This is a genomic window from Pseudoalteromonas sp. MelDa3, assembly GCF_002863625.1.
GTDB lineage: Bacteria > Pseudomonadota > Gammaproteobacteria > Enterobacterales > Alteromonadaceae > Pseudoalteromonas > Pseudoalteromonas arctica.
This window is the reverse complement of the sequence record NZ_PJBR01000024.1, coordinates 1-42068: the sequence shown is the minus strand read 5'-3', so window position 1 is coordinate 42068 and position 42068 is coordinate 1. Positions and strand designations below refer to the sequence as shown.

The 42068-nt window shown below is 38.4% G+C and carries 40 protein-coding genes, 1 pseudogene and 1 riboswitch; of the genes and pseudogenes, 23 read left to right on the top strand and 18 right to left on the bottom strand.

Annotated elements, in window-relative coordinates:
* Both CXF89_RS21280 and CXF89_RS07205 read left to right on the top strand, forming a co-directional pair.
* A pseudogene (locus tag CXF89_RS21280) lies at positions 1-296 on the top strand (hypothetical protein); the annotation flags it as partial.
* A 104-nt stretch (positions 297-400) separates the two neighbouring features.
* On the top strand, positions 401-907 hold the full coding sequence (locus tag CXF89_RS07205; protein ID WP_121954216.1) for a hypothetical protein: 507 nt from the start codon (positions 401-403) through the stop codon (positions 905-907).
* A gap of 35 nt (positions 908-942) precedes the next feature.
* On the opposite strand, the gene coaD is transcribed toward CXF89_RS07205, so the two are convergent.
* Positions 943-1434: a pantetheine-phosphate adenylyltransferase gene (coaD, locus tag CXF89_RS07200; protein WP_024609006.1), complete on the bottom strand. Its 492-nt coding sequence runs from the start codon at positions 1432-1434 to the stop codon at positions 943-945.
* A gap of 198 nt (positions 1435-1632) precedes the next feature.
* Between coaD and CXF89_RS07195 the strand changes: the two genes are divergently transcribed.
* The gene (locus CXF89_RS07195; protein ID WP_024592300.1) at positions 1633-2325 is read left to right on the top strand and encodes a TetR/AcrR family transcriptional regulator; all 693 of its coding nucleotides are present in this window, start codon (positions 1633-1635) and stop codon (positions 2323-2325) included.
* Positions 2326-2649: 324 nt separating this feature from the next.
* Entirely contained in the window at positions 2650-4107 is a 1458-nt protein-coding gene (gene thiI, locus CXF89_RS07190) for a tRNA uracil 4-sulfurtransferase ThiI (protein WP_121954215.1), read from the top strand.
* A 40-nt stretch (positions 4108-4147) separates the two neighbouring features.
* Here thiI and CXF89_RS07185 read toward each other — a convergent pair whose 3' ends face one another.
* Together CXF89_RS07185 and CXF89_RS07180 are read right to left on the bottom strand one after the other, a co-directional pair.
* Positions 4148-5050 (bottom strand): ketopantoate reductase family protein, encoded by a 903-nt coding sequence (locus CXF89_RS07185; RefSeq protein WP_121954214.1) that lies wholly within the window; start codon positions 5048-5050, stop codon positions 4148-4150.
* A complete protein-coding gene (locus tag CXF89_RS07180) occupies positions 5043-5396 on the bottom strand; it encodes a VanZ family protein (RefSeq protein ID WP_007581666.1) in 354 nt (117 codons plus the stop codon). Before CXF89_RS07180 ends, CXF89_RS07185 begins: the two co-directional genes overlap by 8 nt.
* A 152-nt stretch (positions 5397-5548) precedes the next feature.
* Between CXF89_RS07180 and CXF89_RS07175 the strand changes: the two genes are divergently transcribed.
* The 3 genes from CXF89_RS07175 (at position 5549) to CXF89_RS07165 (ending at position 9129) form a co-directional block, all read left to right on the top strand.
* Positions 5549-6031: a YajQ family cyclic di-GMP-binding protein gene (locus CXF89_RS07175; protein WP_007377833.1), complete on the top strand. Its 483-nt coding sequence runs from the start codon at positions 5549-5551 to the stop codon at positions 6029-6031.
* Between the two features lie 201 nt (positions 6032-6232).
* Positions 6233-7039, top strand: coding sequence for a type 2 periplasmic-binding domain-containing protein (locus tag CXF89_RS07170; protein ID WP_121954213.1), 807 nt, complete (start codon positions 6233-6235; stop codon positions 7037-7039).
* Between the two features lie 42 nt (positions 7040-7081).
* A riboswitch (cobalamin riboswitch) is annotated at positions 7082-7266 on the top strand.
* 36 nt (positions 7267-7302) lie between these two features.
* A complete protein-coding gene (locus CXF89_RS07165) occupies positions 7303-9129 on the top strand; it encodes a TonB-dependent receptor domain-containing protein (RefSeq protein ID WP_121954212.1) in 1827 nt (608 codons plus the stop codon).
* Between the two features lie 90 nt (positions 9130-9219).
* Here CXF89_RS07165 and msrA read toward each other — a convergent pair whose 3' ends face one another.
* The 3 genes from msrA to CXF89_RS07150 all read right to left on the bottom strand — a co-directional run bounded on the left by msrA (position 9220) and on the right by CXF89_RS07150 (position 13996).
* Positions 9220-9756 (bottom strand): peptide-methionine (S)-S-oxide reductase MsrA, encoded by a 537-nt coding sequence (gene msrA, locus CXF89_RS07160; RefSeq protein ID WP_121954211.1) that lies wholly within the window; start codon positions 9754-9756, stop codon positions 9220-9222.
* A gap of 85 nt (positions 9757-9841) precedes the next feature.
* The gene (locus CXF89_RS07155) at positions 9842-12940 is read right to left on the bottom strand and encodes an efflux RND transporter permease subunit (protein ID WP_010553194.1); all 3099 of its coding nucleotides are present in this window, start codon (positions 12938-12940) and stop codon (positions 9842-9844) included.
* 3 nt (positions 12941-12943) lie between these two features.
* Positions 12944-13996: an efflux RND transporter periplasmic adaptor subunit gene (locus CXF89_RS07150; RefSeq protein ID WP_024590017.1), complete on the bottom strand. Its 1053-nt coding sequence runs from the start codon at positions 13994-13996 to the stop codon at positions 12944-12946.
* Positions 13997-14242: 246 nt separating this feature from the next.
* On the opposite strand from CXF89_RS07150, the gene CXF89_RS07145 reads away from it, so the two are divergent.
* From CXF89_RS07145 to CXF89_RS07120, 6 genes are all read left to right on the top strand, one after another.
* On the top strand, positions 14243-14947 hold the full coding sequence (locus CXF89_RS07145; protein ID WP_024609010.1) for a DUF2982 domain-containing protein: 705 nt from the start codon (positions 14243-14245) through the stop codon (positions 14945-14947).
* A 22-nt stretch (positions 14948-14969) separates the two neighbouring features.
* A complete protein-coding gene (locus CXF89_RS07140; protein WP_007581673.1) occupies positions 14970-15302 on the top strand; it encodes a hypothetical protein in 333 nt (110 codons plus the stop codon).
* Positions 15303-15371: 69 nt separating this feature from the next.
* Positions 15372-17021, top strand: a complete 1650-nt coding sequence (locus tag CXF89_RS07135; protein ID WP_121954210.1) for an Lcl C-terminal domain-containing protein — start codon at positions 15372-15374, stop codon at positions 17019-17021.
* A gap of 9 nt (positions 17022-17030) precedes the next feature.
* On the top strand, positions 17031-17549 hold the full coding sequence (locus CXF89_RS07130) for an Lcl C-terminal domain-containing protein (protein WP_121954209.1): 519 nt from the start codon (positions 17031-17033) through the stop codon (positions 17547-17549).
* 165 nt (positions 17550-17714) lie between these two features.
* Complete coding sequence (locus CXF89_RS07125; protein ID WP_024590013.1) at positions 17715-18632, top strand: ExeA family protein; 918 nt, start codon at positions 17715-17717, stop codon at positions 18630-18632.
* An 11-nt stretch (positions 18633-18643) separates the two neighbouring features.
* The gene (locus CXF89_RS07120) at positions 18644-19681 is read left to right on the top strand and encodes a general secretion pathway protein GspB (protein ID WP_121954208.1); all 1038 of its coding nucleotides are present in this window, start codon (positions 18644-18646) and stop codon (positions 19679-19681) included.
* A gap of 53 nt (positions 19682-19734) precedes the next feature.
* Here the strand turns inward: CXF89_RS07120 and CXF89_RS07115 are convergent, their stop codons facing one another.
* Positions 19735-20928 carry a cyclic di-GMP phosphodiesterase gene (locus CXF89_RS07115; protein ID WP_121954207.1) on the bottom strand — a complete coding sequence of 398 codons (1194 nt, stop codon included), beginning with the start codon at positions 20926-20928 and terminating at the stop codon, positions 19735-19737.
* A 117-nt stretch (positions 20929-21045) separates the two neighbouring features.
* Positions 21046-24849 carry a bifunctional proline dehydrogenase/L-glutamate gamma-semialdehyde dehydrogenase PutA gene (gene putA, locus CXF89_RS07110; protein WP_010553201.1) on the bottom strand — a complete coding sequence of 1268 codons (3804 nt, stop codon included), beginning with the start codon at positions 24847-24849 and terminating at the stop codon, positions 21046-21048.
* A 169-nt stretch (positions 24850-25018) separates the two neighbouring features.
* On the opposite strand from putA, the gene CXF89_RS07105 reads away from it, so the two are divergent.
* Entirely contained in the window at positions 25019-25501 is a 483-nt protein-coding gene (locus CXF89_RS07105) for a winged helix-turn-helix transcriptional regulator (protein ID WP_024598591.1), read from the top strand.
* 78 nt (positions 25502-25579) lie between these two features.
* On the opposite strand, the gene CXF89_RS07100 is transcribed toward CXF89_RS07105, so the two are convergent.
* The 7 genes from CXF89_RS07100 to CXF89_RS07070 all read right to left on the bottom strand — a co-directional run bounded on the left by CXF89_RS07100 (position 25580) and on the right by CXF89_RS07070 (position 33398).
* Complete coding sequence (locus CXF89_RS07100) at positions 25580-26569, bottom strand: sensor domain-containing diguanylate cyclase (protein WP_121954206.1); 990 nt, start codon at positions 26567-26569, stop codon at positions 25580-25582.
* A 183-nt stretch (positions 26570-26752) separates the two neighbouring features.
* On the bottom strand, positions 26753-27133 hold the full coding sequence (locus CXF89_RS07095) for a DP-EP family protein (protein ID WP_121954205.1): 381 nt from the start codon (positions 27131-27133) through the stop codon (positions 26753-26755).
* A 20-nt stretch (positions 27134-27153) separates the two neighbouring features.
* Complete coding sequence (locus tag CXF89_RS07090) at positions 27154-30408, bottom strand: nSTAND1 domain-containing NTPase (protein ID WP_121954204.1); 3255 nt, start codon at positions 30406-30408, stop codon at positions 27154-27156.
* Between the two features lie 168 nt (positions 30409-30576).
* Positions 30577-31407: a mechanosensitive ion channel family protein gene (locus CXF89_RS07085; RefSeq protein WP_008167991.1), complete on the bottom strand. Its 831-nt coding sequence runs from the start codon at positions 31405-31407 to the stop codon at positions 30577-30579.
* A 38-nt stretch (positions 31408-31445) separates the two neighbouring features.
* The gene (locus CXF89_RS07080) at positions 31446-32189 is read right to left on the bottom strand and encodes an LrgB family protein (protein WP_024592978.1); all 744 of its coding nucleotides are present in this window, start codon (positions 32187-32189) and stop codon (positions 31446-31448) included.
* Complete coding sequence (locus CXF89_RS07075) at positions 32182-32535, bottom strand: CidA/LrgA family protein (protein ID WP_002958731.1); 354 nt, start codon at positions 32533-32535, stop codon at positions 32182-32184. The genes CXF89_RS07080 and CXF89_RS07075 overlap by 8 nt, the downstream gene beginning before the upstream one ends.
* Before the next feature lie 71 nt (positions 32536-32606).
* A complete protein-coding gene (locus CXF89_RS07070) occupies positions 32607-33398 on the bottom strand; it encodes a crotonase/enoyl-CoA hydratase family protein (RefSeq protein WP_121954203.1) in 792 nt (263 codons plus the stop codon).
* A 367-nt stretch (positions 33399-33765) separates the two neighbouring features.
* Between CXF89_RS07070 and CXF89_RS07065 the strand changes: the two genes are divergently transcribed.
* The 3 genes from CXF89_RS07065 to CXF89_RS07055 are packed head-to-tail and all read left to right on the top strand — an operon-like array spanning position 33766 to position 35449.
* Complete coding sequence (locus CXF89_RS07065) at positions 33766-34086, top strand: HI1450 family dsDNA-mimic protein (protein WP_007581697.1); 321 nt, start codon at positions 33766-33768, stop codon at positions 34084-34086.
* Between the two features lie 42 nt (positions 34087-34128).
* Entirely contained in the window at positions 34129-34941 is an 813-nt protein-coding gene (locus CXF89_RS07060) for a DUF481 domain-containing protein (RefSeq protein WP_007581700.1), read from the top strand.
* A 25-nt stretch (positions 34942-34966) separates the two neighbouring features.
* Entirely contained in the window at positions 34967-35449 is a 483-nt protein-coding gene (locus CXF89_RS07055) for a hypothetical protein (protein ID WP_008168001.1), read from the top strand.
* Between the two features lie 41 nt (positions 35450-35490).
* On the opposite strand, the gene CXF89_RS07050 is transcribed toward CXF89_RS07055, so the two are convergent.
* Both CXF89_RS07050 and CXF89_RS07045 read right to left on the bottom strand, forming a co-directional pair.
* Positions 35491-35976 carry an FKBP-type peptidyl-prolyl cis-trans isomerase gene (locus CXF89_RS07050; protein ID WP_007581704.1) on the bottom strand — a complete coding sequence of 162 codons (486 nt, stop codon included), beginning with the start codon at positions 35974-35976 and terminating at the stop codon, positions 35491-35493.
* Between the two features lie 12 nt (positions 35977-35988).
* The gene (locus CXF89_RS07045; RefSeq protein ID WP_121954202.1) at positions 35989-36900 is read right to left on the bottom strand and encodes a CAF17-like 4Fe-4S cluster assembly/insertion protein YgfZ; all 912 of its coding nucleotides are present in this window, start codon (positions 36898-36900) and stop codon (positions 35989-35991) included.
* A gap of 164 nt (positions 36901-37064) precedes the next feature.
* Between CXF89_RS07045 and CXF89_RS07040 the strand changes: the two genes are divergently transcribed.
* Both CXF89_RS07040 and CXF89_RS21360 read left to right on the top strand, forming a co-directional pair.
* The gene (locus CXF89_RS07040; protein ID WP_007581709.1) at positions 37065-37316 is read left to right on the top strand and encodes an FAD assembly factor SdhE; all 252 of its coding nucleotides are present in this window, start codon (positions 37065-37067) and stop codon (positions 37314-37316) included.
* 55 nt (positions 37317-37371) lie between these two features.
* A complete protein-coding gene (locus CXF89_RS21360; protein ID WP_007581712.1) occupies positions 37372-37728 on the top strand; it encodes a hypothetical protein in 357 nt (118 codons plus the stop codon).
* On the opposite strand, the gene nadB is transcribed toward CXF89_RS21360, so the two are convergent.
* Positions 37703-39313 (bottom strand): L-aspartate oxidase, encoded by a 1611-nt coding sequence (gene nadB / locus CXF89_RS07030; RefSeq protein ID WP_007581714.1) that lies wholly within the window; start codon positions 39311-39313, stop codon positions 37703-37705. The two genes, CXF89_RS21360 and nadB, sit on opposite strands and share 26 nt — an antisense overlap.
* 246 nt (positions 39314-39559) lie before the next feature.
* Here nadB and rpoE point away from each other — a divergent pair, with 246 nt between their 5' ends.
* From rpoE to CXF89_RS07010, 4 genes are all read left to right on the top strand, one after another.
* Positions 39560-40141 carry an RNA polymerase sigma factor RpoE gene (gene rpoE / locus CXF89_RS07025; protein WP_002958721.1) on the top strand — a complete coding sequence of 194 codons (582 nt, stop codon included), beginning with the start codon at positions 39560-39562 and terminating at the stop codon, positions 40139-40141.
* A gap of 1 nt (position 40142) precedes the next feature.
* Entirely contained in the window at positions 40143-40760 is a 618-nt protein-coding gene (locus tag CXF89_RS07020) for a sigma-E factor negative regulatory protein (RefSeq protein WP_007581717.1), read from the top strand.
* A gap of 4 nt (positions 40761-40764) precedes the next feature.
* Positions 40765-41715 carry a MucB/RseB C-terminal domain-containing protein gene (locus CXF89_RS07015; protein WP_121954201.1) on the top strand — a complete coding sequence of 317 codons (951 nt, stop codon included), beginning with the start codon at positions 40765-40767 and terminating at the stop codon, positions 41713-41715.
* Between the two features lie 19 nt (positions 41716-41734).
* On the top strand, positions 41735-42068 hold a 334-nt coding region (locus CXF89_RS07010), incomplete at its 3' end, for a SoxR reducing system RseC family protein (protein ID WP_121954200.1).

Genomic DNA, 42068 nt, shown 5'->3' with positions numbered 1-42068 from the left:
ATGATCTTGCTACTATTAGCGCCCTGATACTTTGGCGATTTATATATAAAAAATTAGTACCAATTGCTTTCTCCTATTTAATTGTAGGCCTTTTTATTAATGCATGTTTATTTTTAGGTATGCACTACGATATTGAAATTGCAGGTACTCTTTACTATTGGTGGTTTTGGACTGTTTATATTTTTGGAATGTATTTTGTCGACTTTACAATGGCATTGGTATTAATCATCAATAAGGATTTTTTAGGCTTAAACAAGCTTTTAAGATGTGTTAGAAAGTTAAGTTTAGATCGCTGAGGCAGTAAAGCTCAACTTAAAAGAAGAGTGATTTTGTGCCTTTATTTGATGTTGCCGTAATATGTAAAGCGGTATAATAATTTTTTATCTAGTGTTGGAGTAAAATGGTTGAGCTACTTTTAAATACAAATATCTCTTTTTATATAGGTATTTTTGTACAATGGGGCTTTTTGATGGCTTTTTTATATTCTTTAGCAAGTTCGATAAATAGCGCAGATAAAAGCATTGTTTGGCTATCTTTCATCATGGCACTTTCTTACTCTTCTAGTATGTTTATTGATATGGACGCGATTACTTACTTCGATTTTTTCTTATTCGATATTATTACTCTATTTGTTATTATTTTATCTGGTTTTTTTATAAAGATTAGCAGCGTATACATTTATTTATTATTTGGTTTAGGTATAAACACCTCACTATTTTTTGCAATGTATATAGATAATGATGTTATGCACCATTATGAATTTTGGTGGTTCTGGTGGGTGTACATAGTAGGTATAAATTTTACAGATTTGACCATGGTTTTAGTTTTCTTTATAGGTAAAGATATTTTAAAACTTGCTTGGTTAGAAGGAAAGCTAAATAAAGTGTTTAATAAAAGGGCCTATTAGTAATAGATTTCAGTGCTAACAGGCCTTATTTATTATTAACTGGCACCACAGCCCAATTTAGTTTTTAGCGCTTTAACAATTACCGGGTCTACAAACTCGCTTACATCACCATTGTGGCGAGCTACTTCTTTAACGAGTGTTGATGAAATAAATGAATTTCGCTCAGCGGGTGTTAAAAATACACTTTCTAAGTCGGGGTTCAGGCGGCGGTTCATGTTAGCTAATTGAAATTCATAGTCAAAATCAGATACAGCTCTAATACCGCGAATAAGCACATTAGCATTGTGCTCGCGTGCAAGATCAGCCAATAAACCAGAAAAACCAATCACCTTAACATTATCTATGTGGCTTAAAATAGAGTTTGCAAGCTCAACACGTTCTTCAAGGTTAAAGCAGGGTTTTTTACTTGGGTTATTAGCTACCGCAACTAATACAGTATCAAACATTTTAGCTGCACGTTGAATAAGGTCTGTGTGCCCATTAGTTAGTGGATCAAAGGTGCCAGGGTAAATTGCAATAACTTTCATAATGTTCACTATTTATTATTTTAGCGCTAGTTTAACAGTGTTTATGCCACAAAGCAGCCTAGCTAAAAAAGCATATAAACACTTACTTTCTTTAAACAGGTCAGTCCATGGTGGGAGTGTTTTAATGATTCATATTTGTTTATACTGTTTACCTCTTTTGAGTGTAATGTAGCCTATAGATAATTTGAGTATTAGCATATGAATACCAAGGATAAAATAATACACACCAGTATTTTGTTGTTTAACGAAAATGGTGAGCGTGCAATAACGACAAATCATATTGCATCAAACTTAGGGATGAGCCCGGGTAATCTTTATTATCATTTTAAAAATAAAGAAGACATTATCCGTCATATTTTTGCGCTGTATCGCGATCATTTAAATACTCACTTTAAACCTATTAATAAAGATGATGATGCATTTAATCATTTAACGGCTTACCTAGATTCGTTATTTGAGCTGATGTGGCGCTATCATTTTTTTTACGATAATCTCGGGGATATTCTCTCTAGAGATGCTGATTTAAAACAAGCTTATATTGATTTTCAGTTAGAGTTGTTAGAGCAAGTTCGTAAAATTATTTTAGGACTTCGCGACAGTGAAATGATTGCTATTGATGAGCAAGATGTCATTGATTTAGCACATACACTAAAGCTAACGGTTAGTTTTTGGACGCCTTATATTAAAGCCCGTAGGCCAAGTGGTACGCTTGCTGAGCAAGATATATATCATGGCATTTTAAAAGTACTTACATTATTTAGAGCGTACAGTACCGATAAAAGCATTGATAAAATGAACCTGCTACGTGAAAAATATACTGAATTAGCGCAACAAGCCTTAGGGCCTGTTGACCTTTCAGGATTAAAATTTGTTCAATCTAGGGGCGATTAAATCGCGACGCGAGGTTTGTAACCTAGTGGGCTAAGTAAAAACCAAGCAACAAAGAGTTAATCGCCCCTAGGCTGAACCCTTTGGGCAGCGCTTGTTTGGTATTTATGCTAAGTTATCGCCTATTTATGGGGAATAACCACACTACATAGGCTCTGCCTTGCCTAAATACCAAACACACTGCTGCAAATTTAACCTCGAAAGATAAACAGGCCCTAGCTGTAGTTTAATCGATAGTAATAGGCTGTTTCCTAGGCGCTGAATTTTTTGCTATAATCCCGCGCCAAATGCCTGGGAGCGCGAATTCCCGCAGTCTAAGAGTGAACTATGCTTAAATTTATCGTCAAACTACATCCTGAAATAGCCATTAAAAGCCGTTCAGTCCGTAAACGCTTTACTAAAGTGTTAGAAAATAACATTAAAATTGTATTGCGCCGTGTTGACGAAAAAGTACAAGTAAGAAATAACTGGGATAACATTTCAGTTGTTACAAAGCTTGAAGACGCGCAAGTTCGCCTTGATTTTATCGATAGCCTTAAACGCATCCCTGGCATTGTTCAATTTATTGAAGTAACCGAAACACAATTCGAAACTCTTGATGATATTTATCAAAAAACCATCGCTTTAGTTGGTCATACTATTGTAGGTAAAACCTTTTGTGTTCGTGCTAAGCGCATAGGGCAACACGATTTTACCTCAACTGATTTAGAGCGTTATGTTGGTGGTGGATTAAATCAGCATATTGAAGGCGCAAGCGTAAAGCTTAGCCGCCCAGAAGTAACAATACGCCTAGAAGTAAAAGACGATAAAGCTTACATTGTTTCTCATACACATTTTGGTATGGCTGGTTTTCCTTTGCCAACTCAAGAAGATGTGCTTTCGCTTATGTCGGGTGGTTTTGACTCTGGCGTAGCAAGTTATCAAATGATTCGAAAAGGCGCACGCACACACTTTTTATTCTTTAATCTAGGTGGCGCAGCGCACGAAATTGGCGTTAAGCAAGCAAGCTACTACTTATGGAAAAAATACAGCTCTACACATAAAGTTAAATTTGTAACGGTTGATTTTGAACCTGTTGTTGCTGAAATTTTAGAAAACGTTGAAAACAGTCAAATGGGTGTTGTACTTAAACGTATGATGATGCGCGCAGGGAGTGTGGTTGCGCAAAAGTTAAACATTCAAGCACTTGTCACTGGCGAAAGTATTGGCCAAGTATCTAGTCAAACATTAGCGAATTTAAACGTGATTGACCGTGTTACTGAAACGCTTATTTTACGCCCGCTTATTCAACACGATAAGCAAGAAATTATTAATATTGCTCGTCAAATTGGTACGGCCGAAATGGCAGAAACAATGCCTGAATACTGTGGTGTTATTTCTAAAAAGCCAACGGTTAAAGCCAAAATAGACGTTATTCTTGGTGAAGAAGAAAAGTTCGACTTTGATGTACTTGATACCGTTGTAAACAACGCACGTATAATGGACGTGCGTGATATTGACGTAGAAGCCAAACAAGAACTTAAAGAAGCTGAATCGGTTGCTGATTTGCCTGTAGGCTCTGTGGTAGTTGATATTCGCTCACCAGAAGAAGAAGAAGCTGCACCGCTTGCAATCGACGATGTTGAAGTGGTTCATTTACCGTTCTTCCGTCTGGCGACTAAGTTTGGTGATTTACCAAAAGACACCGACTACTATTTATATTGTGATAGAGGCGTAATGAGCCAACTACAGGCACTTATGCTGCACGAACAAGGCTTTGAAACGGTAAAAGTTTACCGCCCATAAGGTTTGTCGTCTTAAAGTTAAGAATTTATATAAGCGTGGTTTATACCACGCTTTTTTTTGCCTGAATTTTGACAAACAACTCATCATTGTAAGGTGTAGGAATACCGTAAATTTTACCTTGTTGGCCAATATAGCCACATATAGCTGATATTTCAGTTTCTCTGCAATGCGCTACGTCTTGATGCATTGAAGAGTAATTGTCAGACGTTAATTCCATTATTTTATAAGCGGTATTAAGTGCTTTAATCAATGGGATATTAAGCCCTTGTACCTTTGCTATATTGCATGCTTCAGTGAGTGCATTAAAAATTATAGCGTTGTACTTAGGTGCGCGTAACTCACCATTTTTTACATTACTTAAAGCGCTTAATGGGTTAATGGCAATATTTACGAGTAGTTTTTCAAAACGAAGCTGCTGAATGTTATTAGTAAACTTTAGGCTGGGTATCACTTTAAAAATATCAGCTATTGGCGCGCTATTTTGAAAAGCTAATTCATTACAAGCACCAATAACACTTTGTCCCTCACCAGTGTGCTGCACAATGTATTGGTTTGATTTAAAGCCCGCTATGCTTGTAGTTAAAAAGTAGAGTGCTTGGTGAGTGCTTAGTTGGCTATTTACCTCATCAACATTACCCATTCCGTTATGCGAAAGTACAACAGAGCAATGATTTGGTAAAAATGGCTTTATTTGCGTAAATGCATCAAGTACTTGAAAGGCTTTAACGGTAAATAAAACAACATCAAATTCAGCTGCTTTATTTAGCTGATTTAATGTAATAAATTGTGCGTCAATTTTTTTAGATGCCCCCTTACCTCGACTATAAAAGCGGGTATTTGTTGGGCTTTTGCGAGTTAAAACACTGACATTATGCGACGCACTTAGAAAATGACCAAGTAACAAGCCAATAGCACCATCGCCGACAATTAAAATATTAGCCATACGGGTTCTTTTTTCGAGGTGTAAAAATTACTCTAAGTAAAAAGTAGCTTGCGGCACCTGCAAAATCAGCAAAAAAATCACCGAGTGATGCTTGCCTATATGGAAGTGCGTCTTGCATTATTTCTATAGAGGCGCCATAACCTGCCAATAAAAGTATTTGCGCATATAAAGGAAGCTTAAACGCTTTATCCATTATTATGGCTAGTATAAAAAAAATCCCAAAATGGGCCACTTTATCAACATGAGGAAATAAATTTACAACGCCACCTTTTATTTCTTTGGCAAATAAAAAGGTAAAAGCTACTATGCTGATTAAAAAAATTGCTTGATAAACACGCCTTGTCACGACAAATCCTAAAATCGCTTAAAAAAGAGGCGCAAGTATATCAAACTAATTTAATATCGCACCTGAACAAGATGCAGAAAAATGTAAAGATTTATAATTTTAGCGTTATAATTACCACATAAAATTAAGATTAAATAGTTAGGAGCAAACCAATGCCTTCATTTGATATTGTATCTGAAGTAGAAATGAACGAAGCTAAAAACGCCGTTGATAATGCAAATCGTGAGCTAGAGACTCGCTTTGACTTTAGAGGCGTTGATGCATCTATTGAGCTAAATGACAAAACAATTAAGCTTAAAGCTGAAGCAGACTCTCAGGTTATGCAATTATTTGATATTTTAGCTAACAAAATATCTAAGCGTGGTATGGATGTATCAAGCTTAGAGCTTCAAGATATTACCCGTGCAGGTAAAAATGTATTTCGTAACGTTGGCTTAAAGCAAGGTATCGAAAAGGACATGGCTAAAAAAGTAGTTAAAGCCATTAAAGACTCTAAAGTTAAAGTTCAAGCTGCTATCCAAGGCGAAGAAGTACGTGTAACGGGTAAAAAACGTGACGATCTTCAAGAGGCTATGCAAGTAGTGCGCAGTGCTGAGCTAGGTCAACCTTTTCAGTTTAAAAATTTCCGCGATTAATTAATAAATAGTTTTAAATTAAGCATGCTTTAATCTGTTTATACTTACAGACAGATTGAAGCTACTTACTCTTTTTAAATATCTCACTATTATCCCTCTTTGCTGCCTAGATACTCCCGTATGTATTAATCTCCTTTTTGATATTTAAGCTATTATATTTAATCACATGCAATTAAGTACTTCACACTAGAAGGTATTAAAATGAAACGTCATCAATTATTTTTGTTATTTGTTTTGCTTACATTTACCAAACCAAGCTTATCAAAAACAGTTGATATTGATGTACTGGTTGAAGATGGCTACTTTCCCATTATTATTAATGCGCAAAAAAAACAGGGTTTTGCTCCTGAGTTTATTAAGATTTTAAACGGAGCACAGCAGGAGTTTAATTTCGTACTTAATTCTCTACCTGTAAAAAGGCTTGCTTTGTCAGTTGAAAAAAATAATTTTGATGTTTTATTTTTAATGGCACTGCAATGGATCCCACTATCAGCGCAAGAAAACATTGAAAAAACCGAATTTTATACCATTACCAAAAATGAGCTTTATACGCTTAAAGAAAATACAAATGAGCAAGCTTACTTTGACGACATTACGTCATTAACAAAGGTTGGGGTTCTGGGGTACTCGTATCAATTTGCTGGATTTAATACCGATGCCGAATTTTTAAGTGAGGAACATCAAGTAAGTTTAACCATTGATGAATTCAATGTGGTTAAAATGCTGCTATTAAAGCGCGCGGAAGTAGGCGTTTTAAATAATATTGCTTACCAATATTTTAAAAATCAAAATACTTTTAATATGGATTTACTCTATAAAAGTAACGTACCAGATGCCGTTTATAAAACGCACTTTTTAGTTAACTCTAAATCAAATAAGATCACTAGTAATAAAATGGATGAAATACTAAGCTTACCTACTACACAAATACAACTTAAGAAGCTACTTGATAAATATGGAGTTTCTTCAAACTATACTAGCCCCCAACTGCATTTTAAATGTTTTTAGCTGTATAGACGTCCATTGACATTTGTAAACAAAATACTCACAATAGCGACATATTTTCAAGGTGCTTGCTAGCCACTTCATGTAATGATTTTTTTAGCAGGATAATCGGGAAGTTGGTGCGTTTTCATGATGACTACAAGCCCAACACTGCCCCCGCAACGGTAAAGTATTGCATATTTTGATTTGCTTACTGAGTCCGGAGACCGGCCTTGATGCAATCTTACTTACTTAAATCTTTGCGGTGGGCAAAGGTAGGGGACATCATGTTAAACAAAACAACTTTAGGCGTTGCTATTTCTGCTGCGCTTTCATTTTCTGTGTTTGGCGCAGAGCAATCAATTGAAAAAATAACCGTTACAGCTAATAAATTTGAGCAATCAATCAATGACGTTTTAGCAAGTGTAAATGTTATTGAGCGTGCAGAAATAGAAGCAAGCAACGTACGCGATTTACCAACCTTATTAAGCACTCGAGTTGGTTTTCAGGTTAATCCAAACGGTGGTTTTGGCCAAAATACAGGTGTGTCACTTCGTGGTACTGGCTCTGGCGATACGCTAATTTTGATTGATGGTGTACGTACGGGCTCAGCAACACTTGGTCAAAAAGCATTAAATAATGTCCCTCTAAATAGTATTGAACGCATTGAAATTATTAAGGGTTCTCGCGCGGCTGTTTACGGCTCTGATGCACTTGCTGGCGTAATTAACATTATAACGCGTGAATCAGATAACTTATCTGTGAGTGCTACGTTTGGTTCTGATTCTTACCAAAATTATCAAGTGGCAGGCTCTGTAAAATCAGGCGATATAACAACAGCATTTAATGCAGGCTTTGAAAAAACAGATAACTTTGATGTACTGCAAGGCGTAGCACCAGATGAAGATGGCTATGAAAATAAAAATCTTGGTTTTAAAGTAAATTATACTGATGCACACTACGGCGACTTTAAGTTATTAGGTCAATACAGTGAAGGTTTCGCAGATTACGACAGCCGCTTTAGCCCAGCCGACAGTACGATTGAACGAGATGATTTTAAAAACTATCAGCTTTCTGCAGGTTGGAGTAAAAACTACACTAACCAAACGCACAGTATTGATTTAGCGCTAGCAACGGATGATTCAGACAATACATATGTCGATTTTTCAGTTGGACCAACAACAAGTACTTTTATAACTAAACGCACACAAATTGATTATAACGGCCAATACCTATTATCTGATGAGCTTAACATTAGTGGTGGTGTTAATTGGTACAACGATGATGTATCTCATAGTTCGCAACTATTTGTTGAAGACAGCCGAGATGTACTTGCTGTGTTTGTAGGTGCTTACTACGATGCAGATAAAGTATTAGCTAATTTAACTGTTCGCCAAGATGACGACGAGCAATTTGGCGACGAAACAACGTATACAGCCGCTGCGGGTTATCATTTATCTGAAGATGCAACATTTCGTATAAGCCAAAGTACTGGCTTTAAAGCCCCTACATTTAACGATTTATATTTCCCACTTTATGGTAACCCTGATTTACAGCCTGAAAAATCAGTAAACCGTGAGTTAGGTTTGAGTGTGGACTTTGATATTGCGCAAGTTGATGTTGCAATTTTTAGAAACGATATAGAAGATAAAATTGATTACGATGCAAACTTTGCATTAGCTAATATTGATGAAGCACGTTATGAAGGGGTTGAATTTAGCTTATCTCAGCAGTTTTTTGGTTTTGATAGCAACCTTAACTTTGCTTATTTAAGTGCAGAAGACGAAGAAACGGGCGCAGAGCTGCGCAATGTTGCTAAACGTACATTTAATTGGGAACTTGCAAAACAGTTTGGTGCGTTTGATGCGAGCTTAGACATGCAATACCGTAGCGACCGACAAGGTGCTGTGACGCGTTTAGGGTCATACACGCTTTGGAACTTAGCGGGTAATTATCAAGTAAATGAGCATATTGAAGTTTCGCTTCGTGTAGAAAACTTATTTGATAAAGAGTATAACGCTGTTGATTCAAATACTGATTTTACAACGGGTCAAGTGTATTACTACAACACGCCAGAGCGTCGCTTTTTTGCAGGCGCAAGCTACCAGTTTTAACGGTATTTATTAATATTAGAAAGCCCGACTTATGTCGGGCTTTTTAATGTGTAGCTAAGTTTAACTAATCAATTTAACTGCTCAAATTAGCTAGTCAACTAAGAACTCTTTAAATACGGTTTCAAATTTATGTAATTTAGGTGCTATTAAAATACTACAGTAACCCTGCTGTGGGTTTTCGTTATAGTAATCTTGATGATAATGCTCTGCTGGATAATACGTGGTGGCAGGGCTGACTTCTGTCACAATTGGCTCACTCACATGGCTTTGCAGTTGAGCTATCATTTCATTGGTTTGCTTTAGTTGAGCTTCGTCGTGATAGTAAACAACGCTTCTATATTGTGTGCCTATATCGTTACCTTGGCGATTCAATTGTGTAGCATCATGCAAAGTGAAAAACATTGCTAAAAGTGTTTCAAAGCTAACTACAGTGGTATCAAATTCAATTTTAACAACCTCAGCGTGCCCAGTTGTGCCAGAGCATACAGAATTATAGGTTGGGGTGTCGGTTTCGCCACCGGTATAGCCAGAACTCACATCTAATACGCCATTTACACGTCTAAATGCTGCATCTATACACCAAAAACAGCCGCCACCAAATGTTGCTACTTGCGTTGTTGAGCTCATAAGTATTCCTAAAATGTATATGGAGTTTAAAGGCGAGCATAAATTGTATGCGCCGCAACAACAAGGTTACGGCGCAATAAAGAGATTAGATCTCTTCGAAAGGCTTTTCAGCAGCTTGTTTATTCAGCTTTTGTTGTAAAAACTCAGGTGACTGTGTATTTTTCGATAGAGCATAATACGCAGCAGGTACAACAAAAAGAGTCAGCAGGGTAGATACAATAACCCCTGTAAACACAACTACACCAATTACCATACGGCTTTCGGCGCCGGGGCCTGAAGCAAAAACCAAAGGAACAGAGCTCATAACGGTTGTAAGTGAGGTCATTATTATTGGGCGAAGGCGCTGGGTAGCCGCTTGTAGTATTGCTTCACTAAACTCAACGCCTTTATCGCGTAATTGGTTAGTAAATTCTACAATCAAAATACCATTTTTAGCACTTAAGCCTATGAGCATAACAATACCTATTTGGCTGTAAATATTTAAGGTCAGTCCTGTAGCCCAAAGCCCAAACATAGCACCCATTAAACCAAGCGGTACGGTAAGCATAATTACAAATGGGTGCATAAAGCTTTCAAACTGCGCAGCAAGTACCAAGAAGGTAACGGTGAGTGCAAGTATAAATACGTAGGTCATCGCTGATGCGCCTTCGTAATAAAGCTGCGATTCACCTTTGTAATCTACTGCGCCATCTATATCGTTTTCTTGCGCGGCTACTTCGTTTAAAAAGTTAAGCGCTTGCTCAAGTGTATAACCGTCGGCTAAGTTGGCGCTTAATGTAATTGCACGCATACGGTTGTAACGGTTTAAGCGCGATGCTGTTGCTTCTTCTTTTAAGCTGATAAGGCTATCAAGTGGAACTAGTTCACCGCTTCGTGATTTAAGGTATATATTTGAAATATCAGTAGGGTTGGTAAAATCTTCTTTTGTCCCTTTTAAAATCACATCGTATTCTTCACCGCGGTCAATAAAGGTCGTAACACGGCGCTGGCCAAGCATTGTTTCTAGTGTACGGCCTACATCAGATACCGAAACGCCTAAATCGGCAGCTTTGTTTTTATCTATGCTGACTAAAAACTGTGGGAAGGTTTCTTTATAATCATGATCGATTCTTACTAAACCAGGGTTTTGTTCAGCACGCTTTATTATACGGTCACGCCAATCGGCAAGTTGTGCATAATCATTACCTTGCAGTACAAACTCAATTGGGCGAGATGAGCCACCACCACCAATACCACGGCGCATAATGGCAAATGCACGAACATCGGTAACTTCTTGCATTTTACCGCTTATTTCATCCATTACTTCCCACGTTGAGCGTTTGCGTTTATCCCAATCGGCCATACCCACAATCGCAACACCGCCGCTGCCACCCCAGCCAGGCACTCGAACAAGTACGCGACTTAGCTCACCGGCTTGCGAATAAGGCATTAAGCGCTCTTCAATTTTAGCCATATTAGCGGCGTTATTTTCGTAACTTGCGCCCTCAGGGCCGCTCATCATAATAAAGAACGTGCCACGATCTTCTTTTGGCGTTAGCTCAGAAGGAACTTGTAAAAACAACGAGTAACTAACAAAGCCAGCTAATAATAGGCTCACCATTAAACCCCATTTACGGGTTATGTTGGTGGAGAGTGAATTACGGTAACTTACTTCAATTTTAGTAAACTGGCGGTCCATCCATTGGCTAAATTTATTTGGTTTGTCTGATACTTTAAGTACTTTAGAGCACAAGGCTGGTGCGAGAGTCAGTGCTGTAACACTTGAGAAAAATACGGCAGCACTTACCGCCATAGCAAACTCAGTAAATAATGCACCTATACGGCCATCCATAAATACTAATGGCACAAACACCGATATTAGTACAAGCGTGGTTGCTACTATAGCGAAACCTACTTCACGCGCGCCTCTAAATGCAGCTAGTAACGGCGGCTCACCCAGTTCAATACGGCGGTGAATGTTTTCAAGCATTACAATGGCATCATCTACTACTAAACCAATGGCTAGTACTAAGGCAAGTAAAGTGAGTAAGTTAATTGAGTAGCCCATTGCCAATAAAAACATAAAGCTACCAACAAGTGCGACCGGTACGGTGACCGCAGGGATAAGCGTTGCTCGTATATTGCCTAAAAACAAAAATATAACGAGTACGACTAAACCCATAGAGATGGCAAGCGTGCTGTAAACTTCATTGATAGACTCTTTAATAAATACAGACGAATCGTAGCTGTCTTGAATTGTAGTGCCTTCAGGTAGGTTGCGTTTGATTTTTTCAAGTTCGCTGCGTGCGTTATCTACTACGGTTAGTGTGTTTGCTTTAGCTTGTTTTACAATACCTAAGCCAATCATATTACGCCCGTTACCACGAAATAAGCTTTCGTCATCGGCAGCTTCTAAACGTACATCGGCAACTTCACCTAAACGTACTAAGTAACCTTCATCACCACGTTTAATTACCAGGTTTTTAAAATCGCGCTGATCTTTATAACTACGGGCAGTACGCACGGTAAAGTCACGATCTATAGATTCTATTTCGCCAGCCGGTAACTCAACGTTTTCTGTACGAAGTGTATTTTCTATATCGCTTGAGGTAATACCCCGTGCAGCCATTGCTTGGCGGTTTAGCCAAATTTTCATGGCGTATTGGCGCTCACCACCAATACGTACGTTAGACACACCATCTACTACGGCTAAGCGGTCAACAATAAAACGCTGCGCGTAATCAGAGAGCTGTAACGAGTCCATTGTTTCGCTGTTTAATACAAACCAGGCGATTGGGCTTTCATCACTATTTGATTTAGATACTTCTGGCGGGCGTACCTGATCGGGCAAACTATCAAGTGCACGTGCTACACGTTCGCGTACATCGTTAGATGCTGCATCTATGTCGCGGTTAATATCAAACTCAATGGTAATGTTTGAACGTCCATTACGACTCGATGAGTTAATACTTTTAATACCTTCAATACCTGAAATTCGATTTTCTATTATTTGCGTTATTTTGGTTTCTATAATTTCGGCAGAAGCACCTGTGTATTCAGTGCTGATATTTACAATCGGCGTTTCAATATCCGGGTATTCACGAAGTGGCAGCATAGTAAACGCAACCAGTCCAAAAGTAAGAAGCAGTAAATTAATTACAATGGCAAAAACGGGGCGCTTGACGCTAGTATCTGTAATTTTCACGTATTACCCCTTTACGCTTACTTTACTTCCAGAGCGAATTTTTATTAGCCCCTCAGTAACAATTTGCTCGCCATCAGTTAGGCCCTCGTCGATAGCAACCCAGCCATTATTTCTGCTAGCAACATGCACTTCAATTTTATTAGCTATCCCATCTTGAATTTGAAAAACAAAGTGTTTGTCTTGCAAAGGTATAACCGCTTTTTCTGGCACCATTAAAGCTTGGTTGCTGCTTAGCTCAAGTGCTGTATTTAGTAACATACCAGGGCGAAGTAATCCTGATTTATTGGCAAAGCTTGCTGTTACTTCAACACTGCGAGTAACCGAATCAATACGCGAGCTAATATGCGTTACCTTGCCGTTAAATGTTTGTCCTGGGTAGGCATCGTTTTGCGTAAGCACTTTCATGCCCATATTTAATTGTGCTAAATATTTTTCAGGTACTTTAAAGTCAACTTTAATAATACTAATATCATCAAGTGTTGTGATTATTGTTGTATTACTTACGTAAGCACCTATTGATATTTCACGCTTACCTAACAGGCCTGAAAAGGGCGCACTAATAGTCATTTCGTTTAATTTAGTTTTAGCGCTTTCTAGTTGGGCCTCTGTTGCATCAACACGAGATAACTGCTCTTCAAGTAACGACTTTGCCGTTGATTGCGAGCGTGAAAGTTCGGTTAGGCGATCTAACTGACGTTGTTCTTCACGTAAGTTAATGCCAAGCTCTTTAACGGCAAGCTGTTCTTGTTGGCTCTGTAACTGTACTAACTTTTGTCCTTTACTGACTAAGTCGCCGTCTTTAAAATATATATCTGTGACATAATCGTTTTGCGCACTTTTTATATAGATTGCTTGGTTTGCACGCGCGCTACCGATCGCTTCTATCATCACTGCGTTTTCCTGAGAAGTAACAGTATGAGCTGTTACTTGAGTAGACATTTGTGATAAATCGGCCTGTTCGCCGTGGCTAGCGGGTAGATATAAATAAACGCTAAATATTAAAAGTAACGTAATAATAAATGGAAAAAGTGCTTTACCTGATTGTCTTGAGTACATTGATTTCATACCTGAAAATGAATTGTAAGTATTGTACGAAATAAGACCGGGAAAAGACGGTTATGTGTCTCATAAATTTGTGCGTTAAGCGTAAAAGTAAATAAGATTTATTCATTGTTCCTATTTTGTTGAGGAAAAAGCGGTAATGTATGAAATTTAAAACCACCTGTAACTTATGTATAACAACAAGAAAGGTCATAATTTGGGCTGTTATTATGCTTGTTTTTTATATGGTGTTTTACCAATATGGATAAATCTAACAATGCCATTAAGTTTCGGGCACAAGGTGCGCGAAACGCAATTGAAGTGCTTGTTGCAGGTGCAATTGGTTTAGTTTTTATTATGTTGTTTAATTTACTGAGGCCGGGTGAGATTAGCATACTTGAAATATTTTTAGTGAGCTTGTGTATTGCCGCTATTTTTATTGGATATTTAAAAACTCAAGAGCCATATCATAGCCTTATATTAAATGAGTCTGAGCTCGTTTATTGCCATAAATACGGAGCTTGGTATATGCCTCATAGTAACTTTCATCACAGTGGTATACCCAAAGTAGAAAATGGCTTTGATTACTTAGAATTAAATGCGGTTGGTATAAAGGTAAACGACATAGATGACTTTTTAACAAGCATAGCGCCTCGAATTGCAGGGAAATTATTAATAGAGCAGCGTAATTTATTTATGCAAGTTGTTCAAAAACATTGCAAAAATGGCAATTGCCCATCAGAATGGCTAATAGAAGATACACATTACACATCCCATAAAGGGATAAGCTATACTGGTCTTATAGCTATGTTTGCTAACAGGACTAAGCACCTTCAACTGTTAACCGGTTACGATTTATTATTACCAGCCAGTGTGTTAGATAGAGATATTTGGGCATTTAGTGCTAACTTAAATAAGTGGAAGCGCGAGCCTAGTCAGTTTATAGCGTCGCAAATTAATAATTAAGCTGCGACTGTAGGAAAGAAAAATGAGTCAAGAGAGAGCCTTTTTAAAAAGTGGTCGAAACACCATAATACATAAAGATAAAAAGCATGATTTAGTGATTGTAAACTCTGAAATTCATCCTAAAATTAAAGTGACTCAACATGGCTTAGAGCCATTTAAAGAAGAGTTACCTAAAAACCGCCGTGATGCAAAAGATCGCTATTTAGAAATAGTCTATGTTGGAAGCCCAGATGTATTTGGCGAAGAAAAACAATTACTATTTATTCAAGCTTTAGATGGGCGTGAATACAAAGTAGATTACAGTAAAATCGGTACGAAGTTGTTTGTACGCATTCATCAAGATACATATATGTAGTACTTTAATGGCATCTTTATTGCTAGTAATTACACTATAGTAATTATTTGACATAATAAGGTGCTGCGTATGAAAGCGTTTGCTTTAATCCCCCTCATTTCTTGCGGTTTGCTGAGTGCGTGTGGAGGCGGTGGCGGTGATAGCGATAATACAGTTGTAGAAACATCTGTTAATGCTGGAACCGATTTACAAATTATCGAAAAAACTGAATTTACCATCACAGCACAAGGTTCCCCCGCTGATGGTACGTTTTCATGGCAACAAGTTAGCGGCCCAAGCTTAGAAGGTTTTCCGCTTGATGGTGCTGAACAAACATTGACAGCCCCTGACGTAAAAACTGATAGTGAAATAATCTTAAGAGTAAGCTATCAAAGCACCGGTAGTAGCGCTGTTAGTGACGACATTTCTATTTCAGTGAGCTCTAATAATCAACTTCCTCTTGCTGTTGTTACCCAAACATCTCCTGAAACACTTCCTTCTGTATACAAAGACACAGTTACTTTGAGCGCCCTTGAGTCGAGCGATCCTGATGATAATGGCCAAATTGATAGTTACTTGTGGCAACTGCTATCAGGTCCTGATTTAGATATTGCTAGCTTTAATGAGTCAACTCTTAGCTTTTCTCATCCATTACTAGAAAGTAACGTAAATTTATCTTGGCAGCTAACAGTCACTGATGATGAGGGCGGTGAGGCAAGTACTCAATATTCAATGACGCTTAATAAAACAAATGAACTAGTGGGTGCAAATGCAGGCGCTGATCAAAATGTCGAAGAGTTTGAAGAAGTAACGCTTGATGCAACGAATAGCGAAACTGTCACCGATACCTATCAGTGTAAGTGGCAACAACTTACCGGTAATAGCGAAACATTAAGTAATAGCGACCAATGTACAACGACATTTTTTGCCTCTGATGTAGATACTGAATCCACGTTGAGCTTTGAAGTAACGGTAACCGACTCAAAAGGACGCACCGATACAGATTCTTTATTTGTTGATGTATCACCAAAAGCGCTTGGGCTTATAAACGATAGTGGTGTTGGTGAGTGCTATAACAACACCCAACGCATTAACTGTGAAAGCGATGACTTTCCAGCGCAAGATGCTGAACTTGGACGCGATAGCTATGCAAACCGCTTAGATAAGGTTGGTAAAGGTAATTTAGCGTTTGATTACACTAAACTTAATCAGTTTGCTGATGAAGTTGGTGATGATAGTAGTGACTTTACCTGTATACGCGATAATGTTACTGGACTTGTATGGGAAGTAAAAAGTGAATCCTCAGGAGTATTGCCAAATACAAGCTTGCGTGAGGGGCAAAATCATTACTTTTGGGATTTAGGCGATACTACTTTTACCGATACCAGTACAGCCAATTCAACTTGTCCGGATGATACGAGTTGTGGAGTACAAAGTTATATAAACGAAGTGAATAACTTAGATTTTTGTGGTGGTACAAATTGGCGGTTACCTACTTATACAGAGCTTTTAGGTTTAATTGATTATGGTAAACAAGGGCAAAGCATATTAATTGATGAGGTGTTTTTCCCCAATATGCCAAGTGAAAGTGCATTAAGCCACTTACGTTATTGGACTTCACAAACTGCAGCCGATGGTACAAGTTTATCGCAAGCGTACATTATTGATATGAGTGATGGTAACGATCTTGCTTATCCAAAAGAAAATACTGCGTATGTTCGTTTAGTTAGAAGCCGTTAGGAGAAAATAATGAGATTTAAATTACTCTATGCACTAGCAACTATAAGCTTGAGCTTTAATATTGCAGCGGCGCAAACGTGCTACGACGGTGCAGATACCACAACGCCGACAGATAGATTTACCATAAATACAGATGGCACAGTGTCTGATACCGAAACAGGCCTTATGTGGCAACGTTGTAGTTATGGGCAAATTTATAATACAGATACAAAACTTTGCGAAGGCTCTACACCTTCTCTTACTTGGCAAGAAGCACTACGCGGTGCTAAAAATGATACAACCGCAGATTACGATGATTGGCAAATGCCTAACATTAAAGAGTTGGCGAGTATTTTAGAGCACAGTTGCACCGAGCCGAGCATTAATGAAGAGGTGTTTTTTGGTACTAAGCTTCAAAACTATTGGTCAAATACATCGGGTGTGAGCACGATGAGCTCTGCATGGGTTTATCAATTTGATAGTGGGTTGAATAGCTTACATGCCAAAACTAGTAATGTGTATTTACGGTTAGTTCGCTACGAAGAGTAAATTACATACTAAGATTAGACAGATGAAAGTGCAGCCTTAAAACCGCTGCATTTTTTTGTTTTACATAAATTTACGTTATTTCAATAATAAAGCGCTTACAACGTTGTCACTTAGTGCGTTTTTTTGCCATTATAGGCCGTGATTTAATTACGAAGGAACATCACGGTGTATTTAAGCTATTTTGGCCTGAATGAAAAACCTTTTTCAATTTCGCCCAACCCTCATTACTTATTTTTAAGTGAACGACATAAAGAAGCCTTAGCACACCTTACCTATGGATTAGGTGAAGACGGTGGTTTTGTATTATTAACAGGCGAAGTGGGTACTGGTAAAACTACAATTACCCGCAGTATGTTAGAGCAGTTACCTGAAAACACGCAAGTAGCGATGATCCATAACCCAGCACTTTCAGAGCTAGAGTTATTGGCTAGTATTTGTGATGAGCTCAACATTAGTTACGATGCTAATAATGCGACGCTTAAAAGTCTTACCGATATTATAAAAAAGCACTTAGAGACCAATAATAAATCGGGTGGGCACACCATACTTATAATTGATGAAGCGCAGTTACTTGCCCCTAATGTGCTTGAACAATTACGCTTGCTGACAAATATAGAAACCGATCATAAAAAATTATTACAAATAGTATTGGTTGGTCAACCTGAGCTGCAAGAGCTTTTAAAGCGCAATGAATTAAGGCAACTCGCCCAGAGAATAACAGCTCGTTACCATTTATTACCACTTACGCAAGGCCAAACAGTTGCTTACATAAAGCATCGGTTACATGTTGCAGGATGTGATAAAGGAATTTTTTCGATGGATGCCATGCAAGCTGTTCATCAATTAACCGGTGGTGTGCCACGATTAATGAACTTGGTATGTGAGCGAGCTTTGGTAGGCACTTTTGCAAAGCAGCAGTTGATAGTTGATAGCGATATAATAAAAAAATCAGCACATGAGTCATTACCCATGGATTTTGTAGCGCCAGTTAATGAGGCCAACAAAGCAACGTCATTTGTACCATATAGCCTTGCATTCGCTGCTTTATTTGCCGTAGGCATTGGGCTTTCATTTATTTTATAGTTAGGTAAGTTATGTCTTATTTATTAGATGCGCTAAAGCAGTCGCAGCAATCAGATATGAGTGCTGAGCAATACGACTTACAATCAGAGCAGTTAAAGCAACAGCAAGCACTTAAGCGTTATAGACGATTAGCGTTAGTATTTGGTACAAGCTTAGCTGCTTTTATTGCGGTAGCTGGTGGGTTTACTACGGGTAAGTGGTTACAAGGTACTACTTTATTAAACACATCGGAACCCGCTGTAATTAAGGTGGTTGAAAGCGAAAAATCGTCACCTAAAGAACAAGTTAAAGAGGTAGATGCCGCAGTTGAAAAGCAGCAAATAGCTAAGTTAGAACCCGCTAAAATAGCTCCAAATAATACTGCAACGATTGAAGGGCAACTTGTACATGTGCAAACACCTAATGGTGTACAGCAAATGTTATTAACGCCTAATGGGCAATATATTCCTATGCCATCGAGTCCGGTCACGAGCGCAACGGGTTATAATCAGCAGAACGTGCAACAAGTAATGCCAGTTCAAAATTATAATCAGCCAGTATTTAATCCACAAAATAATTACAATCCAAATAATACACAGAACGCTTCGGTATTTGGGCAAAGTCAAAATACAGCATCAGCTCAACTAGATATGAGTAAATATAAAGTACTAGGTAAGCCAATTAATGGTAACAACCAATCTCAACAGATGAGCGATCCTGAGCTTGATGAGGTGCCTACAACACTTAAAAATGCGTTTGCGCAAGCTATACAAGACGTCGAAAAAAATCAGGATTATGAAGTTACCCATGCATCAAAAACGTCATCACGTGTTGAGCCTGTAGAATTACTACCAGATGGTTTGCAATCAATGTTGCCTAGTATTAAATATCAAGCGCATATTTATTCATCGAGTGCTGACAAACGTTGGATCAAGCTAAATGGCCGAGAGTTACATGAAGGAGAGAGCATAGGTGCTTTAACTGTAAGAGAGATTACACCTGAGCAAAGTGTACTTGATTTTGATGGTTATGAGTTTAGCTTAAAGGCTTTGCAAGACTGGCCGCAGTAAACGTTTAGCTATTATGTTGAGAGCTCGGTAGAATGTTGAGCTCTCAATATTACTTAGGGTAATATTGAGTTTTTATAAAAGCGTTCTAAATCAATATTATATTCTTTAGGTTTCACCGCTGATTCAAGGGTATCTAAGGTTTTTTTATTAGATAAATCGATATCTTTTATCTCTGTATAGCGACTATGTTTAGCGCTGTAAAATGTTTTAACGATAGGCTTTAGTGGTGTACTGGGATTACTCTCGGTCACTAAACCAACTTTTTGACTCGATAATCTAACGAGCGTTCCTACCGGATGAATACCAATACATTGAATAAACTTATTAAGCAGCATGGGATCGAAGCTATCTGGGCATCCGTCTTTTAGTATTTTAAAGGCTTTTATTGGCTCCATGCCTGCTTTGTAAACACGTTCTGCGGTAAGTGCATCATACACATCTACAATTGATGCCATACGCACGTACTGACTTATTTCGTCGCCCTTTTTACCAAACGGATAGCCTTTACCATCAAGCCTTTCATGATGCATACCTGCAATATCAACCGCGATACCCGTTAAGCCAGATTCTTCTAATATTTCTTTACTGAAAAGCGAGTGCATTTTCATTATTTTAAATTCATCATCGGTAAAGCGACCCGGCTTATTGAGTATTTCATCAGGGATTTTTATCTTACCAATGTCGTGTAAAAGTGCGCCGGTAGTCAGTTCAACGATAATGTTTTTTTCTATACCTAAATGCTTAGCGAAAATCCCCATTAATATCGATACATTAATAGAGTGCTCAAGTAGGTAAGCATCTTTTTGGCGCATTTGGGTAAGGCAGGCTAGGGCATCTTGGTTTCTAAAAACAGAGTCCATAAAGCCACTTGCCAGCTCTTTGAACGGTGCAATATCTATATCGCGGCCTGCTTTAATATCTTTAAATGCTTTTATTTGCAGTGTTTTAGCTTCGTCATACAGTTTTTTTGCCTTTCCCATTTCTTGTTCGGCACTGTGTGTTTTTTGCCAAGGGTCACGCTTTATTTTTGTTGCAGGTACAGCAATAGGAGCTTTTTCAGGGACTGATTCAATGAGGGTTTTATCAGGGTCGATTTCTACTTCTAAAATACCTGCTTTTATTAGGTTATTAATACCAGCCTGAGTTTTAATCCAGCCTTGATTTTTAATTTTAATACTGCCAGTTTGTCTAGTAACGCTTTGCACAAACATACCAGGCAGTAACTGACCTACAGGAATTATTTTCAAATTTATTACTTCTATTGTTAATCTTTCATTAAGCTAACAAATATATACGTTACTACCTAATAAAAAAGGCACTTTTCAGTGCCTTTTTTATTTTTTAGTTAAAAAGCATTAGCTTAATTATTCATCATCTTCAACAAGCGTCATTAGTGATGTGTTACCACCTGATGCTGTTGTATCAATACTGATTGTTTTTTCAGTAATAAGACGTTTGATTAATGTATCGTAATACTCAGAGCTAATTACTGGTAAAATAGCACCTTTACGCTGTGCAAGCTGTTGACTAAAGTAGCCCAAGCGAGACGAGCGAGCAGCAACTACCGCACCGGCTAAATGAGGGTGCGCCAAAATAGCTTGTAACTGGTTAGGTTTAGCTACTTGGAAAACACCTTCTGCAACACCTGTAGAGATAAATTTATCTTTAAAGGCAACGGCTTCATCATAAAACAGCTCAGACGCTACAGTAATTACCGTATTACCTGCGGCAATAGCAGTGATGATAGACAATGCCCAGAAGTTAAATGATGTGCTCTTATCTGCATAACACACTACACAACCACGTGCTTCTAGATGAAGTGTATTAGACTCACCCGTTGGCCCAGGCAGGGTAGTAAACTTACGCATGTGCTTTTCAAGGCGGTTAAGCTGTGCACGTGCTTCTGATAATGTTAATGCTAAGTCGTCTGCTAAATCGTCGATAATTTCTACCGTCGCGATTTTAGCAAGCAACTGACGTACAGCCGAAACACGGTCGTTTAGTGGTGTTGCACGCCAGATTTTTTCATCGCGCATTGAGTTGGCCATTAGCTTTTTAACTTGCTCATTCGCACCGCTGTAGTGGTGTAAATCAAGTTCGTCAGGCGTTAGGTTAGTCATTTGTACGTTATCTGGTGATGCTTTTTCTTTTACTAAACGTTGTAGGTAGTTAGGGCCACCGGCTTTAGGGCCAGTACCTGATAAACCACGGCCACCAAACGGTTGCACACCAACAATGGCACCAATCATGTTTCGGTTAATGTAAACATTACCCGCACGTGACATTTTAGCAAGGTACTCACAGCGCTCTTCAATACGTGAGTGAACACCCATTGTCAGACCATAGCCCGTGTTATTTATTTGATCCATCACATCATCAAGTTCATTCGATTTAAAGCGAACAATATGAACACATGGGCCAAATACTTCACGTTTAAGTACTGATAAGTCTTTAATTTCGTATAAACGAGGTGCAAAAAAGTATGCGCCATTTTGAGTATTATCAGGAATTTTACATTCGTAATGAAGTATAGAATTACCTTTTAAGTACTCAACGTGTTCATTTAAGTTTTTAAGTGCTTTTTCATCAATTACAGGGCCAACATCAGTTGATAGTAACGATGGATCGCCAATGTGTAACTCAGCTAGAGCGCCTTTAAGCATTTCGATAATGCCATCAGCTACGTCATCTTGAATGAATAAAACACGAAGAGCAGAACAACGTTGGCCAGCACTTTGAAAACCAGAACTGATCACATCGTCAACTACTTGCTCAGGAAGCGCCGTTGAGTCAACAATCATACAGTTTTGGCCACCTGTTTCTGCAATTAACGGTACTTGAATATCGTTACGTGCAGCAAGTGTTTGAGAAATTAATGTGCCTGTTTCAGTAGAACCTGTAAACATAACCGCTTGAATGCGCTCATCAGGAACAATTGTTTTACCTACTTCTGAGCCGCGAGCGATAACCGGTTGAACAACGTGCTCAGGTAAACCAACAGATAGCATTAGTTCAATGGCACGAAGGGCGATTAAACTTGTTTGCTCAGCAGGCTTAGCAATTACAGTGTTACCTGTAACAATCGCAGCAGCAACTTGACCTAAGAATATTGCAAGCGGGAAGTTCCACGGGCTAATACATAAAATAACGCCACGGGCTTCGAAACGCTCATCTTTAGATAACTCTTCAGCGCGCGCTGCGTAGTAACGACAAAAATCAACCGCTTCACGTACTTCATCAATACCATCTTGCGCTACTTTACCCGCTTCTTTAATACAGATAGCGACTAGTTCATCATGATGACGCTCTAAAATGTCAGCAACGCGGCGCAGTAAATTAGCACGCTCTTTTACTGGTGTTTGTGACCATGATTCAAGTGCCGCTTCAGCGTTAGCCAGTAATACTTTCATCTCTTCGCCAGTTTGTAACTTAACGTGGCCGATGATTTCTTTGTGATTTGCTGGGTTTTTAACAGCCAATGAGCCTTCTGGTACTTGGCTTTGCTCAATTAAGTGCTCATTAAACCATGTTTCAAGATTCTCTTTGAAAGGGGTAATAACGTTAATATCGGTTAAATCCATGCCTTTAGAGTTAGCACGTTCTTCACCGTATAAATCAATTGGCATTTTGATTTGCGTATTGTACTTGTTACGCAGGCCTTGCAGTGTTTCTACAGGGTCTGGTAGTAATGATTCAACAGGTTTTGTTGTATCTACAATCGCGTTTACAAATGATGAGTTAGCACCATTTTCTAACAAACGACGAACAAGGTAAGCAAGTAGGTCTTCGTGTTGACCAACCGGTGCATATACACGACATTGAATTTTTTCTTCGTTAACGATTTGGTCGAATAATGATTCACCCATACCGTGCAAACGTTGAAATTCAAAACCGGTGTTGTCGCCTTTCGCTACTTCTAAAATAGTCGCGGCAGTGTAAGCGTTGTGCGTTGCAAATTGTGGATAAAGTACGTCGCGCGCTTCAAGCATTTTAATTGCACATGCTTTGTAAGAAACATCGGTTGTTGCTTTACGAGTAAATACAGGGAAATGCTCTAAACCATCTTGTTGTGTGGTTTTGATTTCAGTATCCCAGTACGCGCCCTTAACTAAACGTACCATCATCTTACGACCAACACGGGTTGCAAGGTCTGTTAGCCATTCAATTACAAAAATAGCGCGTTTTTGGTACGCTTGAACCGCTAAGCCAAATCCTTGCCAATCACCAAGATCTTCATCACTAAATACCGCTTCAATGACATCTAATGAAATATCTAAACGGTCAGCTTCTTCAGCATCAACGGTAAAGCCGATATCGTATTTCTTAGCAGCAAGCGCAAGCTCTTTTAACTTTGGTACAATTTCTTCCATCACACGGTCTTTATGAGTGAACTCATAACGTGGATGAATAGCAGAAAGCTTAACTGAAATACCAGGGCTCTTAATTGGGCCACGACCATTTGCCGCTTTACCAATCGAGTGTATAGCATTCATGTAGCTGTCAAAGTAACGCTTCGCATCTTTCATTGTGCGCGCGCCTTCGCCTAGCATATCGTAAGAATATACATAACCTTTTTGCTCTGTATCGGCAGCACGTTCAATTGCTTCGTCAATGGTACGACCCATAACGAATTGCTTACCCATAATTTTCATAGCAAAATTTACAGACTTACGAATAACTGGCTCACCTAAACGACCAATGGTCTTTTTAAGCATGCCGAACTGTTGTTCTTTCGTTTTGTCTGTGTAGTTAACCATTTTACCGGTAACTAATAATCCCCAAGAAGACGCGTTTACGAATAAAGAATCGCTGCTGCCTAAATGAGAGCTCCAATCACCTTTCGCTAACTTGTCACGAATAAGTACATCTTGAGTCGCTTTATCTGGTACGCGAAGCAGTGCTTCGGCCAAACACATTAATACAACGCCTTCTTCACTAGAGAGTGAAAATTCATTTAAAAGCGCATCAACACCGCCTTGCCCATCTTGCTCTTTACGAATGTTTAAAACAATCTGGCGGGCTCTTTCCCAGGCACGACTTCGTGCTTTTACGCCTACTTCTGCAAGCGGTAAAATATGATCAATAACCGCATTTTCATCTATGCGGTAGAAGTCACGGATTCTTTGTCTAATAGGACAAATCGTTGTTAAATCGCCGTTGAATAACATAAGCAACCCTCAGGAGTGTTAAGAATTAAAGTAAAATTAATTACCAATAAATTACCAGTGATATTGTGAGTGCATTCTAATTAAATTTCAGCAGAATATGCTGGTTAAATTTCGCGTTTTACGATAATTTACAGGGCATAAATTTAACTTATCCGCATAAAATTCTGTTATGACAATTCCAAATAGATTACGCATGCTAGATCGTATTGATTTAGCCATACTAGACGTTCTACAAAAGAACGGCAGAATTTCAAATGTTAACCTCGCAAAACAGGTTAATTTGAGTGCAAGCCCGTGTCTTGATCGTGTAAAACGATTAGAGCAAGAAGGCTATATCGAAGGCTACTACGCTAAGCTTAGCGAAGCAAAGCTTAATCAAAGCTTAGTAGCACATGTTCAAGTGTCGCTTGTTGCTTCAAATACAGCAGTATTTAAGGTATTTAGAGAGCATATACTAAGAATACAACAAGTCGTTGAATGCGACATGGTGGCAGGCGGTTATGATTATTTATTAAAAATCCGCGTGTCTAATATGGAAGAATATAGACAAGTTCTTGGCGACTTAGTCGATATTCCCGGCGTGGGCACTCATCATACTTATATGGTGATCGAAAAGATTAAAAAAGACGAAGGGCTGCTAATCGACGTTTAAGCTTTTCTTAAGTAATAAAAAACCGCAATTGCGGTTTTTTATTTTAGTAGATAAAGGCTATACCAAATAGTTAGTACATCACCTTATACATAATTTATTACGACCTTCCGACTTCGCTCTATATAAAGCCGTATCAGCCGCGCATATTAATGCCTCAGATGTTCTGTACTGATTATCGTATTCACACGCTAAACCCTGGCTTACACTTATCTTTACATTCGCTGGCAAACCAATATCTCTAAAATTAATGTTGAGTATTTTTTCTTGAATACGTTTTGCGATCATTTCTGCATTTGAGACATGTGAGCGGGGTAATACAACAGCAAACTCCTCACCACCATAGCGTGCTACTAAACTATCTTTTGAGGGGAGGCAGTCTTCAATTGTTTGAGCTACTTTTTGCAAACATTTATCACCCTTTACATGACCAAAATTATCATTAAACAGTTTAAAAAAATCAATATCGATCAAGATAAAACTCAAAGGCTGTTTGTCTACTATGCATTCTTGCCAATTTTTAATAATCGCCTTCTCTAAAGTGCAGCGATTAGCGACGCCTGTAAGGTGATCTATTTTGGCTATGTTTTCGAGTACTTTATACTTTTTAACATGCCTAGAAATATCATGCATAATACAAATAAATAGAGGAGTATTGTTTGTGGTTGATGCGGGTATACAAGAAATTGAGAGCTCTATATCTAAACAGTTACCATTGTTTTTTATTATTTTAACTTCTTTTGGGCCATGATTGAGTGGTGTTTGATAGTTGTTTTTCCAACTTTCAAACATGTATTGATAGTCATCGCGATACTGTTCTTGTAAACAATCTTGCCATTTTTTACCTATTAATGAGTCAGACGTAACATTAAAAAAACGAGCTGCAACGGGATTTACTGATTCAAACACTCCATCTGCATTAACAATAAAAATAGCATCGGCCATGACATTAGTGACATTAATAATTGCGCTTATTTTTTCATTGTTAACGGTATTAGAAATGCTGCTGATTAATGCAGATACAGCGTTGTCGGTGTTGTTTGCTCTGCTATTTTCATTATTGTTAGACATGGTGTTGCTCATTTTTATTGTTAATGAAACTTTATGTCTAGGAGTTTATTTAATTTATGGGTTTTAAACCTTTCGGTAACCTTCTGATTTAAGTTATTGTTATTTAATGTTTATTTAGGGGCGTTTTTAAAAAATTGCACCGCAATTAATAGGCCAGTGCAATTTAAAAAGAAGCGTTGCTAATTAGAGTTCTTTTTCATTCTTAACTTGAGGATCGGCGCTTTCATATTTTTTGCCATTACACTCAACGTTAAAGATTAAGCATACAGATCCATTATTTTCGTCTGTGTCGGTAATGATAATTGTGTGGCCGTTATCACTTACTTTATAGCTGAAGTCTTGGGCGCATGGTTTTTGTGTGTCGATATCGGTGATAGTAGCGCCAGTAAATACGAAACCATTTTGAATTGTGGCGTCGTCTAAATTGTAGTTGCCAGCGGTTTCGGTTCTTACAACACCACCGCCAGTAGCGGGTTCGCCATTTTTTGTATAACTAAAAATAGCTTCACCGTTGTTAAGTTTAATATTTACTTGAAAGTCGACATTTTCTAGGGTGTTATTCATATCATTTCCTTTATGAGTAATTATAGTTGGAAGTTCGTAATGCCTAATTTAACTAGGCTTGTTTTTATTTCTGATATCTCGTCTTCTCTGTTTAAACAGGTATAAGCTTGTACTAGTGGGTATGTTATTTTTACGCTCTGACTTGTTTTTGCTGCTTCAGAAATAGTTTTGATAGCACTTAAGCAAAATTGCTCTCGCTGTTTATTAGTTGTAGCTAAGTTCGCTTTGATTAAGTTTATTCTTGTATGTACTAAGTAATCACCAGTTCTAGTTAGGTTGGCTAATTGATGTGTGTAGTTTTCATTATTCTCAAGCTCAGTTAATAACTCCTGTGCTTTGAGTGGTGATTGTCTATTTATAAAATATTGAATCAGTGTAATTTGTGTATTGATAGTGCTGGTATTTTTAAAATTTTGAGATTTTAAAAAATTAATTATTTTTTCAATTGTTGAGTCAGTACTTTCATCAGTAGATAGCATTAGTGAATGTGCTAAAGAGCGATAATACATAAGCTGAAATTTATTGTTTTTTGGATCTTGTACTAAAGCTTCATTGATAACTTGATTAGCCAAGCTGGCTTTTTTATGAGCCATCCGTTTATCACTCAAATAGCTCAGTAAATAACTTTGTTGCATATATATGTTTGCTGACGTGTAAAAAAGGCTTGCATCACTAGGGTAGTTAGCAGTCAATTTTGTGATTACCTCAACTGCACCTTCCAATATATTAACTGCTTCATTAAAGTTACTTAGCTTCTCTTCTGTTTTTGCAAGCCAACTAATCGTATCTGATTTATCTCGAAGTAAATTTTTGTTATTCGGTTTTAGTTCAAGTGCTTTATTTTTAAGTAAAAGCGACTCTGTAAAGTTCTTTTTTGCAGCGCTGTAGTCAGACTTTTCTATGTATAAAGAACCTAAAGAATTAGATGAATACGACAATTCCATAATGGAGTTAAAATCATTGGCTGCCAGCGCATACATTTTTTTACTGTAAGCGTGGTATTTTTTAAACATTTGCTCAGTAGCTTGATGATCATTTTGATCATAAGCTAATTGACCAAGCCAAAAGGCATTGGCACCTGCAAGCGTGAGTAGCTCTAAGTTGTTAGGCTGTATTTTTAATAATGCCTCAAGGCGGGTGCGGGCGTTTTCAAAGGCGGTAAAGGCTTCATCGGTTTTACCTCGGGAATAAGCTACTTCACCCATTGCTTCGAGGGTTTGTGCGTACTGAAAACGGTTGTTAAATTGTGCTTTATTATCGCTAAAGCTAAAGAGAGAACTTGAATCGTCAGTTTGCTCAGTAAAATACTCAAGTGCTTTATTACTAATACCATCAAGTAAGTCCATACGTTCAACGCTACGTAATTTATCGGCAAAGTCACCCACCATAAACCCTAGTAAGCTTTCGGCCTCAAGCTGTTTCTTTTGCGCATGTTGTTGGGCCTTAAAACTAGTAAAGCTCATTAATAACGCGGTAAATGTAAGTAAGCACAATAAAGCAACGGTCACTCGTTTTACTCTTATTTTTGTTTTTGTTTTTTTAATAGAGCTTTTGATAAGAGTGTGCTCGTTATCATCTAATTTAAACAGTTTGTCGTTTAGTAATAGCTGCGCTTCTTGTAGCGGTTTACCTGGCGCTAGGAGGTAAGCACTACTTTTACCTTCATCTATCCAATTTTGCGCTTGGTGTTGTAAACGACTTTTTATTGCTAAGGCATCTTTATGGTCATTAATCCATTGTTTTGCGCGCGGCCATTGACGTAATAATGCCTCGTGAGCAAGGCTAAAGCAGGCTTCTTGGTTTTGTAAATGCGATACAAATAAACGGCTATCGACCATGGCTTGCACAAGCTCTTTTTGGCTTGTGTTCGTTAATGTTTGCCAGCGGGCAGCGCGGCTCGTAATGGTTTTACCATCTGGATTTAAAGTGATCAGCTGTGATAACACGCTTTTTAGTTGCTGTTGTTGCTCGTTACTAAGGTCAATAAATATATCTTCTGCTTTTTTGCCTATGGCGCCCTCAATACCACCGAGTTTTGTGTAAACACTGTGCAGTAGCTCGTTATTATCACTGCGCTGTAAGTACAGCTCTTGCAATGTGTATTGTAGCATGGGCAGTGCATCGGGGTTATTGGCTGTATCGGCGCACAATATTTCATCCAGTGGTGTTTGGGTTTGTGGGTCATTGGAGAACGTTAAATTAGCGGTTAGCGCTGGCAGGCGAATAATTTGTTGGAGCTCTTGGCGGTTTGGCGGTGTTAAATCGTAGTGGGCGCCATGAGCTTTGCCTGCCATTAGACTTGGTTGTTCAACGACTAAAGGGTAAAAGTCGTTACGACACGCACTAAATACAATCACAGTTTTAGAGGTTGCTAAGCGCTCAATAACCGATAAAAAATGGCTGCGCGTTTCGCTACTAAATATAGGAGAAGAAAGCAGTACTTCTAAGCGGTCAATAAATAAAAATAACTGTGGTGTTTTAAGTTGTGTAGAGGCTTTGCTAAGTGCAATTTGTATGGCGTTGATTACGCCATCGATTGTCAATTCTAGTTGCTCTGCCAGTGTTTGCGCGCTTAATCCTTCAAACACAGGCTGGGCGTTTATATCCCAATCAAGTAATGCAGAAGCTAAATCTAAAAAAAGTCTATTTTTATGAACATCTGCAAAGTCGAGTTGGCTATAAGAAATAACCCCAATGCCGTTATAGCCTCGCTCATCTAGCAGTTTTGGTAAAATCCCAGCATTAACAAGCGAAGATTTACCCGTACCGCTAGGGCCAAGTATTAAGCAAAAAGCACGACCAAATTTAACTTGGCTCGATATTCTATTGAGTAACGTTTCTATAGATTGATTGCGGCCAAAAAATAGGTGTGTATCGCTTGGGTTGTAGGCGCTTAATCCTAAAAAAGGAGAGCCACCTTGCCATGTGTTTTCACTTTTTTTTATATCTTCAGCCAGAGGAAACTCAAGTTTTGCAATAACGCGGTAACCACGTTTGCGAATAGTTTCTATGTAGGTGGGTTCACTTGCTTTATCACCGAGGGCTTTTCGTAACTGGGTAATTGTTTTATGCAGCGGGTTATCGCCGACCTCAACATTTTTCCAGCATTGATCTAATAGCTCGTCAGTAGTAACAATTTCGCCTTTTTGGAAGCAAAGATGAACTAACACATCCATGGCTTTTGGTTCTAACTGTTTATTTTTTTCTGCACGCTGAAGAGTATTTGACTGGGGATTGACTTGCCAATCACCTAAATAAAAAGGGCTGCGATTCATAATGGCTCATTATTGTTATTATGTAATTAAAGCGAGTGATTAGCCGACTTTTTTAACCAAGTCTTTATATTACAGATAAAATAACAAACAGATAAGGAGTTTTTACGCAGTAAAAGAAGTTTATTGATGTGGGTAATTCAATATTGAATTACCCACTGGATTTTATGACTATATATCGCTTTTATTTATAGTAATGACGCGTTGAGGGAATGGGATTTCAATATCAGCGTTATTAATTGCTTTATAAACACCGCCATTAATAGCCAGCTTGGTTTCGATAATTTTAGTAGTAGGTACCCAATATCGGTAGCTTATTGTAACACCGCTATCGGCAAAGCGTTCAATACCCACTTGTGATAACGGATTTTGTGCGACTAATTCGTGTGCTTTAAGTACGTCTTCAATAAGGCTAATCGCATTATCAGAGCAAGCACTATAGGCTATATCTATTTCACCTTTGACCAATGAGTAACTAAATGAGTTATGAAGTATTTCACCTACTATATGCTTATTTGGAATGGTGATTTCTACTTTTTCTTCATTGATTAAAATAGTGTAGCCAAGCTCAATTGTTTTAACTTGGCCGCTTACATTTTTAACTTCAATAGTATCACCAACAACAAAAGGTCGAGTGGCTATAATGGCAAGGCCCGCACCATAGTTAGAAAGCATTCCTTGCAGCGCTAAACCAGCACCTAAAGATGCAGCACCAATGGCTGCTACAAATGGCGTAACGCTGATACCTATTTTGCCAAGTGCAATAATTATAACCATTACAATTAGCAGTACTTTTACCACGCTACTGACAAAGTTAGTAAGCGTAATGTCAACGTTATGACGGGTCATTAACGCGGCTACAAATTTGGCAAGCTTTTGTGCTATCCACAAACCAATGAGGACGATAAAAATAGCGCCAACAATTTGCATACTGTAGGTAACCATATACTCAGTAAGCATGGTGTAATATTTTTCAAACTGTTCGATTTCAGAACTGATCATAAAGCGCTCTATGTTAGGGCTATGTTGTATTTTTCCAACTATAGCAAAATGTTGACTAAAAATGGATATAACAGCGGCACTATAATTGCTGTTAATAAAGCACTTAGCGCCATTGCAACTGAGGAGTAAGCGCCTACTTTTGGATGTTCAGCAATAGCAGCAGCAGTCCCAATTGCATGACAAGCTGTGCCCATTGCAACACCTTGAGATTCGTGATTAAAAATATTAATGAGTTTAAAAAGCATAAAGCCAAATAAAGCGCCTAGTAAACCAATAAAAATAACTAAAGCCGCAGCAAGAGAGCTAATCCCCCCTAATGAGTCAGTAACAATTAAAGATATTGGGGTTGTGACACTGAGTGCGGCAACAGATGCACTTAGCTGCGCAGGCGCATTAAATAATATGCTTAGCAAAAATGCCACAACGGTTGCGTTAACAATACCTAAGCTACATGTTGCGACTATGAGTAATAGATTTTTTCGTACGTGTGTAAACTGCTGATATAAAGGAAGTGCTAAAGCTACAATCGCGGGCTCTAATAACCAGCTTAGTAATTTGCTGTGCGAGGCAAATTGCGTATAAGGCAAATTTAGGTTAATTAGTAATAAAGCGATAATACTAATACTTAAAAATACGGGGTTAGTGAGCGATTTAAATACGCTGTTTTTTATACTTTGGTTTACGGCCCTTAGTGCTAAAAACAATACAATAATAAAAGGAATACTTAGCCACCATAAATTAGGCTGTAGCTCTGAAATAGCGGAAAAAGTAAAATCAGTCATTATTTTCTCTTCCCTTAAAGTACGCAATTACACTGCTAACAAGCAACAAGGTAGTTATAGGGACTAGCACCACAACTGAGGCTAAAAATGCCCAGTGCGATTTTATAAGGCCGAGATGTTCAATAAATCCCACACCCGCAGGAATGAAAAAGATAGGCATAATATTTAAAATAGGGGAGGCGCATGGTTTTATATGTTGCTCTTTTACAATACCCGATAAGAGTAAAACTAATAAAATAACCATAGCGAGTAACGGTGCAGGAAAGCTTCCACCAATAAAGTGCATAATGAGTTTAGCGCAGGCTAAACATAGTAAAATAATAGCGCTACTGAGCAGATATTTCATCAAAGTGGCTCACAGAAAAGATAAGAGCTTAACTTTAACAAATCAAACTCTTTTATGCATTGTGCAATAGTCTACCAGTGCTTTGTATTTGCGTAGGTTATATCCGCTTTTCCTTTTGCTTTAGCAATTGCTTTTTTAGTGTTTGGGTTTAGCAATAAGCGAATTTGGCTTAAGGTTTCTTTAGCGAGTATTTTTCGTTGGTTTGGTTTATAGCTAAGTTGTGTAACACGTTTAATAGCAGCAAGCGTATCTGGTGAACGCTCAAGTAATGTATCGAGCATGTTTTGCGTGGCTTGTTGAGTATCATCGGTAAGTTTAGTAACCAAACCTAGCTCATTTGCTTGTTGTGCAGTGATTGGGTTTGCGTGGCTTGCAAGCCAAAGTGCTTGGTCGCGCTTAACTAAACCGCTCATCATTACATTTGCGCCCATATCGGGGCACAATCCCCAACGCGCTTCCATAATGGCAAGTTTGGCATCAATATGAACAACTCTGTAATCTGTCCCCAAAGCTATTTGCAAACCACCCCCTAAACAGTTGCCATCAATTTGTGCAATAACGGGCACACTAAGTGACTGCCAGCCTAATACTACTTTTTGCGCTAAATTTTGATTGCCAGGTAACCATTTAAGCAATAATTTCACTATGTTCATTGGTGTAGCCATTACTGCAGATATATCAAGGCCTGCACAAAAATGCTCGCCATCGCCTTTTATTACCACAGCACGAATACTACGATCTCTTTTTATATTTTTAATGGCTTTGTTTAGCTCTACAAACATTTCAAAACTTAATGCATTTTGTTTTTTTGCTCTGCTAAGCGTGACGGTTGCAATGCCATTTTGTTTTTCTAGTTTTATCATTACACACTCCTCTGACCTGTTGCTTGAGCTTATGTTGTTATAGGAATTAAGTAAAGTGACGGTATTTTTTAAATAAATGGAATTTATTGCTAAAGCCGTAGTCTTAATAAATTGGTTTTAGATGAGAAAAAGCTAAACAATTCGAACCTAAGATAATAAAAATATTTTACGTTGTTATTTTAACTAAAATAATAAAAGTAATCTTTATATTCAATGGGTTAGGTGAGTTTTTATTTGTCGTTTTAGTTGTATGCTGAATAAAGCATGACTCGGTTACAAAAAAGTCAGTGTTTTACGCTTTTTTTTATCAAAATGATGATGAGATTTGATAATATAGCGCAACTTAAAAGCTTAAGGTTAAGCACATATGTCGGGTCCACGTTTATATACGGTAGAAGAAGCTACTCACCAAGCTTATGATATTTTTTTAGAGTTAGCGCCAAATAACTTGAGTGAAAAAGATGTTGAAGACTTTAATGAGTTTAGAGAAGACCTAGGCTTTATTGAAGAAGACGAGCCAGATGACCAGTGGCAAGACTTTGTAGCCCTTGAAATAGAGCCAGAGCACTTTATTCAGGTGTTGGTTGGTTTAGAATTTGAAAATGATGATGTTTTGTTTGCTAAAATTTTGATTAGTCGTGATAAAGATGCTCCGTTTTGTCATATTTTATGGAAAGAAACTGAATAAGCAATACTGCTTATTTTTATAATTGTGTGCAGAGAGAGTATTGTGCGTAAGTATTTATTTTTAATTTTTTTAATAATTAGCAGCCCAAGTTGGGCCGTTGATCCATTTGAAGATTTTCATGAATATGGCAAGCTCTCTGATGAAGAAATTCATGAGTTACACAAAGGTGACATGTTCTACGGTGATACTGAATTTGGCTTTATTCTAAGTAAAGGTAACACCAATTCGACCAGTTTTAAGCTCAAAGGTAATTTATACCAAGACTTTGAAAAGTGGCGTAACCAATTTAAAATAGACTCTCTTTATAAGCGTGATGAGAACGATGAAAGCGGTGGCACTGATGTTACAGCTAATCGTGTTTTTGTATCTGCGCAAGGTAACTATAAAGTCGGTGTTAAAAACTCCTCATTTTTTATTTACGGTGATTACGAAGAAGATGAGTTTAGTGGACTTGATTTTAAAAGTACGGTGGCGACAGGCTATGGTGCACGTGTATACCAAGGCTCTAAAAACAAAGTAGATATTGATATAGGACCTGGTTTATACCGTTCAGTAGCCGATGAAGATTCGGATGTGAGCGAAGATGAAATTAATAAAACTGGTTATTTAGTACGTGTTGCAATGCAGTGGGAACGTTTGGTTTCTAAGCGTACTCGTTTTAATCAAGATGTGAGTATAGAGCAGTCGCTCTCAGGTCTTAATTCTCGCTTAAAATCGGAAACCGCACTAATAAGCCAAGTGATTGGTGCGGTATCACTCAAATTTACCTACATGTATCGTTATAATTCAAAACCCGAAGATGATAAACTCAAGTTCGACTCAGAGCTGAGTGCTACATTGGTGTACAGCTTTTAAGTATTTATTTAATTTAGAGAATATTATGTATCAGCATAAACAGTATGCGGTGTTTATCTTTTTTGTATTAGCGTGGATAGGCGGTTTTGTAGCGCTTGCATGGAACTTATTAGGCGCTGATGGACCTTTAATGATATTTGCTGGGATTTTAGTGCTGGTGGGCTTTTTGTTCCATGGTCTAACAGTAAAAGTAGATGATAAAAAAATTAGCTGGGCGTTTGGCCCAGGCGTTGCAGGGCAAAGCATTGAGCTTGGCGAAGTAGTAGAAGCTAAGGCAGTTCAAAACTCTTACAGACACGGTATTGGTATGCGAATTACTCACGATGGTTGGGTGTATACAGTATCTGGCTTTAGTGCAATACAGCTAACGCTTAAAGATGGCACTTTGTATCGAGTTGGCACAAACGATCAAAAAGGTTTACTAGCCGCTCTAAAAGAAAAGAATGTATCAATCGCGCTGCCTAGTAAGGCAAAAACTGAAACGGTTAAGCGCAACAATATGATATAAAAAAAGCGCCCTAGGCGCTTTTTTCTTGGTTTAACAGTGTATTAGTGGTCGTGACCACACCCACCTTCACCATGTACATGACCATGAGTGAGTTCTTCTTCGGTTGCATCACGTACTTCTAGTATCTCTACATCAAAGTTAAGTGTTATGCCTGCAAGTGGGTTATTACCATCTACAATAACTTCTTCATCTTGGATATCGATGATCATTACTGATTGGTCACCATCATCTGTTGATGCACGAAATTGCATGCCGACTTCAATTTCCATACCTTCAAACATCGACTTAGGTACAGCTTGCATTAGGTTATCGTGGCGTTCGCCATAACCTTCATCAGGTTCAACTTTTACGCTAAGTGTGTCGCCTGGTTGTTTGCCTTGCAAAGCATTTTCTAGGCCTGAAATTAAGTAGCCTGTGCCAATGATAAAGTGTAGTGGCTCACCACCGAACGAGTTATCAATGCTATTGCCATCATTATCCATTACCGAATAATGCATTTTTACCACTTTGTTTGCCGCAACGATCATAGTCATTCCTATTTATTCATCTTCAAGAGAGTAGGGTAGAGGCAGAATGCTTAGCTCCACCTGAGGTGTGTGTTTTGCACGAAGTACCTGAGTTACATCAGTATCGTTTGGCAACACAACGAGGCCTGTTAATTTATTTGTTTGTTCATTAAAGCTTTGTGCAATAAGTTTACCCGCACGGCGCCAATTTTCGCCTAATTGGGTTTCTAAATCGGGCTCTGAAAGTATCCCTTCGCTTTGACCTGAAACTATATACATTGCACGCTTATTTTTACCTAGGTACTTCATGCGAGCCACAGTTTCTTGACCGGTATAACACCCTTTTTTAAAGCTTATACCGCCAATAGCATGTAGGTTTACCATTTGAGGAACATACTCGCCAATTGCATCTGCACTTAACTGAGGTTCACCTGCAAGCATAGATGCTTGTTGCCAAGGAGCTTCGTTATCAAGTGTAGATACGTCATCAGGCATACTAAACTGGCTATCGACCATCAATAAAACACGGTTATCAGCTAATTTTAGTGCTTTACCGCTTTCAAAGTCACACGCGCTCGCATCACCTTCAAAGTTAATATCAAGTTGTGCGAGTACACCCGATAAATCATCACCAATGAGACCAATTAATCGCTTTGAACATGCACTAATGTCAACTTTTGCAAGTACGGCATACTTTTTTAGCTCAGCTAACGATTTTTCTACTTCGTTTTCGCTGCCTGTAAGGTAGTAGCTGTCTTGATAAGAAAATAATTTAAATACGCCCCAAAGTTTACCTTTAGCGCTGCAATGGCCAGCCCACAAATAATTACTGCTGGTTAATTTATTTAGATCTTGAGAGATTTGCCCGTGTAAATAAGATAATTTATCAGCACCGCAGAGGCTAATAAGTTGATGAGATAACGGACATGCATAAACGCTCGACATAAAAACCTTCTTTGCAATATAAATGAAGTGACATAATAACGCAGTTGTTACGTATGGTACAGACAAGCGCTTATTGGTGCGGGTTTATTCTTTAATGAGAGATTAATAGCTGCTAAATAGGCTTGTGTTTGTTAAACTCGAGTCAATTAAGTATGAGGTTTAAAATGGTTGAAATTCATAGTAAAGCACGTATTCGTTGGGCTTGCCGTCGTGGCATGTTAGAGCTTGATGTTTTGTTTATGCCGTTTGTTGAAGAAGCATACGACTCTTTAAGCGCAGAGCAACAGGCTATTTTTCAGCGTTTGCTAACAGAAGAAGACCCTGACTTATTTGCATGGTTTATGGGTCATCAAGAATGTAAAGATGAGCAGTTAAACGGTATGGTTTCGCTGATCTTAGACCGAGTTCGTGTATAGGTTTACAGTTACTAATAATAACGCTGACCACAAACCTATTGTGGTCTTTTTTTGCATGCTCAGTTTAATATTATGTTTATTTTTAGATTCGCTACTAGCTATGCTTTTTTGTTTGATAATTAATATATTAGCTGGCTTTTTAGTGTGGCAAAAAGTGTTGGCAATTCATCCAAACCATGGCGTTATAATTCTAGAACCCAAGCTATTTAGGTTTGAGGGTGAAGGTTTAAAAATTCAGGGTGAAATTAGTAAAAAAAGCCGTTTTTATGGCAATAATATATGGCTACATATTAAAGGTTTTAGTAACAACCATTGGCTTATAATTTCAGCCAACGGTGTTAATGAACAAAGCTATGCGCGTCTAAAACGTGCTACTTTAAGCGCGATTAATTGCGTTTTGGAGTCAAAATAGTCGGTGTTGGATTTTCATTTTGTTCAGGGTAATCAATAGTATAATGTAGGCCTCTGCTTTCTTTTCGCTCCATTGCACTTCTAATAATGAGTTCTGACACTTGTACTAAGTTACGAAGCTCAAGCAAGTTATTACTTACTCTAAAGTTTGCATAATAATCGTGTATCTCTTGCTGCAGCAACTCAACCCTATGCAGTGCACGTTCTAAGCGTTTAGTAGAGCGTACAATACCTACATAATCCCACATAAATAAACGTAGTTCATGCCAGTTATGGGTAATAACAATTTCTTCATCAGAGTTACTAACACGGCTTTCATCCCAATGAGGTAGAGCCATTGGCTCTGGTGCATGTTCAATTTTACTTAAAATATCTTTAGCTGCAGCGTGGGCAAATACAATACATTCTAATAATGAATTACTTGCCATACGGTTTGCACCATGTAGGCCTGTGTAAGCGACTTCGCCAACAGCATACAAGTTATCGAGATCTGTTTTACCGTTAAAGTCGGTCATTACGCCACCACAAGTGTAATGCGCAGCAGGTACAACTGGGATTGCTTCTTTTGTTATATCAAGCCCTACACTTAGGCATTTTGCGTAAATAGTAGGAAAGTGCTCAATAATAAAGTCTTTATCTTTGTGGCTAATATCTAAATAAACACAATTAGCACCTAAACGCTTCATTTCAAAATCGATTGCGCGTGCCACTATATCGCGTGGAGCAAGTTCTTCACGACTGTCAAAATCTTTCATAAAACGAGTGCCATCAGGTCGTTTTAAATAAGCCCCTTCACCGCGCATAGCTTCTGTAATTAAAAAGTTTTGTAGCTCTGGATGATAAAGGCTCGTTGGATGAAATTGATTAAATTCCATATTGGCAACTTTACAGCCTGCGCGCCATGCCATTGCAATGCCATCACCACTTGATACATCTGGATTAGATGTATACAAATACACTTTGCTTGCGCCACCAGTGGCAAGAGCAACAAATTTAGCTGAAATGGTTTCTACCTTTTTAGCTTTTTTGTTCCACACATACATACCTTCAATGTGTGAGCCTGTTTTTCCGGCGCTTTTATCTGTAATTAAATCAATAGCATTGTATTGCTCTAAGAGCGTTATATTCTTATGAATTTTAACTTGGCTAATAAGCGTGGTTTGCACAGCTTTGCCAGTAGCATCGGCTGCATGCAAAATACGACGATGGCTGTGACCGCCTTCACGTGTTAAATGAAAACGCTCTTTTCCTTTGCTATCAAACTCCATATCAAAGGGAACACCTTGGTCGATTAACCACTGTAGGCAATCGTGAGCATTGCTGGCAGTATAATGAACAGCGTCTCTGTCGCATAAACCGCCGCCCGCATCGAGTGTATCTTCAACATGAGATTCTATGCTGTCGTTTTGTTTATCAAATACAGCTGCTATACCACCTTGAGCATATAAAGTAGAACCTTCTGTAAGCGCTCCTTTACTGATCACGGTAACGTTACAATAATTAGCTAGAGATAATGCAAGTGATAAGCCTGCTGCGCCGCTACCTATAATAGCGACATCTGCAATGTGATGTTTATTTTGGTTCATGTCAGAGGTACTTTGCGGTTACAATGCTCGTATAGAGCAATATTTGTTTTTAATATCTGTAGTTGTACCATATTTGTCATACTACTACGTAGTGATTTTAAAGGCTTAGCGCCGTTATTTATCATCTATTTTATAAAAAAATAATATTAAGCAGAACTTTTTATTCATAAAGAGGTCAGAGTATTTGTGAACAATGACGACAATATGAATAACAAGCAAAAATCAGACATAGGAGTACCGGCTCGAATGAGCGAGCAGGAATTAGATTTAGTGCTAGTAAAAAGGGTCCAGCAAGGAGATAAAAACGCCTTCAACCTATTAGTAAAGAAGTATCAAAACAAAATTGCAGGTTTGATCTCACGTTATGTATCAAACCAAGGCGATATTGCTGATGTAGCACAAGAGGCTTTTATTAAAGCTTACCGTGCACTTCCAAACTTTAGAGGTGACAGCGCCTTTTACACGTGGTTATACCGTATTGCCGTTAATTGTGCTAAAAATTACTTAGTAGCCCAGGGGCGTAAGCCGCCAGCAAATGATATAGACGCTGAAGATGCCGAGTTTTATGATTGTGCAGATTCAATGCGATCTAATGCATCTCCTGAAAACCTACTTTTAAGCGAAGAAGTTCGCGCTGTTATTTTTAATACGATTGATAGTTTGCCTGAAGATCTTAAAACCGCAATCACCCTTAGAGAAATCGAAGGGATGAGCTATGAAGAAATAGCAGTGGTAATGGATTGCCCGGTCGGGACTGTGCGTTCGCGTATATTTCGTGCCCGTGAAGCAATAGATAACAAATTAAACCCATTAATAGGCGAGTCTTAGTATGACAAAAGCACACCTTAACAAGTTAGATAACGAAGCGTTATCGGCATTACTTGATGGCGAGCAACATCTGACTGATGCAAAAATTGCAGAGCAAGATGTAACTACGTTTGGCCGTTATGCGTTAATTGGTGATGCGATGCGTGCTCAAAAAAATAATAACGACATACATATTGATATTAGCGATCGCGTTGCATTAGCACTTGAAAGCGAGCCTGTTTATGCTGACTTTAGTCAGTCAAAAACACAGCCTCAAGCAATCACTGAAACAGTACAAGATAATAAAGTAGTGGCTTTTAATTGGCGCAAGCCAGTTGCTCAACTAGCAATTGCAGCCAGTGTGGCAATGTTTGCTATTGTGGGCGTTAATACGCTTCCTCAAAGTAACAACGAGCAACAAAGCGAAATTCCATTACTACAAACCACACCGCTGACAGGTATGGCGTCGCCAGTAAGTTACTCATCTGAGCCTGCGCTTGAAAATGCAGAGCAAGGTTTACGTGAATTACAGCAACAACGTATTGGTGCATTAGTTCTTGAGCATCAACGCCAAGCACGAGTTGCGAATTCTTTAGAAACAGCGCAAACTAATACCAAAGCGTCTGAGGAAAAAAACTAATTAAATGAAAGTAATCACTTTTGTTCTGTCGTTGGTAGTAAGCTTTAATGCATTTGCCAACGACACAAATCCTGCCAAAGATTTATTACTAAAAATGGCTAATGCCGTTCACACCCGTAATTTTGACGCTTCGTTTGTTGTTGTCAAAGGTAAAACAATGGAACCCTACCGATGGGTGCATGCTTTACAAGGTGACACAGAACTTGAGCATTTAAGTTTACTTAACGGTGCTGGGCTTGAAATGGTCCGTATTGACAACCAAGTTACTTATTTTGAACCTCAGTCAGAACCATATTCCCTAAAAACAGATTCAATAGCTGGTCCAATCCCTGAAGTACTTTTTAAAGATATAGATCGCTTAAGCGCGCACTATGATTTTGTACTAGGCGGGAAAGGTCGTATTGCTGGGCGTGCTGCACAACTAGTTCGCATAGAATCTAAAGACGAGTATAAATATAATTATTGGATTTGGCTGGATATGGAGTCGTCGTTGTTACTAAAAGCCGCGTACGTTAACCATGAAGGTGAGGCCTTAGAGCAGTTACAGCTTACTCACATTAGTGTGACAGAGCAGCCAGCAGGTATGTTACTTGAAGTCCTCAATCGAAACTTTCCAACGCCTTTACCAAACGATGCACTTATAAACGAAGACAGTACAGCGACTAACTGGCAAATTAGTTGGTTACCGGATGGCTTTGAATTACTAAAATCAGACAGACATAAGCTCGATTTAAATAACGAATTAACAGACTATTACTTGTTCTCTGATGGTTTTGTTGAAATTTCGGTATTTATTCAGCGTCCATTACCGGGTAAGCGTTTAAGTGGTGCACTAACCTCTGGTGCAACGACAGTATATGTGCATAATGGCGGTAATTTTGATGTATCGGTTGTTGGTAATGTACCGAGTATGACCGCAAAAGCGATTGCTGAGTCAGTTACCCGCTCATTATAAACGATTCGTAAGGATTGTTATGATTGAACAAACCCTCACTGTTGTGGCCCTCGATGGCCACATTGCTCATTTAGAAGCACAACAAAAACAAGCTTGTGAAGGCTGCAATGGTCGTTGCGGCTCACAAGTGTTTGGTAAGCTGTTTGGCACTGCAAAAAAAACCTTCCCTTATAAATTTGAATCCTCTGTTGAAGTAGGACAAAAGGTAACCTTGTCACTTGATGATAGTCACGTCGTTAAGCATGCATTTGCGGTATACATGCTACCACTGCTTTTAAGTCTGGTTTTTGCACTGATTGCAGCGCAATTATTTATGTCTTCCGAAGGTTGGCAAATTTTAGCTGCAGCTTTAG

What these genes read in the sequence shown, in the direction of transcription:
- CXF89_RS07120 (WP_121954208.1), top strand. Translation starts at nt 18,644, where the DNA reads ATGTCTTATTTATTAGATGCGCTAAAGCAGTCGCAGCAATCAGATATG.
- CXF89_RS07040 (WP_007581709.1), top strand. Translation starts at nt 37,065, where the DNA reads ATGGTTGAAATTCATAGTAAAGCACGTATTCGTTGGGCTTGCCGTCGT.
- CXF89_RS07150 (WP_024590017.1), bottom strand. Translation starts at nt 13,996, where the DNA reads ATGTACTCAAGACAATCAGGTAAAGCACTTTTTCCATTTATTATTACG.
- CXF89_RS07140 (WP_007581673.1), top strand. Translation starts at nt 14,970, where the DNA reads ATGAGTCAAGAGAGAGCCTTTTTAAAAAGTGGTCGAAACACCATAATA.
- CXF89_RS21360 (WP_007581712.1), top strand. Translation starts at nt 37,372, where the DNA reads ATGCTCAGTTTAATATTATGTTTATTTTTAGATTCGCTACTAGCTATG.
- CXF89_RS07130 (WP_121954209.1), top strand. Translation starts at nt 17,031, where the DNA reads ATGAGATTTAAATTACTCTATGCACTAGCAACTATAAGCTTGAGCTTT.
- CXF89_RS07070 (WP_121954203.1), bottom strand. Translation starts at nt 33,398, where the DNA reads ATGATAAAACTAGAAAAACAAAATGGCATTGCAACCGTCACGCTTAGC.
- CXF89_RS07020 (WP_007581717.1), top strand. Translation starts at nt 40,143, where the DNA reads ATGACAAAAGCACACCTTAACAAGTTAGATAACGAAGCGTTATCGGCA.
- CXF89_RS07045 (WP_121954202.1), bottom strand. Translation starts at nt 36,900, where the DNA reads ATGTCGAGCGTTTATGCATGTCCGTTATCTCATCAACTTATTAGCCTC.
- CXF89_RS07080 (WP_024592978.1), bottom strand. Translation starts at nt 32,189, where the DNA reads ATGACTGATTTTACTTTTTCCGCTATTTCAGAGCTACAGCCTAATTTA.
- putA (WP_010553201.1), bottom strand. Translation starts at nt 24,849, where the DNA reads ATGTTATTCAACGGCGATTTAACAACGATTTGTCCTATTAGACAAAGA.
- CXF89_RS07050 (WP_007581704.1), bottom strand. Translation starts at nt 35,976, where the DNA reads ATGATCGTTGCGGCAAACAAAGTGGTAAAAATGCATTATTCGGTAATG.
- CXF89_RS07065 (WP_007581697.1), top strand. Translation starts at nt 33,766, where the DNA reads ATGTCGGGTCCACGTTTATATACGGTAGAAGAAGCTACTCACCAAGCT.
- CXF89_RS07055 (WP_008168001.1), top strand. Translation starts at nt 34,967, where the DNA reads ATGTATCAGCATAAACAGTATGCGGTGTTTATCTTTTTTGTATTAGCG.
- CXF89_RS07090 (WP_121954204.1), bottom strand. Translation starts at nt 30,408, where the DNA reads ATGAATCGCAGCCCTTTTTATTTAGGTGATTGGCAAGTCAATCCCCAG.
- CXF89_RS07165 (WP_121954212.1), top strand. Translation starts at nt 7,303, where the DNA reads ATGTTAAACAAAACAACTTTAGGCGTTGCTATTTCTGCTGCGCTTTCA.
- CXF89_RS07205 (WP_121954216.1), top strand. Translation starts at nt 401, where the DNA reads ATGGTTGAGCTACTTTTAAATACAAATATCTCTTTTTATATAGGTATT.
- coaD (WP_024609006.1), bottom strand. Translation starts at nt 1,434, where the DNA reads ATGAAAGTTATTGCAATTTACCCTGGCACCTTTGATCCACTAACTAAT.
- rpoE (WP_002958721.1), top strand. Translation starts at nt 39,560, where the DNA reads ATGAGCGAGCAGGAATTAGATTTAGTGCTAGTAAAAAGGGTCCAGCAA.
- CXF89_RS07105 (WP_024598591.1), top strand. Translation starts at nt 25,019, where the DNA reads ATGACAATTCCAAATAGATTACGCATGCTAGATCGTATTGATTTAGCC.
- CXF89_RS07085 (WP_008167991.1), bottom strand. Translation starts at nt 31,407, where the DNA reads ATGATCAGTTCTGAAATCGAACAGTTTGAAAAATATTACACCATGCTT.
- CXF89_RS07015 (WP_121954201.1), top strand. Translation starts at nt 40,765, where the DNA reads ATGAAAGTAATCACTTTTGTTCTGTCGTTGGTAGTAAGCTTTAATGCA.
- CXF89_RS07095 (WP_121954205.1), bottom strand. Translation starts at nt 27,133, where the DNA reads ATGAATAACACCCTAGAAAATGTCGACTTTCAAGTAAATATTAAACTT.
- msrA (WP_121954211.1), bottom strand. Translation starts at nt 9,756, where the DNA reads ATGAGCTCAACAACGCAAGTAGCAACATTTGGTGGCGGCTGTTTTTGG.
- CXF89_RS07170 (WP_121954213.1), top strand. Translation starts at nt 6,233, where the DNA reads ATGAAACGTCATCAATTATTTTTGTTATTTGTTTTGCTTACATTTACC.
- CXF89_RS07135 (WP_121954210.1), top strand. Translation starts at nt 15,372, where the DNA reads ATGAAAGCGTTTGCTTTAATCCCCCTCATTTCTTGCGGTTTGCTGAGT.
- CXF89_RS07195 (WP_024592300.1), top strand. Translation starts at nt 1,633, where the DNA reads ATGAATACCAAGGATAAAATAATACACACCAGTATTTTGTTGTTTAAC.
- CXF89_RS07175 (WP_007377833.1), top strand. Translation starts at nt 5,549, where the DNA reads ATGCCTTCATTTGATATTGTATCTGAAGTAGAAATGAACGAAGCTAAA.
- nadB (WP_007581714.1), bottom strand. Translation starts at nt 39,313, where the DNA reads ATGAACCAAAATAAACATCACATTGCAGATGTCGCTATTATAGGTAGC.
- CXF89_RS07075 (WP_002958731.1), bottom strand. Translation starts at nt 32,535, where the DNA reads ATGAAATATCTGCTCAGTAGCGCTATTATTTTACTATGTTTAGCCTGC.
- CXF89_RS07145 (WP_024609010.1), top strand. Translation starts at nt 14,243, where the DNA reads ATGGATAAATCTAACAATGCCATTAAGTTTCGGGCACAAGGTGCGCGA.
- CXF89_RS07185 (WP_121954214.1), bottom strand. Translation starts at nt 5,050, where the DNA reads ATGGCTAATATTTTAATTGTCGGCGATGGTGCTATTGGCTTGTTACTT.
- CXF89_RS07100 (WP_121954206.1), bottom strand. Translation starts at nt 26,569, where the DNA reads ATGTCTAACAATAATGAAAATAGCAGAGCAAACAACACCGACAACGCT.
- thiI (WP_121954215.1), top strand. Translation starts at nt 2,650, where the DNA reads ATGCTTAAATTTATCGTCAAACTACATCCTGAAATAGCCATTAAAAGC.